General features: G+C 43.5%; 49 protein-coding genes (1 of these 49 running past the window's edge). 31 read left to right on the top strand and 18 right to left on the bottom strand.

Going from position 1 to position 57,671, the window contains the following annotated elements; translation table 11 throughout:
• The 3 genes from JMX07_RS05570 to JMX07_RS05560 form a co-directional block, all read left to right on the top strand.
• Positions 1-813, top strand: partial view of a MaoC family dehydratase gene (locus JMX07_RS05570; protein ID WP_201606772.1) — the 3' portion only. 102 nt of this gene lie to the left of the window's left edge; 813 of the gene's 915 nt are visible here — the last part of the coding sequence; its start codon lies beyond the left edge, outside the window; it ends in the stop codon at positions 811-813.
• 58 nt (positions 814-871) lie between these two features.
• A complete protein-coding gene (locus tag JMX07_RS05565; protein ID WP_227684644.1) occupies positions 872-1,444 on the top strand; it encodes a beta-lactamase hydrolase domain-containing protein in 573 nt (190 codons plus the stop codon).
• A gap of 211 nt (positions 1,445-1,655) precedes the next feature.
• Entirely contained in the window at positions 1,656-3,092 is a 1,437-nt protein-coding gene (locus JMX07_RS05560) for a serine hydrolase domain-containing protein (protein ID WP_201606771.1), read from the top strand.
• Positions 3,093-3,147: 55 nt separating this feature from the next.
• On the opposite strand, the gene JMX07_RS05555 is transcribed toward JMX07_RS05560, so the two are convergent.
• The 3 genes from JMX07_RS05555 to JMX07_RS05545 all read right to left on the bottom strand — a co-directional run bounded on the left by JMX07_RS05555 (position 3,148) and on the right by JMX07_RS05545 (position 7,492).
• Positions 3,148-4,395 (bottom strand): cation:proton antiporter, encoded by a 1,248-nt coding sequence (locus JMX07_RS05555; RefSeq protein WP_201606770.1) that lies wholly within the window; start codon positions 4,393-4,395, stop codon positions 3,148-3,150.
• Between the two features lie 248 nt (positions 4,396-4,643).
• Positions 4,644-6,530 carry a dihydroxy-acid dehydratase gene (gene ilvD / locus JMX07_RS05550; protein ID WP_201606769.1) on the bottom strand — a complete coding sequence of 629 codons (1,887 nt, stop codon included), beginning with the start codon at positions 6,528-6,530 and terminating at the stop codon, positions 4,644-4,646.
• 206 nt (positions 6,531-6,736) lie between these two features.
• Positions 6,737-7,492 carry a hypothetical protein gene (locus JMX07_RS05545; RefSeq protein WP_201606767.1) on the bottom strand — a complete coding sequence of 252 codons (756 nt, stop codon included), beginning with the start codon at positions 7,490-7,492 and terminating at the stop codon, positions 6,737-6,739.
• A gap of 233 nt (positions 7,493-7,725) precedes the next feature.
• On the opposite strand from JMX07_RS05545, the gene JMX07_RS05540 reads away from it, so the two are divergent.
• From JMX07_RS05540 to dusB, 3 genes are all read left to right on the top strand, one after another.
• Entirely contained in the window at positions 7,726-8,166 is a 441-nt protein-coding gene (locus JMX07_RS05540; protein ID WP_102090949.1) for an HIT family protein, read from the top strand.
• Positions 8,167-8,478: 312 nt separating this feature from the next.
• Positions 8,479-10,524, top strand: a complete 2,046-nt coding sequence (locus tag JMX07_RS05535; RefSeq protein WP_201606765.1) for a BCCT family transporter — start codon at positions 8,479-8,481, stop codon at positions 10,522-10,524.
• 121 nt (positions 10,525-10,645) lie between these two features.
• Positions 10,646-11,677, top strand: a complete 1,032-nt coding sequence (gene dusB, locus JMX07_RS05530; protein ID WP_201606763.1) for a tRNA dihydrouridine synthase DusB — start codon at positions 10,646-10,648, stop codon at positions 11,675-11,677.
• A 79-nt stretch (positions 11,678-11,756) separates the two neighbouring features.
• Here dusB and JMX07_RS05525 read toward each other — a convergent pair whose 3' ends face one another.
• Complete coding sequence (locus JMX07_RS05525) at positions 11,757-12,152, bottom strand: DUF1622 domain-containing protein (RefSeq protein WP_201606761.1); 396 nt, start codon at positions 12,150-12,152, stop codon at positions 11,757-11,759.
• A 234-nt stretch (positions 12,153-12,386) separates the two neighbouring features.
• On the opposite strand from JMX07_RS05525, the gene JMX07_RS05520 reads away from it, so the two are divergent.
• From JMX07_RS05520 to JMX07_RS05500, 5 genes are all read left to right on the top strand, one after another.
• Positions 12,387-13,274, top strand: a complete 888-nt coding sequence (locus tag JMX07_RS05520) for an SDR family NAD(P)-dependent oxidoreductase (RefSeq protein WP_102077967.1) — start codon at positions 12,387-12,389, stop codon at positions 13,272-13,274.
• Between the two features lie 309 nt (positions 13,275-13,583).
• Positions 13,584-14,621 (top strand): DUF1852 domain-containing protein, encoded by a 1,038-nt coding sequence (locus JMX07_RS05515; protein WP_201606759.1) that lies wholly within the window; start codon positions 13,584-13,586, stop codon positions 14,619-14,621.
• A 54-nt stretch (positions 14,622-14,675) separates the two neighbouring features.
• Positions 14,676-15,704, top strand: coding sequence for a methionine synthase (locus JMX07_RS05510; RefSeq protein ID WP_102090954.1), 1,029 nt, complete (start codon positions 14,676-14,678; stop codon positions 15,702-15,704).
• Between the two features lie 105 nt (positions 15,705-15,809).
• Entirely contained in the window at positions 15,810-16,325 is a 516-nt protein-coding gene (locus JMX07_RS05505; protein WP_134292501.1) for a flavin reductase, read from the top strand.
• A 113-nt stretch (positions 16,326-16,438) separates the two neighbouring features.
• The gene (locus JMX07_RS05500) at positions 16,439-17,254 is read left to right on the top strand and encodes a sulfite exporter TauE/SafE family protein (RefSeq protein ID WP_134292502.1); all 816 of its coding nucleotides are present in this window, start codon (positions 16,439-16,441) and stop codon (positions 17,252-17,254) included.
• Between the two features lie 146 nt (positions 17,255-17,400).
• On the opposite strand, the gene JMX07_RS05495 is transcribed toward JMX07_RS05500, so the two are convergent.
• The 3 genes from JMX07_RS05495 to lipB all read right to left on the bottom strand — a co-directional run bounded on the left by JMX07_RS05495 (position 17,401) and on the right by lipB (position 19,591).
• Entirely contained in the window at positions 17,401-17,868 is a 468-nt protein-coding gene (locus JMX07_RS05495; protein WP_134292503.1) for a hypothetical protein, read from the bottom strand.
• A gap of 158 nt (positions 17,869-18,026) precedes the next feature.
• Complete coding sequence (locus JMX07_RS05490) at positions 18,027-18,557, bottom strand: inorganic diphosphatase (protein ID WP_057759479.1); 531 nt, start codon at positions 18,555-18,557, stop codon at positions 18,027-18,029.
• Positions 18,558-18,751: 194 nt separating this feature from the next.
• Complete coding sequence (lipB, locus tag JMX07_RS05485) at positions 18,752-19,591, bottom strand: lipoyl(octanoyl) transferase LipB (RefSeq protein ID WP_201606757.1); 840 nt, start codon at positions 19,589-19,591, stop codon at positions 18,752-18,754.
• A 406-nt stretch (positions 19,592-19,997) separates the two neighbouring features.
• Between lipB and JMX07_RS05480 the strand changes: the two genes are divergently transcribed.
• The 5 genes from JMX07_RS05480 (at position 19,998) to pncB (ending at position 25,961) form a co-directional block, all read left to right on the top strand.
• Positions 19,998-21,482 carry a coniferyl aldehyde dehydrogenase gene (locus JMX07_RS05480; protein ID WP_201606756.1) on the top strand — a complete coding sequence of 495 codons (1,485 nt, stop codon included), beginning with the start codon at positions 19,998-20,000 and terminating at the stop codon, positions 21,480-21,482.
• Positions 21,483-21,906: 424 nt separating this feature from the next.
• Positions 21,907-22,056, top strand: a complete 150-nt coding sequence (locus JMX07_RS13575) for a hypothetical protein (protein WP_227684642.1) — start codon at positions 21,907-21,909, stop codon at positions 22,054-22,056.
• Positions 21,996-23,462: an ABC transporter permease subunit gene (locus JMX07_RS05475; RefSeq protein ID WP_320158001.1), complete on the top strand. Its 1,467-nt coding sequence runs from the start codon at positions 21,996-21,998 to the stop codon at positions 23,460-23,462. Before JMX07_RS13575 ends, JMX07_RS05475 begins: the two co-directional genes overlap by 61 nt.
• 88 nt (positions 23,463-23,550) lie before the next feature.
• Entirely contained in the window at positions 23,551-24,462 is a 912-nt protein-coding gene (locus tag JMX07_RS05470) for an ATP-binding cassette domain-containing protein (RefSeq protein ID WP_102077960.1), read from the top strand.
• 272 nt (positions 24,463-24,734) lie between these two features.
• On the top strand, positions 24,735-25,961 hold the full coding sequence (gene pncB / locus JMX07_RS05465) for a nicotinate phosphoribosyltransferase (protein WP_201606755.1): 1,227 nt from the start codon (positions 24,735-24,737) through the stop codon (positions 25,959-25,961).
• Positions 25,962-26,055: 94 nt separating this feature from the next.
• Here pncB and xseB read toward each other — a convergent pair whose 3' ends face one another.
• From xseB to JMX07_RS05450, 3 genes are all read right to left on the bottom strand, one after another.
• Positions 26,056-26,301: an exodeoxyribonuclease VII small subunit gene (xseB, locus tag JMX07_RS05460; protein WP_101205385.1), complete on the bottom strand. Its 246-nt coding sequence runs from the start codon at positions 26,299-26,301 to the stop codon at positions 26,056-26,058.
• Positions 26,302-26,359: 58 nt separating this feature from the next.
• Positions 26,360-27,892, bottom strand: a complete 1,533-nt coding sequence (gene xseA, locus JMX07_RS05455; protein ID WP_102077958.1) for an exodeoxyribonuclease VII large subunit — start codon at positions 27,890-27,892, stop codon at positions 26,360-26,362.
• 370 nt (positions 27,893-28,262) lie between these two features.
• Positions 28,263-28,631 (bottom strand): hypothetical protein, encoded by a 369-nt coding sequence (locus JMX07_RS05450; RefSeq protein ID WP_201606754.1) that lies wholly within the window; start codon positions 28,629-28,631, stop codon positions 28,263-28,265.
• A 302-nt stretch (positions 28,632-28,933) separates the two neighbouring features.
• Between JMX07_RS05450 and JMX07_RS05445 the strand changes: the two genes are divergently transcribed.
• The 11 genes from JMX07_RS05445 to purF all read left to right on the top strand — a co-directional run bounded on the left by JMX07_RS05445 (position 28,934) and on the right by purF (position 39,760).
• Entirely contained in the window at positions 28,934-29,593 is a 660-nt protein-coding gene (locus tag JMX07_RS05445) for an alpha/beta hydrolase (RefSeq protein WP_201606753.1), read from the top strand.
• A 133-nt stretch (positions 29,594-29,726) separates the two neighbouring features.
• Positions 29,727-30,827: a cell division protein ZapE gene (gene zapE, locus JMX07_RS05440; RefSeq protein WP_057759500.1), complete on the top strand. Its 1,101-nt coding sequence runs from the start codon at positions 29,727-29,729 to the stop codon at positions 30,825-30,827.
• A gap of 121 nt (positions 30,828-30,948) precedes the next feature.
• On the top strand, positions 30,949-31,608 hold the full coding sequence (locus JMX07_RS05435; RefSeq protein ID WP_201606752.1) for a nitroreductase: 660 nt from the start codon (positions 30,949-30,951) through the stop codon (positions 31,606-31,608).
• Positions 31,609-31,734: 126 nt separating this feature from the next.
• Positions 31,735-33,027 carry an NAD(P)H-dependent glycerol-3-phosphate dehydrogenase gene (locus JMX07_RS05430; protein ID WP_201606751.1) on the top strand — a complete coding sequence of 431 codons (1,293 nt, stop codon included), beginning with the start codon at positions 31,735-31,737 and terminating at the stop codon, positions 33,025-33,027.
• Between the two features lie 57 nt (positions 33,028-33,084).
• Positions 33,085-33,543 carry a SixA phosphatase family protein gene (locus JMX07_RS05425; RefSeq protein WP_201606750.1) on the top strand — a complete coding sequence of 153 codons (459 nt, stop codon included), beginning with the start codon at positions 33,085-33,087 and terminating at the stop codon, positions 33,541-33,543.
• Positions 33,544-33,733: 190 nt separating this feature from the next.
• Positions 33,734-35,005 carry a type II secretion system protein GspL gene (gspL, locus tag JMX07_RS05420; protein WP_201606749.1) on the top strand — a complete coding sequence of 424 codons (1,272 nt, stop codon included), beginning with the start codon at positions 33,734-33,736 and terminating at the stop codon, positions 35,003-35,005.
• Between the two features lie 32 nt (positions 35,006-35,037).
• Positions 35,038-35,607 carry a type II secretion system protein GspM gene (gene gspM, locus JMX07_RS05415; protein ID WP_201606747.1) on the top strand — a complete coding sequence of 190 codons (570 nt, stop codon included), beginning with the start codon at positions 35,038-35,040 and terminating at the stop codon, positions 35,605-35,607.
• A 202-nt stretch (positions 35,608-35,809) separates the two neighbouring features.
• Positions 35,810-36,211 carry a DUF4870 family protein gene (locus JMX07_RS05410; RefSeq protein ID WP_227526596.1) on the top strand — a complete coding sequence of 134 codons (402 nt, stop codon included), beginning with the start codon at positions 35,810-35,812 and terminating at the stop codon, positions 36,209-36,211.
• Positions 36,212-36,425: 214 nt separating this feature from the next.
• Positions 36,426-37,460, top strand: coding sequence for a quinone-dependent dihydroorotate dehydrogenase (locus JMX07_RS05405; RefSeq protein ID WP_201606744.1), 1,035 nt, complete (start codon positions 36,426-36,428; stop codon positions 37,458-37,460).
• A 30-nt stretch (positions 37,461-37,490) separates the two neighbouring features.
• Positions 37,491-37,988 carry a CvpA family protein gene (locus JMX07_RS05400; protein WP_102090972.1) on the top strand — a complete coding sequence of 166 codons (498 nt, stop codon included), beginning with the start codon at positions 37,491-37,493 and terminating at the stop codon, positions 37,986-37,988.
• A gap of 236 nt (positions 37,989-38,224) precedes the next feature.
• The gene (gene purF / locus JMX07_RS05395; protein ID WP_101205374.1) at positions 38,225-39,760 is read left to right on the top strand and encodes an amidophosphoribosyltransferase; all 1,536 of its coding nucleotides are present in this window, start codon (positions 38,225-38,227) and stop codon (positions 39,758-39,760) included.
• A 118-nt stretch (positions 39,761-39,878) separates the two neighbouring features.
• Here the strand turns inward: purF and JMX07_RS05390 are convergent, their stop codons facing one another.
• From JMX07_RS05390 to yajC, 6 genes are all read right to left on the bottom strand, one after another.
• On the bottom strand, positions 39,879-40,238 hold the full coding sequence (locus JMX07_RS05390) for an AzlD domain-containing protein (RefSeq protein WP_102077946.1): 360 nt from the start codon (positions 40,236-40,238) through the stop codon (positions 39,879-39,881).
• Positions 40,228-40,959 (bottom strand): AzlC family ABC transporter permease, encoded by a 732-nt coding sequence (locus JMX07_RS05385; RefSeq protein WP_227543681.1) that lies wholly within the window; start codon positions 40,957-40,959, stop codon positions 40,228-40,230. Before JMX07_RS05385 ends, JMX07_RS05390 begins: the two co-directional genes overlap by 11 nt.
• Before the next feature lie 170 nt (positions 40,960-41,129).
• A complete protein-coding gene (locus JMX07_RS05380) occupies positions 41,130-42,536 on the bottom strand; it encodes an MATE family efflux transporter (protein ID WP_201606742.1) in 1,407 nt (468 codons plus the stop codon).
• Between the two features lie 231 nt (positions 42,537-42,767).
• Entirely contained in the window at positions 42,768-44,030 is a 1,263-nt protein-coding gene (secF, locus tag JMX07_RS05375) for a protein translocase subunit SecF (protein WP_201606740.1), read from the bottom strand.
• A 9-nt stretch (positions 44,031-44,039) separates the two neighbouring features.
• Positions 44,040-45,917 (bottom strand): protein translocase subunit SecD, encoded by a 1,878-nt coding sequence (gene secD / locus JMX07_RS05370; protein ID WP_101205370.1) that lies wholly within the window; start codon positions 45,915-45,917, stop codon positions 44,040-44,042.
• Positions 45,918-46,295: 378 nt separating this feature from the next.
• Positions 46,296-46,625: a preprotein translocase subunit YajC gene (gene yajC, locus JMX07_RS05365; RefSeq protein ID WP_057759529.1), complete on the bottom strand. Its 330-nt coding sequence runs from the start codon at positions 46,623-46,625 to the stop codon at positions 46,296-46,298.
• 547 nt (positions 46,626-47,172) lie between these two features.
• On the opposite strand from yajC, the gene JMX07_RS05360 reads away from it, so the two are divergent.
• The 3 genes from JMX07_RS05360 (at position 47,173) to JMX07_RS05350 (ending at position 52,586) form a co-directional block, all read left to right on the top strand.
• Positions 47,173-48,471: a hemolysin family protein gene (locus JMX07_RS05360; protein ID WP_201606868.1), complete on the top strand. Its 1,299-nt coding sequence runs from the start codon at positions 47,173-47,175 to the stop codon at positions 48,469-48,471.
• 385 nt (positions 48,472-48,856) lie between these two features.
• Positions 48,857-49,351, top strand: coding sequence for a hypothetical protein (locus JMX07_RS05355; protein WP_101205368.1), 495 nt, complete (start codon positions 48,857-48,859; stop codon positions 49,349-49,351).
• A 244-nt stretch (positions 49,352-49,595) separates the two neighbouring features.
• The gene (locus tag JMX07_RS05350; RefSeq protein ID WP_201606738.1) at positions 49,596-52,586 is read left to right on the top strand and encodes a LysM peptidoglycan-binding domain-containing protein; all 2,991 of its coding nucleotides are present in this window, start codon (positions 49,596-49,598) and stop codon (positions 52,584-52,586) included.
• A gap of 165 nt (positions 52,587-52,751) precedes the next feature.
• Here the strand turns inward: JMX07_RS05350 and JMX07_RS05345 are convergent, their stop codons facing one another.
• Both JMX07_RS05345 and JMX07_RS05340 read right to left on the bottom strand, forming a co-directional pair.
• Complete coding sequence (locus JMX07_RS05345; RefSeq protein ID WP_201606737.1) at positions 52,752-53,960, bottom strand: transglycosylase SLT domain-containing protein; 1,209 nt, start codon at positions 53,958-53,960, stop codon at positions 52,752-52,754.
• Positions 53,961-55,040: 1,080 nt separating this feature from the next.
• Positions 55,041-55,865, bottom strand: a complete 825-nt coding sequence (locus JMX07_RS05340) for a Nif3-like dinuclear metal center hexameric protein (protein ID WP_134292524.1) — start codon at positions 55,863-55,865, stop codon at positions 55,041-55,043.
• Positions 55,866-56,245: 380 nt separating this feature from the next.
• On the opposite strand from JMX07_RS05340, the gene JMX07_RS05335 reads away from it, so the two are divergent.
• Positions 56,246-57,622 (top strand): S1C family serine protease, encoded by a 1,377-nt coding sequence (locus JMX07_RS05335; protein WP_227684638.1) that lies wholly within the window; start codon positions 56,246-56,248, stop codon positions 57,620-57,622.
• The last annotated feature ends 49 nt before the right edge of the window (positions 57,623-57,671 follow it).

Raw genomic sequence — 57,671 nt, 5'->3', positions numbered from 1 at the left:
GACCAGTTGCCACAATCTACTTACTATGTAGATGACTTGCATATCGATCAAGAAAACCTAGATGACTATCGCAAAATTTGCGGTTTTGCTGATGATGGTAAAGTGCCAGCGACTTATTTCTCGGTATTGTCACAGACGCTGCAGATGAACATGATGGTCAAAGAGCCATTCCCATTTGCCATGTTAGGTCTTGTTCACGTTGATAATAGCGTCACCCAGTATCGTCCGATTGGAGAGCGTGAAACGGTAGCAATGTCGGTCACTTTTGATAACCTGCGCGATCATGCCCAAGGTCAGCAGTTTGACTTTGTCACTATCGTAAAGTCAGAAGAGGAAGTCATCTGGGAAGGTACGTCGACTTATTTATCACGTAGCAAAAAACCTAGCAGTAAAGATAAGAAGAGCGTGCCGCGTTCGGTCATGGTCAAGCCTGAAGTAAACGAAGCAGGTGTTCATAGCATTTTTGAAGTGCCAGAAGATATCGGTCGTCGTTATGCCTTTGTCTCAGGGGACTTTAATTTGATTCATTTGCATCCGCTATCAGCACGTGCGTTTGGTTTCCCTAAAGCGATTGCGCACGGTATGTGGTCAAAGGCTAAGTGCCTTGCTCTAATGGGTGACTTGCCTGATGCTTATACAATTGACGTCTCATTTAAGCTGCCTATCTTTTTACCAGCTGAAGTAGAGCTGATTGCTGAGCCAGTAGCCCAGCTCAAAAACGTAGATGATACTTGTGAGTTTGGACTGTATAGCTCTAAAAACAATAAACCGCATTTGGCGGGTGTTGTGACCCTAAAGAGCGACAGCAAGTAGAATAAGCATCTTAAAGCTTCTATTTTAACAGCCATATTTAACGTACATATTTATTATTATGACTTCACAAAACATGCCTTCAGAAGAAAACGTGATAGACGTAGATCAAACAGATAGCTCGATAGCAACCGATACGGTCGCTGCTAACGATAGCGGCGCTAACATTCATGTTAGTGCCGATAATGGCGTTGATTTGGCCGATATCTTTGAGCCTTATTTTCGTCCAGATGCAAACACTATCGTGTGCGGTGCATTAGATGACGAAAAAGTTGCGGCTTTAGCGAAAGCGGGTGTCGAGCTGGTCATCAACTTGCAGCCTGATGACGAGTTAAGCTTTGATGAGGCATCGGCGGTTGAGCAAGCAGGTATGTACTATGAACAGCTGCCTATCAGCGGTGCTAAAGAGCTAAAGCAGCTTAAGATATTGGCGTTTGATAATGTGCTACGTCAACATCATGGCAAAAAAGTCGCTATGCACTGTAGGTCGGGCAATAGAGTGGGAGCTGCAATTGCGCTGAGGGCAGGATGGTTGCGCGGGCGTAAGATGGATACAGCGATGGAACGTGGTCGCAGTCATGGTTTGACCAAGCTTGAACAAGAAGTTCATAATCGTTTGCTAGTACCGCGTTAACTAGATTTGTGGCATTGAATATTAGTGCTGTCTTAGACGTGAGTAAACTCTAAAAGTATCATCGAAATAAATAATAAAAAAGGCGACCAATAGGTGGCCTTTTTTATTGGCTCACAATTCATTTATACTGGTTCAAATATTTTATATAGCTTACGTCTTACTATCATCTGAAAACTAGAATAATTCATATCACTTGAGCAAGGTAATAATAATGGATCATAATACAGAAAATTCTAATACATCTATAAACGCTGACTTTCAAAAAAACTTACAGCAATTACTGACAGATTTACAGCTTGATGATGCACCTGCTGGCGGGGCTGTAGCCGTGTATCAAGCAGGTCAGTGTATAGCACAAGCCAGTACAGGTATGGCACGCTCTGATATGTCGTGGCAGCCCGATACGTTGGCTATTAATTTTTCTACCGGTAAAGGGGTACTGGCAACATTGGTTCATGTGCTGGTTTCGCAGCAACTGATCGAATATGACAAACCTATTGCCCATTACTGGCCAGAATTTGCTGCAAACGGCAAAGACCAAATTACGTTGCGACAAGTCATGTCACATCAAGCCGATTTGTTTTCGATTCAAAGTATTGATGTCGATAGCGAGACGGTACTTGATTGGGATACGATGCTGCGCCACATTGCAGCGATGCCCATTACTTCTCCCGAAGATGCGCCCAAGTATGACAGCGCTTATAGTGCATTAGTCTACGGTTGGGTATTGGGCGGCGTAGTAGAGGCGGTTACGAATCTATCGTTCGCTGAAGCACTGCGCCAGTATCTAACAGAGCCTCTGGGCATTGCCGACAGCTGCTATTTTGGTGTGCCAGATAGTAAAGTAGATCAGGTGGCAAAATTGGCCAAAGATTTTGAAGAATCAGAAAATATAAGCTCTCAATTAAAATCGAGACGTCAAAAACCAACCTTAAAAGTAGACTCTCAAGAAACTTTACGTACTTATGCAAGCTTACCTAGTTATCATTCCTGGCAACAGAAAATGCTAAGTGACAAGCGTGCAGCTGAGACGCAAAGTAGCCTTGATGACAGCCTTGATGAAAATCTAGATAGCTCTGATACTGACAGCGAGCAACCTATCTTGAATACGGCGCGTATTAATAGCTTATATTTCAATACCAGTCAGCTTAATCTAAAAAACTATAAGGCGGCGCTGATACCTGCTGGCAAACATGCTCTTGATTATCATAAGCGCCAGACGCTACAAGCTGTCATTCCAGCGGCAAATGGTGTCGCTTCCGCTAAAGCACTGGCAACGATTTATGCAATGCTTGCTAATGGCGGTGTATGGCAAGGAAAGACGCTGATTGATGGTGCTACTTTTGAGCAGTTATCTACTCCGCAGGTTGAGGGTTTAGATGCGGTTATGCCAGCGGCTATGAAATGGCGATTGGGCTACCATAGATTATTTAGCTTGTATGCTAACAACGATGATACGGATAAGAGAATGAGTCCTGCATTATCAGGATTTGGGCATATGGGGTATAACGGCTCGGTTGCTTGGTGCGACCCTGAGCGCCAATTGTCATTTGCTTTTATTCATAATTTTGATACCACTATGCTCAATGACGTTCGTCAGTTTGCGCTGACAGAAGCCGTCTTGAGCTGGATAGAAGAGATATTTTAATAATGCTAGTTTTAATCGCGAATTGATTCTGTTTCAAATATAAGCAGCATTAATTTTAATGCTGCTGATTTGGTGTCATTTTAAGCAGTCTTGATGCGCTAAGACCATGGATAAAGATAGAAGTCAAAATGACAATCGAACAAACAATCCATAGTTTGAGCGCATCCTCATCCGCGAAGAATCCTTGATTGAGCGCATAGGAAAGATAATATAGGGTACCGATACCACGAATACCCAAAGCCGATATTGCGTATTTCTCGGTATGTGGTAAGTTCAATCCTGATAAGGCAATAAATCCACCAATTGGACGTATAAGTAGTAAGAAGGTAAAGCTGACGATATAGACGCGCCATGTCAACTCGACATCTGCTTGCAACCCTTGACCAAGGAACATACCGAAGATAACCAGCACTAATGACATCAGTAAGCCTTCTGATTGCTCAGCGAAATCATGCAGTTTTTGATGATAAGTATGCTCACACTCTGAGCGACGAAACGCAAATGCGGCCACGAATACAGCGATAAAGCCATAACTATGTACATACTCGGCAAGACCATAGGCTAGTAGCGTCAACGCAATAACCACATAGCCTTGCGAGATGGTAGTCTCACGGGTATGTTTAGAAAACACGACTTTGGCCAATAATTTACCAACCAATACACCTACCACTACGCCTGCGCCAATCTTCCACAAGACGTCATGAGTAAACCACGACCATAGCATCTCGTAAGTAAAGGCCTTGCCTTCACTGAACGCTTCTGCGATCTTAATCGCTAGATACACAAACGGAAAAGCCAGGCCATCGTTCAACCCTGCCTCTGACGTTAAAGTAAAACGCGGAGTGTCTTCTCCTCCTGTATTGGGAGGTCCCACCTGAATGCTCGAAGCTAACACTGGATCAGTAGGCGCTAACACTGCACCTAACAAAATAGCTGCACCAAGGCTTAAACCAAACGCGTAATACCCCAAGACTGCCATCGCAAAAATACCAATAGGCATGGTAATAAGTAGCAGTCTTACAGTTGGTCGCCACAATCGCCAAGACAACTCTGTATCGATTTTAATGCCAGCACCAACCAATGAGACCAATACAACAATCTCAGTCAGTTTTTCGATGAGTAAACCGTTATCAAGTGGGTCTAAAAAGGACAAAGACGTCCACCAGTAGCCCATCATCAGACCGAAGCTGACTTGGAGCATCGGTAATGAGATAGAGGTGCGCTTAAAAATAACAGGAAACAATGCCCCGAGCAAAAAGGCAATCCCGCAGATTAATAAGAATAAGTTATATTTTTCAATCATAAGGTTTACGCACGTCGTTATGTTTTAAGGGTCGATTTTAAGAGGGTAATTTTAGATATTGATGACAATTCACAGCAATAGTTGATAGTCAGTCACTGATACTCTTTATCATGACGCCAAAATAAAATAATTACCGCAAAAAATAGTTATCAAAACGACAGCTACGTTGTTTTTTGGTGAAAAAAAAGCCTGCATTACGCAGGCTTAATATTTTTATCAGTATGTCTGGAGCATTGATAGCTTACAGACTAGCGCTCCACTTGGCTCACATCACGTACGGCACCCGTATCAGCACTGGTAGTCATAGCAGCATAAGCACGCAATGCTGGCGAGACATGACGATCACGGTCGACAGGCTTCCATGCATCACGTCCACGCGCTTCCATAGCTTCTCGGCGAGCAGCTAAGTCTGCGTCGCTCACTTGCATGTTGATGGTACGATTTGGGATATCGATATGAATACTATCGCCTTCTTCAACCAAACCAATCGCACCGCCTTCAGCAGCTTCTGGGCTAGCATGGCCAATTGATAAACCTGATGTACCACCAGAGAAACGACCATCTGTCAGTAGGGCGCATTCTTTGCCCAATCCTTTTGACTTTAGATAAGTCGTTGGGTACAGCATCTCTTGCATACCAGGGCCGCCTTTAGGGCCTTCGTAGCGAATGATGACGACATCGCCTGCAACGATTTGATCAGCCAATACCGCAGCAACCGCATCATCTTGTGATTCAAATAGACGCGCGCGACCAGTAAAGGTTAAGATGCTTTCGTCGACGCCTGCGGTTTTGACCACACAGCCGCGCTCAGCGATATTGCCATATAGTACGGCTAAGCCGCCATCTGTAGAGTAGGCGTGTTTGGCACTACGGATACAGCCTGACTCACGGTTGACATCGAGGTTTGACCACTCTTTTGATTGTGAGAATGCTTCTGTGGTACGTACGCCACCAGGTGCTGCAAGGAAGCGTGCGCGAGCTTCATGATTGTCAGGGTTCATGATATCCCACTTATCAATCGCTTCTTTCATCGTTGCGCTATGGATAGTTGGTACATCAGTTTTTAGTAACTCGGCGCGATCAAGCTCAGCAAGTAATGCAAAGACACCGCCAGCACGATGCACGTCTTCCATATGGTATTTCTGTGAGGCAGGGGCTACTTTTGCCAGACAAGGCACACCGCGACTCAAACGGTCAATATCAGCCATCTTAAAGTCGATCTCTGCTTCATTGGCCGCAGCAAGTAGATGCAAGATGGTATTGGTTGAGCCACCCATAGCGATATCTAAGCTCATGGCATTTTCAAAAGCAGCCTTGGTAGCGATAGAGCGTGGTAGTACAGAGTCATCATCTTGCTCATAACGACGCTTAGCAAGCGACACAATGGTACGACCCGCTTCTAAGAATAGCTCGCGGCGCAATGAATGAGTAGCTAGCAGTGAGCCATTACCTGGTAAGGCTAGGCCTAAAGCTTCGGTCAAGCAGTTCATCGAGTTGGCTGTGAACATACCAGAGCATGAGCCACAAGTAGGGCAGGCTGAAGCTTCGATAGCAGCGACGTCTTCATCACTGATGCTATCATCAGCAGCATCCATCATTGCATCGACAAGGTCAAGTTTGCGAACAGCGCTACTGTCACTACTATCCGTATTATGGCTCTTACCAACGGTACTGGCTAAGATTTTGCCCGCTTCCATTGGACCACCTGAGATAAATACCACTGGAATGTTAAGGCGCATGGCGGCCATCAACATACCCGGAGTGATTTTGTCACAGTTAGAAATACAAACTAGCGCATCTGCACAGTGGGCATTGACCATATACTCGACAGAATCAGCGATCAAATCGCGGCTTGGTAGCGAGTACAACATACCGCTATGGCCCATCGCAATACCATCATCGACCGCAATGGTATTGAACTCTTTTGCAACGCCGCCTGCTTGCTCAATCTCACGGGCGACCAGCTGTCCAAGGTCTTTTAGATGCACATGGCCGGGTACAAACTGGGTAAAAGAGTTAGCAATCGCAATGATTGGCTTGCCAAAGTCGCCGTCAGTCATGCCGGTTGCACGCCATAATGCGCGCGCGCCTGCCATATTACGACCGCCGGTAGAGGTTTTTGAGCGATAATCCATGTGATATTCCTTACAAATAGGCGGGGTTATAAAAATGTGCACCCTCAGTTTTAATAGGGATAGTGTGCTTTTTATAGAGAGTGAGTACTAGTGAATAATACTAATTCGTTACCATACCATTAGATATGAATAACTAAAAACAATATGCTAATAATAACGAATTAATAATCACAAGCGATGAGCAAAAAAACAGTTATTCAAAACATCTATTCAATACGTTCTAATATGGCTTTGTCAAACCAAGGAAGATCAGCTTTGTCTGCTTCTAATTTCACAATGGCTGCAAGCGCATGAGTAGCTAGTAGCTGCTGATAACCACTACTAGCTTCAATCGTCAACAGTGACTCGGCAGAGAGTGCTGGCGTATTAGGGTTTTGCTCGTCAATACTAATTAATATTTGCTTATTATTTTTATAGAGGACGTCTACACGACCAAAAAACTGCCAGTCTTTAAAAGCGGCAATAATAGCGTCGGCAGCATCTTTAGTATATACCTGCTGCGTCTCTTTACCCGTATTGGTCCAATGTAGTCGTACAGCCAACTGCAATGCCTCACTAAATACCACTAACGAGCCGATAATTTTTACATGCCAAGGACTGGTCAGCAGCTCCTCGTCAATACCAATTAACTTGGCAGCTTGATGAGCTGACATGGGTTTATTGAATTGAAGCAGTAGCTCAGGAGTAAGCGGGTGCGTCTGTTTGATCGCATCATCTAAACTGTCATAGTGATACAAAAAAGGCAGTGGCAAATCTTGCGTGACAGTCTTCTTTATAATTTTACAATTGTGTATCTGCCAGCTGATGGCTTTATCAGTCAATGCTTCTGCTAATATGATAGCGTTTGGATCGATAGTTTGAGTACCACTTTCCCTCTCAATATCAGAGTGTTCTTCCTGATTATCAAGGGTTGCGGTAGTGTTATCCATATTTGTTTGAGTTGGCAAAGTAGGCAAATCCATAAACATAGCGTTATTAAAATAGAGGGTTAATATAACATTTTAAGGGCATGACTCGCCAATAAATTAGTGAGCTAGCATGGTTGGAATATGGCTTGATATTTTTCAAATTCGGTTGTCATACTGACTTGTACTAAAGTTATATTTCGTCCACTATATGACAGATGCTTTTATCTATTTTGGATAGCTATTGAGCTATTAATTAACTAATAATAAAACTCTTAAAGGAAAAAATAATGACTGAAGTAAATCAAAAGACTGCTTATGACGACAATAATATTTTTGCCAAAATGTTAGATGGTGATATTCCATATCACAAAGTATATGAAGATGATAAAACGCTGGCCTTTATGGATATCATGCCACAAGCAGAAGGCCATGTATTGGTCATACCAAAACAGAAAGCCGTTGATTTGGCGGATCTTGAGCCTGAATATGCTGCTGCGGTGCTAATGACGTCTAAGAAAGTCATGCAAGCTCAGCGCCAAGTATTTGAGCGTGAAGGCGTTATCCAAATGCAGTTGAATGGCTCACAAGCAGGTCAAACAGTCTTTCATTATCATGTACATCTCATTCCATCAAGTATCCATGAATTGGGTCGTCATGCAGTAACCCAAGCTGATAATAATGATTTGGCAAATATTGCGCAGAAGTTGGCGGCAGTGATTGATGCTTAGTTAGGAAACAGATTGCTTCTGTTTAGGTACAACAAATACTGGTATTTATGAATTAGCGAGCATTTATAGATTATAAATTACCAAAGTAGAGTACATATACAATCCAAAGGCAGCTAGCAAGCTGCCTTTTTTATTTTCTTGGTAATAGTCATGTAACATTCGTTAAAGTCATGTTACGAGTTGAACGCTTGTCTAGGGTTTTGGAAAAGAGTGTGATAATTATTATAACCATTCACACACATTTTCTAATCTTTGCCTTAATTAAAAATTTTCATAAAAAGGCATCGTCAACTTTTGAGGATATTATCTTTCATGAGTAAATTACCTCGTTCGACTATTTTATTACCAGTCTTTGTACCTGCAGCCATTATTATGCTGCTATTGGTCATTGGTACGGCTATTAATCCTGAAGCAGCGGGTGCTCTGTTTAGTGATGTGCTTAGTTTTACGACTGAGACATTCGGCTGGTTTTATATGCTGGCAGTGGCCCTGTTTTTGATGTTCATTATCGTACTGGCGTTTTCGTCTTATGGCAGTATCAAGCTGGGTCCTGATCATGCTGAGGCGGAGTACGGATTCCTTGAATGGTTTGCCATGCTATTTTCGGCAGGCTACGGGATTGCGCTACTGTTTTATGGAGTAGCGGAACCAGTGATGCATTTTTCTAGTCCACCAATGTCGGATCCTCAGACCATTGCGGCGGCAAAAGAGGCGATGCAAATTGCGTATTTCCATTGGGGTTTTCATATTTGGGCGATTTATGGTGTTGTTGGTTTATCACTGGCGTATTTTGCGTTTCGTCATGGTCTACCATTATCAATACGCTCGACACTGTATCCGATTATTGGTGACAGGATTCATGGCCCTATCGGTCATACGGTCGATGTGTTTGCGATATTGGGTACGATGTTCGGTATTGCTACCAGTCTTGGCCTGTCAGTGTCGCAGATTAATGCAGGTCTAAACTACTTGTTACCTGATATTATCCCCGTGAATACTACCATACAGGTCGTGGCGATTGCATTAGTGACATCAGCAGCACTGGTGTCCGTATTGGCAGGGATGGACAAAGGGGTAAAACGCTTGTCTATTCTAAATATGGTATTGGCAACTGCGCTGATGGTGTTTGTATTTGTAGTAGGGCCGACGATCTTTATCCTAAATGCCTTTATGGAAAATACGGGTAGTTATTTGGGTAATATCGTTGAGCGTACCTTTAGCTTACAAGCGTACGAGAATAGCGATTGGATCGGTAGCTGGACCTTGTTTATTTTTGCATGGACGATTGCATGGGCGCCTTTTGTCGGTCTGTTTATTGCCAAGATTAGCCGTGGTCGTACCATCCGGGAGTTTGTACTCGGTGTGATGTTGGTGCCAACGTTCTTTACGTTCTTTTGGTTTTCGGTGTTTGGTGATACTGCCCTACATATGATTATGGTCGATGGCTATAACTCACTCATCAGCGAGGTACAAAACAACCAAGCGATTGCTTTATTTAAATTATTAGAGCGGTTACCGTTTACCGAATTTGTGTCGTCATTGACTATTTTGTTGATTATTACGTTTTTTGTGACGTCATCGGATTCTGGCTCATTGGTGATCGATTCGCTAGCGGCTGGTGGTCGTAGTGATACGCCATGGTGGCAGCGTAGCTTTTGGGTAGTGACTGAAGGGGCCGTTGCCGCGGTGCTTTTGATTGCAGGCGGTCTCACAGCGCTACAAACGGCAGCAATCGTTAGTGCACTACCATTTGCGATTATCATTCTGATCTCCATGTTCGGTATGTGGCGTGCGCTGCGTATCGAAGGACATCGTAATCAAAGCCTTGATCAAAATAACAAACTACCGCCGCATCTACTCAAACCGTCTGCATGGCGTGAGCGCATTGACTATATGGCTGATAAGCCCACACGTGACAAGGTGCTAAACTACATCAAAGAAGTGGTGATGCCTTCGATGATGGAAGTGTCGTCTAAATTTGCAGAAACTGGCTGGACGACTGAAGTCAACTATGACGCGGTCAATAACCGTGCGGTGCTTGAGTTACAACGCGGTGACGATGTCGAGTTTTGGTATGAGGTGCGCTTATCTGAGCATGATGCGCCTGATTATTATACTGAAGACAGTGCAGATACTTTGCCACAAGAGCATCATCATCGCGCTGAGGTGTATCTACGCCGTGGTGGTCAGACCTATGACTTATACGGCTACAAATCTGAATCAGTGATTAATGACATCATTGATCAGTTTGAGAAGTATTTACATTTCCTCAATGTATCGCCTGATAGTCTGCCGTGGCGCATGCAAGAGCATGATGATGACATCACACTAGAGCAGGGCAGTGTGTTTGATAAATAATGCATGAAATGTATCAAAAACGAGTAATGCTTATGCAAGCTATTCACGTTAATCGCTTGCAATAAACGCAGGAATCCTTAGAATAACGGCTTGTTTTCCTTACAAATCAAGCCGTTTTTTTATGTCTATTGATTCTCCCATTTTACCTTCGTCCTCGACTTTGTCTGATCATCCGCTATTACAGCCATTAAATATCGGTGGCCTGACGATTGAAAACCGTTTGATGGTCGCACCGATGGCAGGCGTGACAGACAATCCCTTTCGCCGATTATGCAAATCATTTGGCGCAGGCCATGCGGTCAGTGAAATGATCATCGCTGACACGGCGCTTTATGCACGCAAAAAATCTCTGTACCGTGCCAATTTTGACAATGAGATTGCGCCTATTTCGGCGCAGATAGCAGGTGCTGAGCCGGACAAACTGGCTGAAGCGGCTCGTTATCAAATTGATAATGGCGCACAGATTATCGATATTAATATGGGCTGTCCGGCCAAAAAGGTCTGTCGTAAGCTGGCAGGCTCTGCATTGTTGCAAGATGAGGATTTGGTCGCGCGTTTGCTAGATGCAACGGTCAATGCCGTGGATGCACCTGTCACGCTAAAAACACGTCTAGGCTTTGAAAACGGTCGTGAAAATATCTTACGAGTCGCCAAGCGTGCTGAGCAGGCCGGCATTGCAGCAATTGCTATTCATGGACGTACGCGTGAAGACATGTACACAGGCAGTGCACGCTATGAGCTAATACGCGAAGTCAAAGAAAGCATTAGCATTCCTGTTATTGCCAATGGCGATATCGATAGCGCACAAAAAGCCCAACACGTCTATGAAATGACAGGCTGTGATGCGGTGATGATCGGGCGGGCAGCCCAAGGTCAACCATGGATATTTCGCGATATTGAGCACTTTTTGCGTACTGGCGAGCGCCTAGAGGCACCAAGCGTCAGTGAGATAAAAGAGATCGTACTGGCCCATTTGCAAGAGCTCTATGATTTTTATGGGGAGTACTCAGGCTGCCGTATCGCTCGCAAACATATTGCATGGTATACGACAGGTATTCCAAACTCTAACGCTTTTAGACAGGCGATGTATGGCGAAGAAAGTACCGTTGGGCAATTCAAAGTGGTCGAGACTTTTTTGCAGGCGCACGAATAGTAATCGCTTAAATCTTGTTTTATAAACCAGTGCTAATCATGTCTATGCATCGTTTTTTGATGGCGCTTTTATCTAACAGCTATGCCTTATCAATTGGTACAGTATCAGTATCAGGCTGTTTGTCAGGCGCAGGTTTTCTATTTTGCCAAGGGAATCGTCCTTCTAGTTCAACCTGTAACGATAAGCTTAAAAAGGTTCGAATCAGTACGATGAAACCTAGCACCAGTACGCTGCGTAGCGATGGCTCAGTGACGACAGTAGCCACGATATCAGCGGCGATTAGCACCTCTAATCCCAACAATATAGACTTGCCTACGGTCTGTCTGATCTCTACATAAGTATCATTATTAAAATGATTCGATGCTCGAAAAGCCCTATATAAAGCAAGAAATAGCCCAAAAAACATAATGAGGACGCCAATGACTTCGATCATTTTGGCAATTAAGTCGATATAGTGAGTTAGTGTGTCTATCAAAGCAGATACTCCTAATAATTAATCAGAAAAAAGCTTAGCACTTAACACTTAGTACTTAGCACTTAGGAATTAACAATAAGCTAAAAATGTATTTATAAATATTTATATCGACGACGAAATTTGTAAAAGTTCCGTTAGCTAACGCCCACTATGGTTTTGTTCACTCCATACGACATTTTTTGCTATGCTATAACCGAATACCAATAACTATAGAATAAACGAAAAGGACTTTTTATGGCCAATCTCTCGAAAAAAGCAATTACCAAAGCCGTCAAAGGCAAGAATATTATCATTACAGGCGCTTCAAGTGGTATCGGTGAGCGTACGGCTTTTTTGCTCAGTGAATGTGGCGCGCATGTTATTTTGCTGGCCCGTACTGAAGATAAGCTAAAAATGGTCAAAGAAAACATTGAAACACTTGGTGGCACGGCCAGTTATTATCCATGTGATCTGACCAATATGGATGAGATTGAAAAAACCAGTGAAAAGATTTTGGCTGACTTTAAGCATGTTGATGTACTAGTCAACAATGCGGGTCGTTCGATTCGCCGTTCAGTGCATGAATCGGTCAACCGTTTTCATGACTTTGAACGTACCATGGAGATTAATTATTTTGGCGCGGTCAAAATTATTCTTGGTTTCTTGCCAACGATGATTGGTCGCCAGACCGGTCAAATCGTGAATATCTCTTCAATTGGGGTGTTGGCAAACAGTCCGCGCTTTTCAGCTTATGTCGCGTCAAAGGCGGCCTTAGATGCATTTAGTCGCTGTTTGGCTGCTGAAGTCAAAGGCGATAATATCAAAGTAACCAATATTTTTATGCCACTTGTGCGTACCCCGATGATTGCGCCAACCAAGCTATATCGTTATATGCCAGCACTGATGCCTGACGAAGCCGCGATGATGGTCGCAAAAGCCATCGTTCATAAGCCAAATAGCATTGCTAGTAATATGGGCAAATTTGCCTCGGCGACTTATTCACTGGTACCAGCCTTTAATGTTGGCGTCCAGTCCATTGGTTATCGCATTTTCCCAAGTTCGACTGCTGCGCAAACGACGGATAGCAAGCCTAACCTTGCTCAGCGTGCCTTTGCCAAAATTCTTCCTGGTGAGCATCACTAGAAACGATTTGTTATCAGGCTCGAATTTGAATAAGAAGGATACTACGGTATCCTTTTTTCATGCCTCAAATAATCTTAAGCAGTATAAAAGCCTTCTTCTCCGTTTATATGTGAAAGACTTAGTTATACGTTAAATAAACCTTTAAAACTTCCGCTGTTAAATTTCCTTCATATCTCTAATTTTTAAAAAGATGAATAAAATTCATCTTATGTTTAAATTGTATCGTTTTTATTCATGTTTAGATTTCGGTATGATTCACCTCATACACAGATTTGGTTTTATCTCAGATAAATAAGGTAGCGGATCACCATGAGTAAAGAATTCAATTGTTCAATTAAGCACATTCGTTTTGACGAAAACTATCAGCCTGCAGATAGCACGCGTTTGACGACTAACTTTGCAAATTTGGCACGCGGCAAGCACCGCCAAGAGAACTTACGCAAAACGTTAACCATGATCAATAACCGATTCAATGCATTGGCGCATTGGGACAATCTGACAGCAGATCGCTATTCTGTTGAAGTTGATATCATCTCTGTCGATCTAGATGTTAAAGGCAATGGTCAGACGTTTCCTATTATCGAAACGCTAAAAACAACGATTGTGGATCATAAAGAAAACAAGCGTATCGACGGTATGGTTGGCAACAGTTTCTCATCTTATGTGCGTGATTATGACTTTAGTATTGTGTTACCAGAGCATCGTGACAAAAACCTAGCATCCATAACGCCAGATAATTTTGGTGAGTTGCACGGCAAGCTGTTTCAATACTTATTGAACTCAGAGGCTTACAACGCTCATTTTCACAAAAAACCTGTGATTTGCCTGAGCGTGTCAACCAGCAAGACTTACTATCGTACTGTCAATCAGCATCCTGTATTGGGCATTGAGTACAAGCAAGATGAATACTCGTTGACCGACGACTACTTTCATAAAATGGGCTTAACGGTACGTTATTTTAAGCCTGAAGGTAGCGCCGCGCCATTAGCATTTTATTTTGCAGGGGACTTGCTAAGTGATTACACGGATCTTGAGCTGATTAGTGCAATCAGTACCATGGAGACCTTTCAGAAGATTTATCGTCCTGAGATTTACAATGCCAACTCAAGCGCTGGTCAAGTGTATCAACCTAGCCTGAATTACCAAGACTATTCATTGACTCAAGTGGTCTATGACCGCGCCGAACGCAGTCAAATGGCAGTGACCCAAGGCAGATTTACTGAGAAGCATTTTATCAAGCCGTATCAAACAATCCTTGAGGAATGGGCTGCAAGCTATGATGTAACAGGCGATACTGCTCAAAAAGAAGCTGCTGATAAAGAAACGGCTAGGAAGCAAGCCGCTTAACTGCGCATCACTCATCAACACAATAAAAAATAAATTAATCAGAAGATAACTCGTATGAAACTACTATTACCGACGTCTACCGCTGGCAGCTTACCAAAACCTTCTTGGCTAGCAGAACCCGAGAAAATTTGGTCACCTTGGGCGTTAGAGGGCGAGCAATTGCTTGAAGCCAAGCAAGATGCGCTACGTGTATCATTGCAAGAACAGCAGCATGCAGGGATTGATATTGTGAGTGATGGCGAGCAGACCCGTCAGCATTTTGTAACTACGTTCATCGAACACCTTGATGGTGTTGACTTTGAGAAGCGCGAAACGGTAAAAATCCGCAATCGTTATGATGCGAGCGTGCCGTCAGTCGTTGGTGCGGTGAGCCGTCCGAAGTCCGTGTTCGTTGATGATGCCAAGTTTTTACGTCAGCAAACCGATCAGCCAATCAAATGGGCGTTGCCAGGGCCGATGACGATGATTGATACGTTATATGACGGTCATTATAAAAGCCGTGAAAAATTGGCTTGGGAATTTGCTAAAATCCTGAATCAAGAAGCAAAAGAATTAGAAGCGGCTGGCGTCGATATTATCCAGTTTGATGAGCCTGCATTTAATGTATTCTTTGATGATGTGAACGACTGGGGTATTGCAACTTTAGAGCGCGCCATTGAAGGCCTAAAATGTGAGACAGCTGTCCATATTTGCTATGGCTACGGCATCAAAGCCAATACCGATTGGAAAAAGACACTGGGATCAGAGTGGCGCGAATACGAAAAAGCATTCCCTAAACTGCAACAGTCGAAAATCGATATCATCTCACTGGAGTGTCAAAACTCACGTGTACCTATGGATCTGATTGAGCTGATTCGCGGTAAAAAAGTGATGGTCGGTGCGATTGATGTGGCAACCAACACTATCGAGACACCGGAAGAGGTGGCAGATACGCTACGCAAAGCGCTACAATTTGTCGATGCTGATAAGCTGTATCCTGCCACTAACTGCGGCATGGCACCTTTGTCTCGCCAAGTCGCACGTGGTAAGCTCGCAGCATTAAGCGCTGGTGCTCAAATTGTTCGTCAAGAACTGACTGCTTAGAGTTTAGCCGTTTAGGAAATTCTATTTAAAGAATTTCCTTTGCAAAACTAAAATTGAAGCACAATTTTTTAACGTTATTTTTTAACGTTTCTCAGGATTGAAGCAATGATTAAAGATAGGATTGACGTGACCGAATTTAGAGATGCCATGTCTTTGCTAACGACTGCGGTCAATGTGGTGACCACAGCAGGTGCAACGGGCGTACATGGGTTTACAGCATCGGCAGTATGTAGCGTCACAGACACACCGCCGACCTTGCTTGTCTGTATGAATCAAACGTCTCGGTCACATGGCTACTTTCTAGAAAATAAGATTTTAAGTGTCAATGTGTTAGGCGCGCAACATGAGCAGCTGTCCAATGCTTTTGCCTCTAAACTGTGTTCAGAAGAACGGTTTGAATATGGTTCTTGGACACAATTACAAACAGGCGCTCCTGTGTTAGAAGATGCCTTGGTCAGCTTTGATTGTGAGATTGAACAAATTCAACAAGTCGGCACGCATAGCGTCTTTATGTGCCGCGTTGTCGCTATCAATCAGTCTGAGCCACAAGGCGGCACTGATGAAGGGTTGGTTTACTTTAATCGTGCCTATTCTAGAGTTGGGCAAGTGGAGCTTATTTAATCCAATATCTATAATCCAACACCTAAGCCTATGGGCTATTGCTCGTTCAATATTGAGAAGTCGTTTAACTATAATAATCATCTCGTTAAATCTAAATAAGAAGTAACTATCCTGTGGAATTAATAACTTTTTTAATAATAGGGGCGCTAGCAGGATTTGCTGCAGGGCTATTTGGAGTGGGCGGTGGCACTATTATCGTACCACTGCTATTTATCGTCTTTACGCAAATGGGTTATAGTCCTGACACTATTATGCATTTGGCCTTGGGTACTTCACTGGCGACTATTATCGTCACGTCCATAAGCTCGCTCATGGCGCATAATAAGAAGGGCGCAGTCATGTGGCCTGTCTTTAAAAATCTGACGCCAGGCTTAGCAATAGGGTGCTTTTTAGGTGCAGGGATCGCAGGACAGATATCTGGATTATATCTCCAGTTAATTGTAGGTGTGTTTTTGCTTTGGGTCGCTTATAAAATGTTTATGGGCGGCAAAAAGAAGGCAAATAACGATGCTGGTAATGTCCATATAGCTTTGCCTTCAAAACCTAAGCAGCTAGCAGCAGGGGCTGGTATTGGTATCGCTTCTGCTATTTTTGGGATTGGCGGTGGTAGCTTAACCGTACCTTACCTCACGCGTTACGGTGTGGTTATGCAAAAAGCCGTTGGAACCTCAGCCGCATGTGGATTGCCTATCGCGATTGCAGGTGCGCTAGGGTTTATGTTCTTTGGCATGCAAGCGCAAGTCGATGTGCCCAATACGATTGGCTTTGTCCATATCTATGCTTTTTTAGGTATTAGCATCATGAGCTTTTTCACCGCCAAGATAGGCGCAAAAGTTGCTCACGCATTATCGCCACAGTTGCTGAAAAAATGCTTTGCAGTACTGTTAACCGTCGTAGGCTGTTACTTCTTATATAAAGGATTGCTCTAAGTAATTTGAGCTTAATGGACGCTTAAAAGGATTCAAGAGCAGGTTTTCAATTAGCATACCGACTAGCTACATTCTTAAATTGTAGCTAGTCGGTATGCAGTTTTATAGAAGGTATGTTTATTCAGTCCTTTATTTAGCTAAATCAATTAACCAAATACTCGCCATAATATCCAAAATATTCCTATCATCAAGACAGCAATGACGAGCAGTCGTTTTAGCCAATAGGGCAGTAGAGGTTTCTTGTATCCCAAGTCGTTTAATTTACTATCCATACCAGTTTGTAGGCTTTTAAAGTCTTGTTTCTGACTAGCGGCTTTTACGCGGTTTTTTACCAGGGGTTCAGGATTGTCTTCGGTTTCTTGCTCTCTATCAAAGCTAATGGCCTGATTAGGAATGCCTTGTTTATTAGCGATGGTATTGAGCTTCTGTTGTTGCTTTACTTTTAGCTGGGTCTCATAAGCATCAATTCTACTTTTGGCTTCATCCATACTGATGTTTTCGTCTGCCGCCAAAGTTTTAATAGCCATTACTAGGTTGTTTTTCTCGACCATCATAATGACGTCTTTTGGCAACTTGGTATTGACCGGTTTTGCGCTAGGGTCGGGGTTAAACATGACTGTCCTTATTACGGCGTATAAGTGCGAATGAGTTATATGCTCATTATAACCATGTTAGATAAGCAATGTTCAAGCAAAAAAAATACCGCGGCCACTATGGTGACTGCGGTATTTTATTATTTATCGTTATTGGCAGTTTTGCCAATATTTGATAATTATAGATCTTTCCAACGTTGGATAGACTCTTTGATGACTTCTTTCGCTTCTGCGACATCGCCCCAAGATTCAACAACCGTCGTACCAGCTTTTTTCAGGTCTTTGTAATGGCTGAAATGGAACTCTAACTGGTTGATTAACTGCTTTGGTAGGTCTTCTAAGCTGTTGTAAGCATTGCCTGTATCACGGTCATCAGCAGGTACGACAACGATTTTGTCATCTACTTCGCCATCATCAACAAACTTCATGACACCGATAACTTTGGCTTTTAAGAAAATACCAGTCGGTAGTGGCTGTTCAGTCAATAGCAATACGTCAAGCTCATCACCGTCTTCGTCAAGTGTTTGTGGGATGAAGCCATAGTTACAAGGTTTGGCAAAAATCTGTGGGTCAATACGGTCAAGCTCAAATACTGCTAATTCGCGATTCCACTCAATTTTATGGCTGCTACCAGCTGGGATCTCTACTACTACATTGATGATGCCGCCGTCTACGTCGCCTGCGTCCAAAATTTTGTTAAAATCTGCCATAAAATGCTCCAATTTGCTTTTGTTTTAGATGTTTGAATAAGGGGTTGAGCTAGGGATACAGCAAGGATAATTGCTGCGTCCAATTTGTACTGCATGCGATTATAGCAAGTTTGTACTGAATTTTCTCTTAATATTTAAGTCTAAGCGTGCAAGATATTATGCAAAAAAAGATTATGCAAAAATAGGCTCAGAACTTACTTGGGCGAGATAGCTCGCAACTCAATCAGCCCAGCATGACGCTTGGCGATGTTATCAATAAGTTTTTGAGTGACTGTCTCATAGCTAAATGAATCGCTCATTTGCTGCTCAGTCTGCGCATCTGGCTCTGTTTGCTCTGAATCTGTCTGCATGGCTACAAAGTCAGACAATCGCAACATTTGCATGCCAGCATAGCCACAAGGATTGATGGCGTTAAATGAAGATAGGTCACAATTTAAATTAATCGCAATACCATGGTAGCTAAAGCCATGCTTAATCTTAAAGCCTAGCGAGGCCATTTTGCCCAGCATAATCTTATTATCAAGAGAGTTGTCATCTGTAGAGGTGCTGTCATCTGTTGCAGCAGTATCTGCATATAAGTAGACACCTGGGGCATCACGGCGTGCATGAGCACTGATATTATCACTATTAGATGGTGAGCTACTCAAACAGTCATTGATGACGTCTTCTATCGATTGCTCAGCATGGGAGACGAGATTGCGTACACTCCATTTGAGACTGTCTAAGTCAAACAACCAATAGATAACCAGCTGCCCATGACCGTGCCATGTCACCTGACCACCGCGATCGGTCTTGATGATAGGCGTGTCAGTACGCTGTAATATATGCTCTTCTTTGCCTGCCTGTCCCAGCGTGTAGACGTCGTTATGATCGACAATCCACAATTCATCAGGCGTACGCAGCCCTTGTTGTTTTTTTAGATCGATACGTTCGAGGGTGCGTGCCAGCATCGCATCGAGAGTAGGGACATAATCGGCCGCTGATAGAGATTTGCTGACAAGCGTATCATTGAGGGGTTGTGTGTCATTTTGCATGAGAGTATCTGTCTTATTATTATCAAGTTTAAAATAAATAATGCTCATCGGTAGTGTAGCAGTTTTGGCGACTATCGCCCAAAGATATATACTGGTGCAATGTCTGTAAATGGCGTAAATGCTAATAATAAACAGCTAGCAATTGATGATGAAATAATAGGTATAGAACGGTGGTAAGTCGCTTATAAAGGTACTGCTAGTACAGACGCAGTAGTCAACCAAAGATGCTGTTCATTGCTCAGTCGATGCGCTACATTAAAGTGTGATGAATGGAATCTGATGAAGTTTATAGTCAGAGTAGGTTATCAAAGAGTGCACCTGACTAGAAAGATAGAGCCTCTAACCCAATATAGTATAGTGACTACAAACCTTATGACTATTATTATGATTATGACAAGGAAGACAAATGACAGATAGCAACCAAATCGCCCATGAGCAGGCAGTGACCGAGTCAGGTTTTGCACTGCAGCGTGTGCCTGAAGCTCTAAGTACGGCGACGACTATCGATGAGATGAAAGCGCAATTTACACGCTTGCAAATGTTAAGCCGTACCCAGCCAATCAACGATTGGGGCACTCGTACGATGCAGCTAGATAATCTAGAAGTGATGCTTAGCGATAACCAAGAGAGTTTTGCAAAGGCGATTAGTGCAGACTTTGGCTATCGTAGCCAGTCAGAGACGCAGTTTGCTGAGTTGTTTCCTAGCTTTACCGGTATCAGCCACGCCAAGAAACACGGCAAAAAGTGGATGAAAGCACATCGTGCGCCTATTTCAGCGCTATATATGCCAGCCCATAATGAAATTCAGCCTCAGCCATTGGGTGTGGTCGGTATCATGGTGCCTTGGAACTATCCATTATTTTTAGCAATTGGCCCGATGATTGATGCAATCACCGCAGGCAACCGAATTATGGTCAAAATGAGTGAGGCCGCGCCGCAATTTGCTCAGACGTTTGCTGACGCCATTGCTCGTTATTTTTCGCCAGATATGATCTGTGTGGTGCTCGGTGAAGTTGAGATTGCCGCCGCCTTTAGTGAGCTACCATTTGATCACCTACTATATACTGGATCGACTGCGGTGGGCAAAAAAGTCATGGCTGCTGCTGCGCCAAATCTAACGCCAGTGACGCTTGAGCTTGGTGGTAAATCACCAGTGATCGTACTAGATGATGCCAATCTAGAGTCTGTCGTCAATCGAGTGATGATGGGTAAGACACTAAATGCTGGACAGACGTGTATTGCGCCAGATTATGTCTTGATTCAGCGCCAATACCATGACCAGTTTATCGAACTCGCAAAAGAGTGGATGACCAAGCATTATCCTGATATCGAAGAAAACCCAGATTACTCTCGCATTATTAATGGTGAGCAGTTTAAACGGGTAAAAGGCTATCTAGATGCGCTAACAGGTGGCGAGGTACATGCGTTAACTGGCGCCGAACCCAATATAGAAACCCGTCTGATGCCGCCAGTCATCGTCAGCGAGCCTGCGCCTGATAGCGACCTTATGCAAAATGAAATTTTTGCTCCGATATTGCCGCTGATGCATTATGAGACGCTTGATGATGCCATTTACTTTGTAAATTCGCGTCCACGCCCATTGGCGCTATATGTGTTTAGTGACAACTACAGCAGTATCGAAAACGTTCGTAATAATACGGTCTCAGGTGGCTTATGTATCAACGAAGTTTTGATACATGTGGCTCAGCATGATTTGCCGTTTGGTGGTGTGGGTGACTCTGGTACTGGCGCATACCATGGTAAGGCCGGCTTTGAACGCCTCAGCCATATGAAGCCGATTTTTGTCCAAACCAAGCTCAATGGCCTGAATTTATTATTGCCGCCTTATGGTGGACTGTTTAAAAAGGCGATGGCGCTTTTTTTGAAATAACTGTTCTTGAAATAACAGTCTTTAAAATAACAATTCTTGAATTAGACATTTTATAGTAGCTATAGAAATTAATAGTGACCTTTTTTAGTCGATATCATAACCAATAGCACCTATCCAGATAGGTGCTATTTTTTTGTCTAAAATATGAATTTACAAACATAGATTTCTCAAATTAAGAGCGACGTGTCATAAGAGCTTTATCAAAATTATCGTAAATTTATCTAATGCGTTAATCGACAAATAAGCGTTTGTCATCACTTCTATAAATCGCTACACTTTGTAGTAAGTCTAAACAACAGTAGATAGTGGCTGAATGGTCTAGAGCTAGCATTGGTAAACTTGATATAGCGACGTTCAGCTATTTTTTAGTTCTATTGTTTTGATAGTGACTTCATGCCGATACAACATAATAATAGGAAAGAGTATGCGCCAATGGATTGCATTAAGCTTACTTTGGATGAGCGCGTTACTACTGCCTGTATCGGCGTCAGCGGCGTGTGAATCACCGATCAAATTTGGGGCGCTAACCTGGGAGAGTGGGCAGTTTACCTCTGGCGTAAAACCACCGGTCTAGACAGTCTTTTTAACAACGCACATCCTGGTACGGGTGCTGCTCTCGATGCCGAAATTGCCTCCGCTTTTGAACAGCATAAGCCACTGTTGTTTTACTACTGGCAACCCACTGGGCTAATGGCAAAATATGACCTTGCGCCATTAGAGTTTCCAGCTTATGAGGATGCTTGTTGGCAAAATCTGCTGCTCGCTGATGGTAAGATGGATTGCGTGTCAGGATTCCCAGTATCGCCGTTAGGTATTGCCGTTTCTACCCCGTTTGTCGAATCCAATCCTGAACTAGCAGCTGTCTTTGAAAAGGTGCAATTTACCTCTGATGAGCTGAACGGTGCTATCTTGGAGATGAGCGAAAGTAAACGCACTGGCGATGAGCAAGCCATGGTGTTTTTGCGTGACAACCCAGAGGTTTGGCAAGCATGGTTATCCGATGAGGCTGCTACCAATCTCGCTACCAAGTTAGGTCTTAGCTCAACGGGTGCTATTTCTACAGAAGCAACTGCATCTAGTATCAATGTGTCAGCGCTCGCATCAAGCTTTCCTTCATGGTCGCTTGAGACCCCACTCAATAATGCTTTAGCAAATTTGGTCCAAAACTATGGTGATGTATTTCGTACTATTAGCACGATGGCGCTTACTTATCTGCTACTACCTATTGAACGATTACTAACGGTTATCCCGCCTTGGCTTATTATTGCATTTGTGACTGTGCTTGGCTGGTTTGGTGTTCGCAAGATTTGGTTCGCGCTGGCATGTGGTGCAGGGTTATTTTTGATAGGTGCTTTTGGTTTATGGGGCGCACTGATCGATACTTTAGCGCTGCTTATCGTATCGGTACTGGTCACGGTGGTGATTGGTATTCCTATTGGTATTGCTATGTCAGGTAGCAAACTGCTACGCAAGACTGTGACGCCAGTGTTAGATATCATGCAGACCATGCCGAGTTTTGTATATCTCATACCAGTGCTGATGTTGTTTGGTATTGGTAAAGTGCCTGCGTTATTCGCGACTGTGATTTATGCGCTGCCACCCTTGATTCGTCTGACGACGTTAGGGATTACACAAGTCAATCATGAAATGGTCGAAGCAGGACGATCCTTTGGTAGTACGCATTTACAGCTACTTCTTTGGATTAAATTGCCACAAGCGTTGCCCAGTATTATGGCAGGTATCAATCAGGCCGTAATGATGTCACTTGCCATGGTGGTATTGGCCTCAATGATTGGTGCTCCTGGTCTTGGTGAAGATGTGTTGCAGTCTATCCAAACGCTCAATATCGGTCAGGGCCTACAAGCAGGTACGGCCATCGTTATCGTTGCCATTATCATTGATCGTATTACGCAAGCATTTGGTCAAGGTAAGCGTACCCGTCAAAAAAACATCGAAGCAGGCAGACGTCCGATTGGGTAGAAGGTTGTGTAATGGTGGCATATGACTGAAACCATGGTAATCGACCGAAGCCCTGATAATAAAAACCACGTGAATAGTGAGAGCACCGATGAATCATATTCAACTAAAAAATATCAGTAAGATTTATAATGCCAGTAGCACGCAAGCACAGTCTGCATTGGCATTGCTGGCTGAGGGTATGGATAGCATCAAAGTAAAAGAGCAAACGGGCTATTCAGTTGGTCTGTATGATATCAATCTAGATATTAAGGCAGGCGAGTTGCATTGCATCATGGGTCTATCAGGCTCTGGCAAGTCAACGCTGATACGCCATATTAACCGCTTGATAGATCCAACCAGTGGTGAGATATGGGTAGATACTGCTCTGAATAGAGACCATGCGACCCACAAGATGGCTGATAGGCAATCAGCGACAGATAATGTAAATACGGTAGTAGAAGAAAGTTCTGCTACGGCTATTAACATTTTAGCGCTCAACGATAAGCAGTTGCAGCATTATCGTCAGCAGACCGTCAGTATGGTCTTTCAGCACTTTGGCCTCGTGCCACACATGACAGTTATGCAAAACGTCGCTTATGGTCTACGCGTGCGAAAAATGAGTACCAAAGATCGCCACGAAATTGCACGGTATTGGCTAAATGAGGTTGGGCTACCTAGTCTGGAGCATAGCTATCCTGACGAGCTGTCGGGAGGCATGCAGCAGCGTGTGGGTCTGGCGCGTGCTTTGGCCACTGACAATCCAATTTTGCTAATGGATGAAGCGTTCTCTGCACTTGATCCGCTCATTCGCGCTCAGTTGCAAGACCAACTACTCGAATTACAAGATCGATTGAACAAGACCATTGTATTTATTACCCATGACATCGATGAAGCTGTCAAAGTAGGTCAGCGTATCAGTATGCTAAATGGCGGTCGACTCATACAAACGGGGACGCCAAGCGAGTTGCGGCATAATCCTGCTGATGATTATGTGGAGCAGTTTATGAGTGCAAAAGCGTAAGCCGTGTTAACTATCCATGAATAGGTTGTCTGGATAGACTTATACGTTATTTTTATAAATGGTTTAAATAATCGTAATTATTTTGCTGGCATTTCGACGTCATTTTTCTGCAATCAAAAGTGAACTCTGAAATAAATACCAAATTTCGTTATACTGAACGGCTTATCGATGGCTCATAATGAATGAGCGTGTATTGTTTATCGTCCACATATGATGTCGCTTTGTCTATCAAATGACGTTTGTTTCTTATTTTGCACTTTTAAGGCCATAGCATGACCGTTTCTTATGCACCTATTATTACTTCATTGCTTGATAATGATTTGTACAAATTTACGATGTTACAAGCCATGCTGCATCAGTTCCCGCAAACCCATGGTGTTTATCGCTTTCGCTGCCGTAATAACAAAGATGCAGCCTATCCGTTGGCTGATATCCAAAAAGATCTAGAGCAGCAACTAGACAGCTTATGCGAATTGCGATTTTTGCCAGATGAGCTCGAGTACTTGCGTAGCTTACGCTTTATTCGCTCAGATTTCGTTGACTATCTAGAATTGTTTAAGCTAAAGCGTCGTTTTATTACGGTAAGTACAGACGATAAAGGTCGCCTGTTTATCGATATCGAAGGGCCGATGATTCAAGCGATGTTCTTTGAAGTATTTGTACTGGCTATTGTCAATGAGCTGTATTTTAATGCGCTATCTAATGACAGCGTGATTGAAGAAGGACAACGTCGCCTCGATGCAAAAGTAGCGCTATTACATCAATATGCCGAAAAGCAAACCCAGTACGGTCAGTATACACCGCCATTTATCGTCGCTGATTTTGGCACGCGTAGACGCTTTAGTCGACGCTGGCAAGCACACGTAGTGAAAACGTTACATAAAGCCGAGCCAAAGATAGTTGGTGGTACATCAAACGTATATTTGGCCAAGCAATTAGGAATGACGCCAATAGGCACCATGGCGCACGAGTTTATGCAGGCGTTTCAAGCATTAGATGTGCGTCTGCGAGATTCACAAAAGGCCGCGCTTGAAGCGTGGGTGCATGAGTATCGTGGCGACTTAGGTATTGCATTGACAGACGTAGTCGGCATGGATGCGTTCTTACGTGATTTCGATTTGTATTTTGCTAAACTATTCGACGGTCTGCGTCATGATAGCGGCGACCCTTACATCTGGGGCGATAAGGCGATTGCCCATTATGAGAAGCTAAAGATAGACCCAAAAACCAAGATTCTAACTTTTAGCGATGGGTTAGATTTAGAGAAGGCGTGGGAGCTGCATCAATACTTTAAAGGTCGCATTAGAACCAGTTTCGGCATCGGCACCAATCTAACCAATGATATGGGCATTACGCCGATTAATATCGTGCTTAAGTTGGTAGAGTGCAATGGTCAGCCAGTCGCCAAGCTGTCTGATAGCCCAGGCAAGACCATGATTAATAACGACACGTATCTTGCCTACCTGCGCCAAGTCTTTGAAGTTGACGAACCAGAATAAACCGAATATCAAACTGTTGCATTGCCAAATGTGCCAAATAAGATTGATGCGCTTGGTTTGACCAATCAGCTGCTATCTAGTGGCTGATTTTTATTTAACTATCAACACTGCTAGTAGATTTTTCTTCGGCAAAGGCGGCATCCAATGCTTGCTGTACAGCATTGATACGAGTCTCGCAAACGCGATAAGCGGCAATAGACTCTTCAACCGTTGTCATTAGATTATCAATATCAGGCTCATCTTGTTGCTGTAGTTCAGCCGCATTGGTTTTTAAAATATCATAAGCCGCCTTAAAGGTTTTTGGGGCGGCTTTTTTGCGTCGACGAGTAGGGGTAGTCATAAAATTTCCTAATTTTTAAAGATAAGTAGATGAGTAATCTGTAGATATTATTATGTGGTTAAGTTAGAGCGCCTGAGGTTTCCGTTGCTTCTTTATCCATAGTGACATCGATAATCTGCGCTTTTGCGTTGCCATCTTTTAAAATGATATTGACGGTTTGCTCAGGATAGAGTTGGGTACTACTAGTGAGTATTTGCTTGTTTTTAGCATCCGTGAGCATGGTGTAGCCCTGCTTGAGTACGCGAGACGGTCGATGTAATAGCACAATATCACGTAGATGTTCGCTATCACGCTGTGCTTGCACAATTTGCTGCTGTGCGTTTTGCATGATTGACTCTTGATGACTTTTGCTATTGGTAGCGGCTTTTGCGAGCTGTTGATGCGCCAAGGTTTGCGTTTGTGTGTATCGCTCAGCTGTCAGTCTGATAGCTTGCTTTACTTGACGCTGGGCACTTTGCTGAATACTGCGCCATGCATAATCACTGTCTTTTCGTAGAGCGGTTAGTTGGCCAATCGTTTGCGACTGTATTTGGCTTAATTGGCGTGCGGTTTGTTGCTCGGCAGTATTCAATTGACGCTGTGCCGCTTGCTTGATTTGAGCTTGATATTGTAGCGTCTGAGTGACGAGCTGGGCCAAGTGGCTATGGATAGCAGCAATCACCTTTGAGGGTGTATCAAAGCTAGTATGTGCCACTTCATCTAAGATGACCTTGTCACGCTCATGACCGATGCCCACCCAGACAGGAATAGGCTGCTCAGCAACCAAAGCTGCCAGCTCATAATCATTGAGATAAGCTAAGTCGCCAACCGCACCGCCGCCGCGAATAATAACCAACAAGTCTGGTAGACGCTGATAAATTTCATAAAACTGCTGCTGGGCGCTAACGATGGCTTGACGGATTTCAGCGGGCGCATGATTGCCTTGAAAAGTCGCATTATGATAGTGGAAGTGACACGCACCTGTACTAGCTAAGCGATTGGCATCTGCTTGAAAATCGCCTAAACCAGCCGCCTTTTCAGGGGCGATGACCAGCACATGCTCAATATCAAAAGGAGCAGGTAACTGCTGATTGAGATGTAAGAGCCCTTCGCCTGTTAAGCGGTCAACCATTTCTGCATATTGCCGTGCCAAGTCGCCTAGTGTATAACTGGGGTCGATATCTTCAATCGTGATTGAAAAGCCGTACTGGGCATGGAACCCTGCCGATACTTTAAGGAGTACGGTCAAATCACGCTCAAGCGGCATACCAGTCGCGCGTTCAAACTTAGCTAATACACGCGCAGCTTTAAAACGCCATAGATTGCCACGGCAGCTAGCGACCACTTTGCCATCGTCATCTTTTTCTGCCAGTTCAAAGTAGTAATGACCACCTTTACTCGACAGATTACGAATTTCAGCTTTTACCCAGACACGGTGATCAAAAGTTTGTTTGATGACCATCTCAACCGCTGATAAATAATCACTTAGGCGTAGAACCGTATCCTCTAGATGGTCTTCCTGCTCAGCGAGTTCCGCCTCTAGAGTGGCCAAATCTTTGGCAGGTGCTAATACTTTGGCTTGTTTAATATTTGAAAGATTGGGTTTACGCATAATATTAGACCAAAGATAATGAAAATATAAAGACTGACGAGGATGTGCTGAATACGATAGAGGATAGTTTAACTTAAAAAGGAGAGTACAAAAAGCGAAGCCAACAAGCTTTGATTGATATATTATCTATATCGCAGTTTGTTGGCTGTTTAATCAGAGGACGATTGTATGTCACTTAATGTTAGCGATTAGATCGTAAACCTGTTTGCGTCTAAAAGAGATTGTCGTGTAGAGAAAAGTAGATAGATATTTTTAGCTAGATATAGTCGGTCCAAGATAATTTAGATACAAGGAAGGCAAATGAAAGTGCTACAAATAGTAGACTGAGTGAGCCTGACACTGTATCTGATGTATATGGTATTGACTATATTTATTGGCAACGGAAGTTAATGGTGTATTCATAATCATCGCTACGTGACAAATCTGGTGTGCCCGTGCCAAATATCGAGCCAACGACAGCACCTACTTGACCAACCATACGACCAGTGCGTTCGTTTAAAATACCATTATATTTTACATTATCATCAACGATAATCACTTGTTTGCCTCGACAAGTTTTTTGAGCGCTATCGATTGCATTTTGCTGTGCTTTGACTTTGGTATCAGCGATACCGGTTGTCTCATAGATAGAGTTGGCACGCTGGAGCACTGGTGAAGAAGGTGTACTTTGACAGGCGCTTAAAACGAGCGCACCGGCCAATATTGCACCTAAACTGGCAGTTTTGTTAAAGGTATTCATAAATAATTCCTAATGTATATAAACAGAACGTCTTAGCTATAGGCAAAGCTTTATGAATGTAGCTTATCTAGATATTACCTGTCTAGACAGTTATTGTGTGCTGTATTACGGGTATATTGCCGATGAACCTTGCACTGAATATAAATCAATTTGCAACCTCAAGAACAGCAATATTGCAAAACTACAGACAACCGTTATTGACCAAAAATAAAACAAGTCGCATCCGTACACAGCAAATCACTTGAAATATAAACTGTATCTAGGATAATTGAGCCATTCATTTTTTATTAATAAGTAATACTATGCAATTAATTCCTGCTCCTGCCGGCGTGCTCGAGGTTGACGCACTGTGGCAAAATGACAATCCCAATGATCCAAATACAGACACGGTGGCGCTGCTGTGCCATCCCAATCCGTTGTTTGATGGTACGATGAATAACAAAGTGGTCACCACCATGTATCGCTTTGCTCGTGATAATGGTATGCATGTGGTGCGCTTTAACTTTCGCGGTGTTGGTCAATCGACAGGCGAGCATGATTATGCGGAAGGTGAAGTGGTCGATGCAATGACCGTGCTACAATGGATTGCTGAACAAACCAATGCTCGAAAGCTATGGCTGGGAGGTTTTTCTTTTGGTGGCTATGTCACGGCACGCGTGGCTGAGCAAGTGCTTGAGGCCTCACATATATGGGGACTGGGTGACTTTGAAGTGACGAAAATTGCCCTTATCGCACCATCAGTCGAAAAAAATGACAGTACTGATATTAGTCTGCCTGCGGATAGAACTTTTGAGATTTATGGTAATGCGGATGAGGTGATTGAACCTGATAATATGCAGGAATTTGCAGACCGATTAGGCATTGAAGTCAGCGTGGTCGATGGCGCGGGTCATTTCTTCCATGGTCGCTTATCAGAGCTCAAAGGTTTATTAGACAAGCATAGCTTTGGGCAGAATAGCTAATTTATTTGTTACCTAGCTCAGCTTCATAGTTTTCGTTTTGATATGGTTTAGCATGGCTTGCTTGCTAGCACCAGCGTTATGCTAAATTATCTTATTATTTTGATATTTATTTAATCCAACGATGAGTCGTATTATGAGTTTATCTCCATTGCAACGTTACGAGAAAGCCGTCAGTACAGATGAGTTTACTCGGGATGAGCAGCAATTTCAGGCCATGAGCTATCTTGATGAGATATACCATCAGCTCATCAATAGTGCACCGCAAAAAAAAGGTTTTTTTGGATTTTTAAAATCTAAGCCTGTCGCGCCAACTGGATTATATATGTGGGGCGGTGTTGGCCGCGGTAAAACGTGGATGATGGATATGTTTTATGACTCGTTGACCATCGAGCGCAAGATGCGTCTGCATTTCCATCATTTTATGCAGCGTGTCCATAGAGAGCTTAACAAACTACAAGGTGAGAGCGATCCACTCGAAAAAGTCGCTGATATTATTTATAAAGAAGCGGTTATCATCTGTTTTGATGAGTTTTTTGTTTCTAATGTCTCTGATGCCATGATATTAGGCGATTTGTTCACTATGCTGTTCAATCGCGGTATCACTTTGGTTGCTACCTCAAACATTGAGCCAGCTGGATTGTATAAAGATGGCTTACATCGTGACCGTTTTATGCCTGCCATTGCGGAAGTTGAGCGTCATACGACGGTAATGAATATCGACTCGGGAATTGATTATCGTCTGCGCGTATTGCAACAAGCTGAGCTATACGAAGCGCCACTTACTAAGGCGAACTATCATTGGTTAGCCAACCGTTTTGCGAGCTTGTCGAATAATCAGAAAATCAGTAAAGAGCCCATTACTATCAATGGACGAGAAGTAAAAATCAACGCTTGTACCGAAGATATCCTATTCTGTGACTTCCGTCATCTCTGTATGGCGCCGCGATCAGCCGCTGATTTTATTGAGCTTGCCAAACGATTTAGTACTGTTTTAGTTGACTCCGTGCCAGCGCTAGATGACGACTTGCGTGATCCAACGCGCCGTTTCATTTATCTCGTCGATGAATTTTATGATCGCCGTGTAAAACTATTGGTACGGGCAGAGCAGCCGATTCTAGACTTGTACCAAGGAGAAAAATTGGCGTTTGAGATTGAACGTACTCGCTCACGTCTGCTTGAGATGCAGTCAGAGGACTATCTACGCATGGACCACCGAGTCGAAGATGTTGCGTAGTTTATCGCTGAGTTGAGACTGCCTATGTGTAGCTCTCAACTGCTCTATAGCGGTTAAAAAATAAGAAAGTGATATTATAAATAATAAGTAGTGATAGATAATAATAAATAAGGATAAAACAATGACTACATCTGATAATGAAAGCCAAGAAATAGAAGACAAAAAACTGTCCGTGAAGAACGTAGCAGCGAATGATATCTCATCTACCAGTGACGAGCTGATAGGTTGGATCAATTCAAGACGCAGTATGGGCAATCTAGATGAGCCAGCACCAACGCGTGCGCAGATTGAATCTGCCATTGAATGTGCGGCAACTGCGCCAGATCATAAAAAATTGCGTCCGTGGCGCTTCATCGTGACGCAAGGTAAGGCACGCCATGAATTAGGCCGTGCCTTGCTCGAAGCAGCCCAAGCAAAAGCGCTACAAGATGGCGAAACGCTGTCTGAAAAAACCGTCACTAAAACTCAAAATATGCCGCTGCGAGCGCCGCTGATCATAACGGCTGTGACTCAAATGCAAGAACACAAAAAAGTGCCACCTTTTGAGCAAATGCTAAGTGCAGGTGCTGCTGTACAAAATCTAATCTTGGCATTAAAAGCTCAAGGGTTTAGTACCGTTTGGCGCACTGGGCTGCTGTGTAATGAGCCTGCAGTAAAAGCGTATTTCGGAGTGGGTGCAGATGATTATGTGACCGCTTTTGTTTATACTGGCACAAGTCCCAAGGATGAGTCCAAACGCAAACCTATCGATATCGAACCGCTAGTTCGCTTCGAGTCGTAATGTAGCTCAGTGCTGTCTATTAATAAGATTATAATTGCACAAAGTTATAATTCAAAGATAATAAGGCCAGTCGCTGAGCACGATAGATTCTATTGATAATACGTCAGTCAACACGGATAAAAGAACATGACAAGCCCTAACAATAGTAATAAAAACAATACCAGTGCTAATAATGAGACGGACAAAGAGTCGTCTGAAAAGCAGAATGGTATGCTTGCAGGTATTCTTGAGCGAGCAACCAAGTCAGGTCTTGGCCGTAAAAAGTCAAACCCTAGTCCTGTTGGATCAGCTGTGGCAAAGGATATGGCAGACATTCATAGCAATCCTACCAAGCTGCGCTTGGCGTTTTTAGGTGGTGGTAGCTTTGGTACGGCAATGGCAAATTTAGCCGCACGTAATGGCTGTGATACCACGCTGTGGGTACGTAATAAGCGTACGGTAAAAGCGATGGCGAAAACACAGACCAATAAAAAGTATCTACCAGGCTATAAGCTTGATGATCGACTGAAATACAGCCATGATTTGGCGGCAAGCGTCAAAGACAAAGACATTATTTTTATTGCTGTGCCAGGTTTGGCCTTTCGTGAAACGCTAAAAAACATCGCGCCTTTTATCAGCGGTCAGTCTATTGTATCGTTGACTAAAGGTATGGAAAAAGACACCTTTGCGATGATGAGTGATATCATCAAAGAAGTGTTGCCAGAAGTGAACTTTGGCGTTATGTCAGGGCCGAACCTCGCTATAGAAATCATGAAAAATATGCCGTCTGCTACGGTTATCGCAAGTGAGTCGGAACCGTTGCGTCATGCCGTGCAAGCAGCATTGCACAGTGCTTTCTTTAGAGTATTTGCTAGTGATGATATACGCGGCGTCGAGCTTGGCGGCGCGCTAAAAAACATCTACGCAATTGCCATGGGTATGGCGGCAGCTTATGAAGTAGGTGAGAATACGAAGGCGATGATTCTTACTCGTGCTTTGGCAGAAATGAGTCGTTTTGGTGTTGAAGAAGGCGCCAATCCGCTCACTTTCTTGGGCTTATCTGGCGTAGGCGATTTATATGCTACTTGTAGCTCAGAGCTAAGTCGTAACTATCGTATCGGTAATATGCTCGGTCGTGGTATGAGCATTGATGCCGCGGTCAAAAAGCTTGGCCAAACTGCTGAAGGGGTAAATACCATTCAGCAAGTACATGAAAAGGCGACCAAAGCGGGTATCTATATGCCAATTACCCATGCGCTCTATGCAGTCATTTATGAAGACAAGGCCGCTCTAGGCGTTGCGCTACATCTGATGGAAGCTGGGTTCCGTAGCGATGTTGAGTTTGTCATGGCGCATGATCATAGCAATGCTGCACTTACCGCTCATATGAAAACCTCTGGTAGCAATAGCAAAAGCAAAGATGGCGATGCTGATAAGTAAGACACACCATTAAAAATCAGTATTAAGAAAGTCGAACTCAGCGCTCCAAGGAAGGTTATGAAAATTATATTAGTACGTCATGGTCAAGCAGAAGACGAGACACGTCCAGATAGTGCACGTCAGCTGACGGACTTTGGTCAGCAGCAGGCAGCACAAACGGCAGAGTATGTGACTACTCACTATCGTCCAGATCGTTTTGTGGTTAGCCCTTATACGAGAGCGCAGCAGACTTTATCTGCGTTCCAGTCACGAGCACCGCAAGCCGCCTCATCTGTGCAAGACAATATCACGCCCTCGGATGACGCTCGCCAAGCTTTGATAGATATTGCCAATATTGAAGCTGAGTGTTTGGTCGTTGTTTGTCATATGTCTATCGTCGCCTATATCGCGGGATTGCTGACAGGTGATTATCCTGAGTCATTTTCTCTAGCGGAAGCCAGAGTGTTTGATATGGAGTTTGTGATGACTGGCATGGCAACGGAAGTTGATCGTTTTGTTCCTGACCAGCCTTATTAGACTAGACATTCTAATATTTTGCTTAGAAACGATTTGCTAGAGCAGAATTGATTAGATATGACGGATTTAAAATGGTATTGGCGAGAAGCATGCCAGTTATTAATCATATAAAATCATCCAGCTGTTTCAAAAACCGCATCAATCATTAACAATATTTTGATAACCGCAGCAATAATTGAGGACACGTTTAGTGTTACATGTTTGGTTACGAGCGCAGCATAGCCCGCTAGCTGTCTGGCACGAAGATGTACAGCAATGGCAAATGGTTGATGGTTGGCAACAGCTGCAAACAATCTATGGTAACTATAAGTCCAGTAGCCAAAAGGCGCTTTGTCTATATTTTCCCTCAAGTCATGCGTTGCAAGTGGACACGGCGCTCAATGCTGCTCAGCTTAAACAGCTTGGTAATAGCGGCAAGCAGTACTTATTTGAAGAAACGTCATTAACGCCTATTGAGCAATTGAACATCCGTCAATTGAGCCATGTTGATACGACGCAACTGTACGCACTGGCACAAAACGATATTGAGTCATGGCAACAAAGCGCGCAGCTAGCCGGTATGAATATAGTAGCATTACTGCCAGATTTTTTATTGTTGCCACCGCCAGAAGAGGGCGCAGGTCAGCAAGTGGCCCTCTATCAAGATTCGCAGACTATGCTATTGCGACAGTCATTGCGTCAGGGTATGGCCGTTAGCTATTTACCGCTAATGTTTGAGCGTTTCCCGCATTTGAGTGAGGTAATGGTACTGCCGTCTATTGAGGCACCTGTTGACGCATCGCTTGACTCACTAGGTTCATCATCATCCACGGATTTAGTGGCGCAAACTAAAGCGTTGATCGCTGATCATCAGCTGCTACTGACGACCCTGCCTACAGTACCTAAGCCAATTGACAATCCTGAACGTCACGCGCTTAATTTCTTTATGAAATCTACTGACTCACAATTATCACCATATTTGCGAGTGGCGATGATGGTTGCGCTATCAGCGTTAGTGCTGCAAATGGCAACCGATGGTGTGCAGTGGTATAAGTATAATGAAGCGACCGCAGCAACCAAGACTGCAATTGCAGCACAGTATCAATCTTGGTTCGCCGATGAGCCACTGAGTACGCGCACCAAATTGCAAGTACAGCTGCAACCAAAACTGCGTAGTGATAGCCAAGCGCCTGCATCACATATGGCGGCACTGTCACGCATATCACCGCTGATTCAACAGTCTTCATTGCATGCACAGTCACTGGTAATGCAACCATCAGCGCTCAGTTTTACCTTGATTGCCCCAGATCGCAGTAGTCTTGATAAATTCACGAGCACACTGGTAGCACAAGGCTTGAATGCCAAACTTGCACAAGTGAATAGTAATGAGCAAGGTCAGTTTAGTGGTCAAGTCACTGTTAATGTGGTAGAAAACAATATTGTAGAAAGCAGCGACATGGCGAATAATGCGGCAGCGTCGTAACTCATCAAGGTATTGGTAATAAAGGTAAAAACATGAAACGATTACAACGCCGTACCAAACGTAATGCAGCTGTTTCTGCAACCAGTACTAAGGCTCATGTATTGTCAGAGCGTATGAATAATTATCAAAATGTATTAACGACGCGCTGGCAAGCATTACCTCCCCGTGATCAGCTAGCATTAGCTGTATTGTCTATATTTCTACTGTTGTTTATTGGCGGCTATGGTGGCTATAGCGTTCATCAAGCAGCAAGCGATAGTAAAAACGACTATCAGGAGCAAGTGGCGGATTATTTTTGGTTGCGTGCTCAAGCAGGTAATATTGATAGTAGTGCATTAAATACTGGTAACAACGCTACTGGAGAGGCTGATATGCCGCCCGCTAGTCGTATCAATGCGCTGCTCAATAACTCAGGTATAGCAGGTGCTCAGGTGGTTGCGACTGGCGATGCAGTGCAATTGAGCTTTACGCATCCTAGTCAAGCGGTCGTCAGCACTGCATTGGGTAAGCTTGAACAGCAAGGCTGGCAATTTACACAGCTATCTATGCAGCAAGATCTGACCAATAAATCTATTCAGGTACAAGCAACGGTCACTTCCTAAAACGTGCCAGACTGTGATAGAAATTTTAGATACTTATAACACTGTGTGTCTAGTATTCAACACTCAAACCTCGACAGCAAAATAATGCTTTATCGTTGGTATCATTGAAAAGCCATTTATCTGGCTCCATTAAATAGTTAATCATATGACTATTGAACAAAAATATTACCAGTAAGGAAAACCTCACATAATGCGGGACAGTATGAGCAACGATAAGCGCCGTTCGTTAATTACTTATAATCACATCACTTATTTCTTATATGTGATCAGCTACTTTACTGCAGGTCTGTTGTGGATTGTGCCGATTGTCATGAACTATGCCAAGCGCCATGATGCTAATGGTTCATGGTTAGCCACGCATTTCGATTGGCAAATCAAGACCTTTTGGTACAGTATCGTTTGGTTCGTCATTGGCATTATTTTGATTACCTTTGCACTAGGCGGTTTTGGCGTTAGCGTATTAGCGGATAGTGGCAATATCGCTATTGGCTCAATATTATTGGCTGGGCTTGGTTTGCTGATTATGACTTTTACCTTTATCTGGCATTTATATCGCATTATACGTGGTTGGATTGCGTTGACTGATGGACGTCCAGTACCGTAGATGTTTAAGAGTACCTTTGTGCTATGTCTTTAGCTTAGAAAACGGCAATTTATTGTTATTTAGTAGAGATTCATCAGTATTGGTTACTGCTTAAATGTAGAAATTTAGCGACTGAAACTTTGCTCTTATTTCTGTTAAGCTGATATAATCGCTGCGCCCGATTTCATTCGCATTTTTTATTCACTATTTCTTCCAAGCAGGGTCTGCCATCACTATGTCTTATGCCTTACTTCGTCCTTTTTTGTTTAATATGGATCCTGAACACGCCCATGAGATGACACTATCTTTATTGGATAAGGCGCATAAAGCGCGTGTTTTAGGCTTGGCGTATGGTCAGTCAATGCAACCAACAGACTGTATGGGTTTGCAGTTTTCTAACCCAGTTGGTCTGGCAGCAGGCTTGGATAAAAACGGCGATTATATTGACGCGCTGGCTGAGCTAGGGTTTGGTTTTATAGAGGTAGGAACCGTCACGCCAAGACCGCAAGTGGGTAACGACAAGCCAAGGCTGTTTAGAATCAAGCAAGCAGACGCGATTATCAATCGTATGGGCTTTAACAATGAAGGCGTTGATTATCTGATCGAGAATGTCAAACGCTGTAAATATAAAGGCAATATCGGTATCAATATTGGCAAAAATGCTGCTACGCCGGTAGAGCAAGCTGCCGATGATTATGTGTATTGTTTAGAGCGTGTGTATCCGCATGCCTCATACATTACGGTCAACATCTCATCGCCAAACACCAAAAACCTACGTGATTTGCAAAGTGGTGAAGCACTGACTCAGTTAATGGATACGATTAAAAACCGTCATAGTCAGTTAGCTACTGAATATGGTTTCTATGTCCCATTAGTGCTTAAGGTTGCTCCAGATTTAGAGCCATTACAAGTTGATTATATCTCGCAGCAACTAATAGACTTTGAGATTGATGGTTTGATTGCTACTAATACGACATTGAGCCGTGTAGGTGTCGAAGACCTGCGTGATGGCGACCAAATGGGCGGCTTATCTGGTCGTCCTGTGAGTCATATTAGTACTCAGATTTTGCAACAGTTCTCTGATCAGTTAGATGGTAAAGTCGCTTTGATAGGTGTGGGCGGTATCGATAGTGGTGCCAAAGCCGTCAAAAAAATCGAAGCAGGCGCAGACATGGTACAGCTCTACACAGGGCTTATCTATCGTGGCCCTGGGCTGGTGCAGTCTTGCATTCAGGCAATCGGTGGCTATTACGATGCCATGGAAAGCTAATCCAATAAATAAGGTAATAAGGCGTAAAGCATGAGTGGTTTAGATATTGTGATTGCTATCGTTGTCTTGATTGGCTTATGGCGCGGCTTTCAAGTAGGACTGATTAAAACAGCAATAGGCTTGGTAGGTTGGTTTATCGCCCTTATCGCTGCTACTAGGCTGGCAGGAGTGGTGTCGCCCCAATTGACGGGTATCGTACAAAACCCTGTGTTACAGATGGCTATGGCTTTTTTATTGGTAGTGATTGCCATATTGGCAGTCATGCATCTGATGGCGTTTGTATTCTCAGGCGTGCTCAAAACCTTACGTTTGGGCGTCTTGGATAAAATGGCAGGCGGCGTACTGGGTGCTGCCAAAAACGTACTAATGGTCTTGGTTGTACTCAGCGTCAGTGCGCCATTGCTAGTACAGATGCCGCAGTGGCAAACCTCAGTACTAGCGCCTGAGCTTATGCCTTACGCCCCAATGGGCAAGGCGTTAGTATCAGATGTACTAGGCATGGCTTGGGATCAGGTCAATCAGTCGTAACTGTTTAATTGCCTATTATTTTATCTGACTGTCTATTATTTTACTTCTTTTTATACTTCTAAATTTTTGCACGTGTCACTGATAATCAAAAACAGATTATCGAAAAATCTCGTTAAGTTTCTTACAATATCATCAGGTTAGCGGCGTGCGACAGTAAATGATTTTAGCAATATACTGTCGTTAAGTTTGCCGTTATTGTCGTACTAATGTATGAGTCAAAATAGGATATAGCTATTATGTGTGGAGTCATTGGAGTTGCAGCTCACGAACCAGTCAATCAGATTCTTTATGACGGTTTGACGATGCTACAGCATCGCGGGCAAGATGCAGCAGGTATTGTCACTTTGCAAGATGGGCGACTCTATCTACGTAAAGAAAATGGCATGGTACGTGACGTATTTATGAATCGTCATATGATGAAACTGGTTGGTAAGTTCGGTATTGGTCACGTTCGTTACCCGACAGCTGGTACTTCTAGCAGTGCCGAAGCTCAGCCATTCTATGTCAACTCACCATATGGTATTACCCTTGCGCATAATGGTAACTTGACCAATGCTGAGAGTTTGGCCAAATCTTTGTACATCGAAGATCGCCGCCACCTTAATACTGACTCAGATTCTGAAGTACTGTTAAATGTACTGGCACATGAGATGCAGAATCTAGGCAAAACACATCCAACGGCTGATGATATCTTTGAAGCAGTAAAAGCTGTCTATAAACGCTGTGAAGGCGCTTATGGTGTTGTCGCTTTGATCACTGGTCATGGCTTACTTGCATTCCGCGATCCAAACGGTATCCGTCCACTTATCTTTGGTAAGCGTATGGCACCGAATGGCGGCACTGAGTATATGGTTGCTTCTGAATCAGTTGCATTGACAGGTTCTGGCTTTACTATCGTTCGTGATGTAAAACCAGGCGAAGCGATTTTTATCGATTTAAACCATAAGCTGCATACGCATCAATGCGTCGAGCAAAAAGAATACACGCCTTGTATCTTTGAATATGTGTACTTTGCTCGTCCAGATTCGATTATGGACAATATCTCAGTTTATAAATCACGCCTACGCATGGGTGAAAAACTGGCAGATAAAATCCTTGCTGAATGGGGTGAGGATCATGATATCGACGTGGTCATTCCAATTCCGGATACGTCACGTACTTCAGCGATGGAGCTGGCGTTAAAAATGAACGTTAAGTACCGTGAAGGGTTCATGAAAAACCGTTACATCGGTCGTACGTTTATTATGCCAGGTCAGCAGCAGCGTAAAAAATCAGTTCGCCAAAAGCTGAGCGCTGTGCCACTAGAGTTCAAAGGCAAAAATGTACTGTTGGTTGATGATTCTATCGTTCGTGGTACGACCTGTCATGAAATCATTCAAATGGCACGAGATGCTGGTGCTAACAAGGTGTTTTTTGCCAGCGCTGCGCCACCAGTGAAATTTCCAAACGTATACGGCATTGATATGCCCGTACGTAGCGAGCTTATTGCCTCAGGCAATAGCGTTGAAGAAGTACGTGATATCATCGGCGCTGATCGTTTGATTTTCCAAGATTTGGATGATTTGATCGATGCAGTAAAAGATACCAAACATAGCCGAGTGGAAGGTTTTGATTGTGCGGTATTTAACGGCTGTTACATCACTGGTCAGATCAATGAAGCGTATCTTGATCACCTGCAAGAGCAGCGTAACGATACTGCCAAGACTGGTAAAAAAGGCGTACAAATAGTGGCTGATACCCCAGTTGATATGATGGGCGTAGAAGAGCTTTAAGCTAAGTTAAAGCCATTGTTTTCAGATAACAAAAAGCTAGATTCTGAATGAATCTAGCTTTTTTATGTTTAAAATATAGCCAATGGTACTGACGTTTATATAAATGGTCGAAACAGTTTTAGCCTAGAAAACTGCTAAATAACCAAAATAGACCATTGATTGCTGCTATACCGACAACCATACTGACCAAAAGCTGACGGCTGATATGATAGATAAACAATACCAAAATAAGTGCGCCGACTTGTGCCATTAATAGATGCAACTCGGTATCGCTTAAAGCAACAGTCGTCGATAGGTCTTGATAAGAGAGGCTAGTTAAAATTAACAGTACCATCACTGATAATGGCAAACTCTCATTTAATCGGTGTAGCCAAGGTGTATCGAGTAGCTTTCTAGGTATCAGTGCGGGTAGCGCACGAGTGATAAAGGTCACAGCTGCCATGGCAAGCGTAGCAAAAATAAGATAACTACTGGTCATAAGAGTCTCCCGTCTTTTGACGCTCTATCCAAAACCCACGTACCAAAATCATAAACATGCAGATAGTGATGGCTACTAGTAGCAACCAGTCACTGGTAAATAGCGAAGCAATGATTAAGCCAAGCATGGCAATACCAATCGGGAAGTAGCGTTTGATACTTTGAAATTGCTCATAAGCCAGAATTGCAAACAGGCAAACCAACGCAAAATCTAAATTTGGCACCAAATCACTGAGCGTACTACCAATCATTACGCCAACCGTACTCGCCAGTACCCACCAGCTTTGGTTAAATAGGCTGATAGGAAGTATCAGCGCTCGTCGTGACTCATTTGGTAAGCTTGTCATGATCGAAAAAGTCTCGTCGGTCAACGCAAACAAACAATACGTCTTGGCCAGCTTATTTTTTGGTAAATACTGTAATAACGGCATACCATAGAATACATGACGTAGATTAATCGCCGCAATATTGGTGGCGATATTGCCAATCGGTAGGCCCGCGCTCAGCATTGGTAAACAAGCATACTGAGCTGCACCAGCATAGAGAACGATACTGAGCATAATCGTTGCCCATATCGGGATACCTGCTACCTGTGCGAGTACACCAAAGGCAATACCGGCAGGCAGATATCCCATAGCAACTGGCAAGCTTTTCTTAAAGCCCTCAGCCCATTGATAGCGGTTTGCATGTTGATGGCTTAATTCATTTGAATGAGTATTCACATGACATCCTAAATTTTTCTTATGATATTTTTATAAATCTATTGATATAAAAATTATTGATATAAAAATTATTGATTCAAACGGTATTGCTGCAAAATTAAAAAGTGCAAAACGAGCTTAATAAAAACGTTCTATCGAAAATTGATAGAGCAAATATAATATAAAACTAACTAAGCTTCAGGTTGTAGTTTCTCATAACTGCCAGTCTGATTAGCACGGTACAAAAACCCACCTAGGATGACTAGTCTCAATAATAATAGACACCACACGCTAAGCCAAATACCAGTCATATCCCATTGATGATAGAGCAACCAGCTTAACGGGAAGAAAATGGCAGCCAGTATCAGCGCCGCATTACGGATCACGCTACCAGCCGTCAAGCCGAAAAATATCCCATCCAACCAATAGGCACCAACGCCGACAAGAGGCAATAATACGGCATATAAATGGTAGTCATAGGCGAGGGCAAATACCGAATCAATATTGGTCATCAATCCCAAATACGTAGGCATCGAAAGCCACCAAATGGCGCTCAACATGATAGCAAGGCCATAACTAACCACGCCTGTACGCTTCACAATAATACGAAAACGTGGCCAATCACGTCGCCCTGAAGCTTGTCCACTCAGGGTTTCAGCAGAGACAGCGACGCCGTCCAGAGCGAAGGCGGATATACTTAATACTTGCAATAAAATAGCATTGGCAGCCAGTATGACGTCACCGCTTTGGGCAGATAGTCGAGTAATCCAAGCAAAGCTCAGCGTTAAAATAAGAGTACGTACAAAAATATCTTTGTTTAAAGAAAATAGCCTAAGCATCTTTTCTTTCGTAAAATACTGACGATCCGCTTTGAATAATACAGGCCACGATATTTTTAAATGTTTGAGGCTCAACCATAATGCCATCAGTATTCCAAACCAAAATGCAATAGTCGTTCCTAGTGCGACACCAGCTAATCCCATCTGCATTGCAAATACAAAAAACAGAGTCAGTACGATATTAAGTACAGCAATAAAGCCCTGCTGATAAAGCATATAACGTGTCTTACCTTGTCCTGCAAACCAACCAATAAATGCAAAATTCATCAGCTCAGCGATCACGCCCCAAAAGCGTACGTCTAAATAGGTTTTCGCTGCGCGTCCACTTTCAGGATTGGCTGACAGTGCTTTTAAGCCAAAATCAATCAGCCATGGTTTTGCGAGTAGCAATATTGCTCCAATAACAAACGCCAATAGTAACGCGCGTTGTAAGATAGACAGCAAAGGCATGGGCACTGATAAGGTTGGTGTATTGCTAGTATTATTAGCCAGTTGTCCCAATGCCTGCGCAGCAAGTCCAGATGATGCATACTGCAAAAAGTTAAAGCTAACAAGCAATAGCGATAGCAGCTGTATGGCCAAACCCATGCCAGCAAGTTTCGCTGTGTCATTCATATTGCCGACAATGGCCGTATCAATAACGCTCTGCAATGGCATAGCCAAATTGGCGAGTAGCACAGGCAATGCAATCGCGACAATACGCTTATAGCTTGTGTCAATAGGTGGCATCGCGTGAGAAGTTGCTGAATTAGCTGACATGTGTAACTCGTTTATGCGTGAACGATAAAGAGGTGTATTCGTTAAATGATAATAAAACTGTAAGGCAGGACATTTAATATAAGAGACAAAATAGCTATAAAGACAAAAGCACCTAGACTCATTATTCATGAGTCAGGTGCTCTTATTTAAACGTTGTATCTGTGCAATCAGTAATTATATAAAGTGTCATAACACGCTAGTTCAACGTATCAATCCATCTAATATACCTTACTAGACGTTGTCTTGCTCAAACATTTTTGGATCGTTGAAAGTAACGATTTCTTCTTCAAACTCTGGTTTTACTTTTACGATAAAGTCATCACGCGATAGACCCATGCGCAGCGGAATCGAGCTGGCGATATAAGTCGATGAGTAAGTACCCGCAAGCAAACCAATAAACAGAGCTACTGAGAACCAGTATAATCCATCACCGCCCAAGAATAGCATAGCCAATACGACCAATAGAACAGTTGAGATGGTCATAATCGTGCGTCGTAGCGTCTCGGTCAATGACAAATCAATCGTCTGTTCAGGCGTAATTCCGCGAACACGGCGGAAGTTTTCACGGATACGGTCATAGACAACGATGGTATCGTTCAATGAATAACCAATCAATGCCAATACCGCAGCCAATACCGTCAAATCAAACGGAAAGCCGAATAGTGCAAATACACCAATGGTTACGACGGCATCATGGAACAGTGACAGTACAGCACCTAAAGACAGTTTGAACTGGAAGCGTAGGGCAACATAGCCAAGCATACATACCAGTGCCAATACCAATGCCATGACTGAGTTTAAATAAACCTCATTACCAACTTGGCTACCAATGATATTTACGTTGCTAATCGTAGCGGTGTTGCTAGGTAATGCCAGTGCTTGCGTCAGATTTGCGCTTAGCCCATCGACGTTATCAGACTGAGGGGGCAGACGTACGAGTAGCTCTTCACGCGTACCTAGGTACTGTACAACTGCATCATCGAAGCCATTGTCTGCCAGCGCTTGTACAACAGCAACTTGCTCAACAGGCTGCTCATAACGGACATCAGCAGATACACCACCAGTGAAATCGAGGCCTAAGTTCAGACCATTTACCGCGATAGCAATGATACTACCGATCACCATAAATAAAGATAGTAGTGCCATCGGCTTTTCTATCTTCATAAATGGAATGATACGCTGGTTACCAACCGCTTTGATGCCACCTTCAGCAACAGCTGCGGCATCATCAGCGGCGTCACCTGATATTACGTCAGAATCAACAGCGGTAGACAGTGCTTGACTGTCTTTAGCATTTTGACCTTTACCACCGCGACGACTAGGGCTTTTGCCTGACTTTGCGGTAGTAGGGTTATTGGTTTTAGTATTGCTACCTTTACCATTACGACGCGGTTTGTTACGGCGACGCGTACTTGCATTGGTCGTGTCACCGTTTGAGCCATTTCGATCAGGATTATTCTGCTGTTCTAAAGGGTTGTTATTATCGATCGCCATAATATTCTCCTAACCGATGCTCAGACTTTTGATGGATTTACGCTTACCATAAGCAATTTGTACCAGTGCACGTGTCACCAAAATAGCGGTGAATAGCGAGCTGACAATACCAATAGCTAGCGTAATCGCAAAGCCTTTAATCGGACCAGTACCAATCGCAAATAGGATAAACGCGACCAATAAGGTTGTAATGTTGGCATCAAAAATACTGCTAAATGCGCGATCGAAACCTGCCACAATGGCTGATTTTGGCCGTACGCCATTGGCAATCTCTTCTCGTATTCGCTCAAAGATCAGCACGTTGGCATCAACTGCCATACCAATGGTCAAAACGATACCTGCGATACCCGGTAGGGTAAGTGATGAACCCAAAATTGACATAATCGCAATGATAATAATAACGTTAACGGCTAGCGCAACGTTGGCAATCACACCGAACAGACGATAGAAGATAATCATAAACGCGAAGACTAATAGATAGCCGACTTGCGTAGAGAACAATCCTTTATCAATGTTTTCTTGACCGAGTGATGGACCAATAGTGCGCTCTTCTACGAAGTACATCGGTGCAGCAAGTGCGCCTGAACGTAGCAATAGGGCAAGCTCAGCTGCTTCAGCACTACTATCTAGACCAGTAATACGGAATGATGAACCTAATACCGCTTGAATGTTGGCGCGGTTGATGACTTTGGTTTCAGCGTAAGGTGTGCGTACTTCAGTCGTCTCACCAGTCGCTGGATCTTCTTCGTAAGTGATTCTTTGTTTGTTTTCTATGAACAATACAGCCATCTGTTGGCCAACCGCTGTACGTGTGGCGTTCTGCATAAGCTTACCGCCAGCACTGTCCAAGGTAATACTTACTTCAGGTAGACCGCTTTCATCCAAGCCAGTTTGCGCGTTGGTTACTTTGTCCCCGGTGACAATCGCTTGACGATCTAACAATACAGGAGGACCATCGAGTGTTTCGAATGGGAATGCCTCTGTACCTGCTGGAGGTATGCCGCCAGTATAGGTATCGGCGTCTTCTGCCACCATACGGAACTCAAGGTTTGCAGTACGACCAAGCACACGTTTTGCTTCAGCAGTATCTTGTACACCAGGTAGCTCAACGACGATACGGCTAGCACCTTGCGACTGTACCAAAGCTTCGGTAACACCCAACTCAGCAATACGGTTACGTAAAGTCGTTAAGTTCTGGTTGACCGCGTAGCTATTGATTTCGTCAAGTGTCGCATCGTTATACGATAAAACCAATGCAGGACCTTGATCATCAATAGAAGACTGCAAGTTAAACGTGTTGCTCATTGAGCCTTGTAATACGTTTTGGGCACGGTTACGAGTATCAGTATCAGCAAAATGCAATACCACGCCGCGATCTTCGGTCTTGATACCTTTAATTGCTACTCGCTCAGCACGTAGCTCACGTCGCATATCACGACTGGCACTGGTCAAACGCTGTTCAAGCGCCTTGTCCATATCGACTTCGAGTACAAAGCGTACACCACCACGCAAATCGAGACCAAGCTTCATCGGTCTTGCACCGATATCGCGTAGCCACTGCGGGGTAGTCTGTGCTAAGTTGAGAGCGACCACATAGTCTTCGCCCAAGTTTTGACGTAGCACTTCTTGCGCTTTTAGCTGATCGACTGGGTTGTTGAGGCGTACCAGCGCGCTGTTGCCCTCAAACGTACCATCGTGGTTATCTAGACCTGCCTCTTCGAGTAAGCTTTGAGACTCGGTTAAGATGCCTTCAGATAGCTGAGTTCCTGCGGCTGCGCTCGTAATCTGCACAGCAGGTTCGTCAGGGTAAAGGTTGGGGGCAGCATATAGACCGGCAACGAGTAGCACGACGGCAATTAGTAAGTATTTCCAAGCGGGATATTGCATAATCACTTCTTTAAGTTGATAAACGACTGGCGACGTAGGCCACAAGTTAGCAGATGGGAAGTTAGCGATAGCAACGGTCGAGTGCTATGTTCAGCAGCCGTCATCATGCACCATTGCGATCATCCGCGATGATAGTAACGCATAAAACAGTAAAGCAAATAATACAGATGTCTGTTTATCCGGTCACCAAAAATCATAGGGCTAGATTGGATAAAGATAGGACATCTAAACAGTAAGCCTAATTTATATAGCAATTTTACCTTACTGTGTTAATAGCGAAAAATGACCGTAAATCATATACGGTCATTTTTTAGTCATTACATTCATTAATGTGACGACTATTGAATGTTCACTAATAAAAGCTAGTGAACATTCTAATTAGACGCTTTCGATCGTGCCAGCAGGCAATACTGAAATAACAGAAGCACGTTGTACTTTCACGTCAGTATTGTTGTTTAGGCTCACAACGGCATAATCGCCTTCGATTGCTTTGATACGACCCATTAAACCACCAGCGAAAATGATTTCACTACCCACGGTCAATGCGTTAACCATGGCACGGTGTTCTTTGGTACGCTTAGACTGCGGGCGAATGACCAAGAAGTAAAAAATCGCAAAAAACGCAACAGGCAGTAAAATCTGACCGAATAGACCTGCAGCACCTGCAGTCTCTGGTGCAGCATGGGCAGCTTGAATAAATAAGCTCATAATATCTCTCAGTAAGTCATAGACAATAATAAAATTAGACGCATAGTAACAAAAAATCCCAGACTTGGTAACTGTTAATCATAGGCTGAGCGTGTTTTTCTTAGCGTAAGGCATACTATCAGCCAATGGGTAGGACAACAATGTTTTTACTATATTCAGATAATCTATATAAAGCCTCAGGCTAAATAGCTGTCATGAATTGGCTAGTAAAGATGTCGTCATACAACCGTTAATAGTAGGGCAATAAAAGTCATCAAAAAACAAAAACTTAAAAATGGTGACTTATTGTGAAATGGTATCATCAATGCTACTATCAAATGGCAATGATTGCCTGGATTTAGTATGCTACATATTGAACCATATTACGGCTTATTGAAGCATAGTATGGCTTTGAAATAGCGATTAAATCAGCTTTGAGTAACTATTTATACGATAGACAGATGTCTTTTATTACTTTGTTAAAGATAATCTAAAAATCAATATAAATTGCTCATGACATTATCTTCCTTTTACTCTTTTTAGGTTACCTAACTTGTTCACCACTTTTATGTTTGTACCTCGTTTATGTCGTCCGCGCGCTCATCGTAAAGACGCATCTGCAGAACCTCCCCCGAGAATGACTACTAGTTCTCGATTTGGTTATACTTCTTTTTCAGCACTATCTGCATTGGCAATTCTTATGCTACCGCAGGCAGTGTGGGCAGCTGGTGCTGTATCAACATCCAGCGAGGCGGCAGCACCAACTGCGCTTAGCGTTTCTCTGTTGATATTTTTTGTCTTACTTGCTATTGGTGTCTCTTTCGTCTGTTCATTAGCAGAGTCTGTTTTGCTAAGCATGACGCCATCGTTTATTGCGGATGTGCAAGAAACCAGTCCCAAAAAAGCAGAAATGCTTAAAAGCCTGAAAGTGGACAATATTGATCAGTCACTAGCCGCTATTTTAACCTTAAATACGGTTGCCCATACACTCGGCTCTATCGGTGCGGGTGCACAGGCCACGATCGTATTTGGTAGTGCGTGGTTTGGTCTGTTTTCTGCCCTCATGACGCTTGCTATCTTATTCTTGTCTGAGATTATCCCAAAAACTTTGGGTACAGTTTACTGGCGTCAATTAAGTGGTTTGGTTGCTTATTTCGTTCGTGGCATCATCCTGCTGCTATACCCGTTAATCTGGTTCTCAGAGCGTCTGACGAAACTATTGGTTCGTGGTAAAGAACCGCAAACATTTAGCCGCCGCGAATTTGCTGCTCTTGCTAGTATCGGTGAAGAGTCAGGACAAATTGACCCACTAGAGTCGCGTATCATTCGTAACTTGCTCGCGTTTGGCGCTATTAAAGTCGAAGATATCATGACACCGCGCTCGGTGATGCTCGCGTTCGAAGAGAATAAGACCGTCGCTGAGGTATTGGTTGATCGTCCAAAGCTGACGTTTTCTCGCTTGCCAATCTATGATGGTGATTTGGATAACATTACAGGTTTTGTCCTAAAAACCGACATGCTACTGGCTAAAGTTAACCATGCTATGCACAAGCCGTTGACGCAATTTCAGCGCGACATCACTTTTGTCTTCTCTAAAATGAAGCTGTTTGACTTGTTAGAGTTGATGCTAAAAAACCGTATTCATATTGCGATTACAGTCGGCGAATATGGTGAAGTTAAAGGCTTGGTCACGTTAGAAGATGTGTTTGAGACATTGTTAGGTCTTGAGATTGTTGATGAGATAGACCGCGTCGAAGACATGCAGGCCTTGGCTCGTCAGATGATGGATAGACGGGTAGAGCGTTTGGGCATGAAGCTCAGCGATGATGAACAGTATGAAGACAGTAACAGCGAACCTAAGTCCTAACGAAGCTTTAACGATGCCTTCATGAAGCCAAACTATAACGTTGACAGTTTAACCATAAGTATTGATGGTTCTAAAGATTGATGGTTTAAAAATGGTCAGCTCATTATGGGCTGACTATCAAGCTAGAGCCACAAAGTATATAGTTATTATGGCTAGAATCTGCAGTATAAATGCTTATGGATATTTGATTTGATAGCCTGTGTTTTTATTCGCAATAATTACACAGGGTGTCACATGGCTGTGAGAATTCGATGATAGGCTCGGCATATGATATGAGTATACTTATATAGATATATCTATACAGACACACTGCCAAAATAAATGATAAAAGAGCGTTAATCGTCACTATATGACACTAACGAAAAAAATATCGCTAAGGATTATCATGAAAAAATTATTGGGAAATAGGCTATTAGCTCTATTGGTGAAAAGCGCCAGCATCACTGCAATCGTAGCAGTAGCCAGCACCATCAGTATCAATGCACAAGCGGCAACTATGACCGAAGATTTGGTACAGAACTATGCCGCCGCAATGAAAGCATCAGCGAATAGCCAAAGTATCAATCAGGTATCGCGCCTAGTATCGGACGACGCGCTTATTTCTTTATCTAGAAAAGGAAAGTCTACCAGTTTAGATAAAGATGCGTACTTAAAGCTGCTTCAAAACAGCTGGAATGATACGTCTAATTATCGCTATGATATTTCGGTAGATAATGTGGTGATTACGGGTTCACAAGCCAAAGCCAATGTGACGACCAATGAGAGCTGGGTAAAAAATGGTCAGCAAGTATCATTTGTTACCACATCTCGTGTGACCTTGACCTTGTCTACTGGTAATGCAGTGCTCTTGCGCGCAGTATCACAGGTAGCTATTAATTAAATCGCCATTAATCACGCAAGACTCAAAAATATAATGGGTTATATAAGCGATAGTTAGTTTAATTGGCTGAGATTCTAACTTATAAGAGATTTTAGTTGGTTAAACAGTTATTACTTAGTTTTATAGGCTACTTGAGCGTCTATGATTATCTTTTATATTAGGCTAGTCTTTGCTTTACATTGCATACTATACTATCCATCAACTTTATCTTATTAATTTCTGTCGTTAGGAAACCTCCAATATCATGTCTACTGTGCTATCACACTCTCGCTCATTTATTGCGTTGCCATTGACGCTTGCGGTATCCACTTTACTGATTAGTGCGTGTAGCAATACATCAGCGGTAAAAAACAAAGGTGCGACCAATAGCTCATCTGTCATCACCAAAAGTCCTGCCAATCAAGGGGCTAATACAGGTAGTGCAGACTACTCAACTGCGTTTTTGGACGCAGAGAGTTTGGATGAGTTGGCTGACTTGTTAGAGGCCACTGACATGACCATGGTAGAAGGTAACCAGCTTGCTATTCAGCAATACGGTGATTTGTGGAATCGTCTACGCGCAGGCTATCGTATGAATGGTGGTAAGCCAATCTATAATCAGCGTATTGAAGGTCAAAAAAGCTGGTTTACCAGTAGACAGGATTATCTCAATCGCCTAACTGCACGTGCCAGTCGCTATATCTATCATACGGTACGAGAGGCAGAGCGTCGCAATATTCCAACAGAGCTTGCTTTGTTACCAGTTATCGAAAGCTCTTATGATCCAAGTGGTACGAGTAGTGCAGCAGCTGCGGGATTATGGCAATTTATCCCAAGTACAGGCCGTATCTATGGCTTGAACCAAAGCAGTACTTATGATGGTCGCCGCGATGTTATCGAATCAACACGTGCTGCCTATGACTTCTTGACAGCATTGCACAACCAGTTCGGTAGTTGGGAGCTAGCATTGGCTGCCTATAACGCTGGACCTGGTCGTGTACAGAAAGCAATCGATGCCAACGCAGCGCGCGGACTGCCAACAGATTACTGGTCACTTCAATTACCGACTGAAACGATGAACTATGTGCCGCGTTTCTTAGCTGTAGCTGAAATCGTCGCCAAGCCTGAGCAGTATGGTGTGTATTTACCCGCTATCGCTAACCGTCAGCATTTCCGCAGTGTACCTGTTAACTATGGTGTGAGCTTGGCAGAAGTATCGCAGTTAACTGGCGTTAGCTACGATGAGCTAGAGCGTCTAAATACTGCACTGACATCAGGCCGTGTTGACTCTTCAGGTCCACAGCGTGTCATCATTCCTAACGACGTCAGTCTCAATGCCGATGCCAAATTAAGTGGGCTCAGAGGTAACGGTACAGGTAATGTGCTCGCCTCAAGCAACGCAGGTAGCTCAAGCACGACAGCGACTACACCAAGCTATAATAACAAACCCTATACTGCCTCATCACTACCGTCTACTGGTAGCGCATTGGCTGATTATGCGGCTAGCGCAAGTGTACCTCAGCAGACCACAAGCTATATCTCACCGTCTGCAACACCAACTAGCAGCTCGGTATACAGTGGCAATTCTTCAGCTCGTATTGAGCCACCACTGACCACTGCAGAGACTAACAAGATCAATGCTGAGCTTAAGAGCAGTAACAGTCTACCGACTACCTCAGCTCAGATTACTCAGAACAATACGATTGTCCAAGAGCCACCGCTTAGCAAAGAAGAGCGTGATTTCATCGCCAATCAAATCCGGAGAAATACCTCTGAGACCAATGTTATCAATGCTGATGGCAACATTAATCTATCAGCCGTACAAACACAGCAGTCTATCTTAGAAGCGAGTGGTGCAGAGAAGAAACTTAGCTTTGCTAAAACCTCGGTAAGTAAGCCAAAACCTCAAGGCACTCGTACCACTTATACGGTCAAACGTGGCGATACGCTCTCGAACATTGCGAGTCGAGCAGGGGTTAGTTGGCGTGATATCGCAGAATGGAACCAGATAGATGCCAGTGCCAATTTGCTCTCTGGCAGTACGTTATATCTATATAATGCCAAGACTATCGAGCCATTGAGTACTGCTAATAACGCCGCCGCTAGTCAGCCTGACAGTTACGTCGTACAAGGCGGTGATACGCTTATCGGTACGGCTAATCGTTTTGGCTTATCGGTCACTCAGCTAGCCAGCTATAACAACCTGAGCAGCCGTGCTGATCTGCTCAGAGGTCAGAAACTATGGCTCATACCGGGTAAAGTGACTACACCTGCGACGACACCTGCAGCGCCTTCTACCAAGCCGAGTAAATCAAGCACTGCGACCAAAAACTATAAAGTAAAAGCAGGGGACGGATTAATTGCATTGGCACGTCAATTCAATGTGTCGACAGATACTTTAGCCAGTCTCAACGGTATCAACAGCACAAGTTCGCTATATGTTGGTCAGACGCTTAAAGTGCCAGCCAGTGTTGATTTCGATGCTACAAGTACGACAAGTGCTAGTAGTAGTAACAGCTCAAGCTCGGTCGCGATCACCAATTACAAAGTAAAATCAGGTGATACGCTGATTGGTATTGCGAACAGCATCGGAGTGAGTGCAACGGAACTTGCTGCGGTAAACAGCAACTTTGATGCAAAGGCTCGCTTGCAACGTGGTCAAACGATTAAAGTTCCTGCTTCTAAAGAATTGGTCGATCGTCAGTTGAATGACAAAGCGGTCAGCTACAAAGTAAAATCAGGTGATACCTTAACGGGTGTCGCCAAACGCTACAATATTGGCTTAAGTGATTTGGCATCAGCAAATAACTTAAATACCAATTCGAATCTGATACTGGGTCGTACTATCACTATCCCTGCGAGCGGTAGTGTGGCAAGCGCATCTAGTAGCAGTCAAAGCAGCAGCTCTGCTAGTAGTAACAGTAGTAGCTCAGCAAGCAGTGGAACAAAACTGAGCAACACTGAAAGCTATAAAGTTAAATCTGGCGATGGCTTAATTGCTTTGGCACGTCAGTTTGGCATCTCAGTAGAGGACTTGGCAGCGACCAATGATCTAGCGACCAATGCTCAGCTACAACGCGGCCAAACGCTTAAAGTACCAAAAGCAACGGTAAGCTATACGGTTGGCTCGGGCGATAGTTTGATTGGCTTAGCACGTAAATATGGCGTATCAACGCAAGAGCTGGCTGATATGAATAATATTGCCGCGGATACGATGTTGCAGCGTGGTCAGCGTCTGACAGTTCCAAATCGCTAATGAATAAAATATTAATGGATACCGTTTAAACGAGGCGTCATTAATATTAACCATTAGTCGTATCGCACAAAAAAGCTGCTCTTTATAAGAGCAGCTTTTTTTTATTTAATAAGAATAAACAACTGTGAAAGTTTAGCTTACAAACCGCCTAGTAATATCTAAAAATTAGACAGTCTGAGTTTTAATAGTCTCAAGATAGCTTCTGATATTACTGACATAGTGCATCGCTTGACCATAGCGGCTATTCGACGCTCTATTATCTGCTAAATAAGCATAGACGTTCGCCCAGCTCTTATCATCGATACCTTGAGCTCGTAGTTCACGTTGGATTCTTTTTACCGCATTGGGACCCATGTTATAACCTGCAAGGGCAAACCAGATACGGTCAGTTTTTGGTACATCGGAGAAGTCTGCTTTCACTTGCTCTAGATAGCGTGCACCGCCGCCAATGCTTTGGTAAGGATCAATGCGGTCTGAGACGCCCATCGCTTTTGCAGTGTTGTTAGTTAGCATCATTAACCCGCGTACGCCAGTCGGCGACACAGCATTGGCATCAAGGTGTGACTCTTGATAACCCATCGCGACCAGCAGTTCCCAATCGTGATTGTAATTACGTGCTTGCTCTTCAAACGAAGACTGATAGTCCGGTAACTTTTCTGTCAACGTTCTCTGGAAGTGATCCTGACTATAGGCATCTTTAAGCAAGTTTTGATTGTAGAACGCAGCAAGTTTTTGTGTGTTTTGTAGCTTGATGCTGTCGCACAAAAAGTAACTGGCCTTTCTTGATAGTGGATCATTGGATGAGCTAAACGTCCAACTTACCTTAGGATGTAGACCGTTCTTAGTCAGACTAGAATCGTAACCACAGCTGACATTAATAGAGGATAGATTCAGCTGGCTCTTTAACTTAGTGCTAGCCGTAGTCAATGCCATGTCAGCATTGCCTGTTCTTAGTGCTTTTAGTGCTGCTTCTTCACTGGCATAGGCTTTTAGATTGATATCGACACCGAGCTCGTCGGCGTAAGTGCGCACCAGATCAAAACCAAAACCATGTTGGAAGCCATCAGTAGCAAAGTAAGTGCTATCGCCAGGCACCGCAGCAATGGTCAAGGTGTTCTCCAGCATGACATTGTCATAGGCTGGTACCGATGTGTTCATGGTCGTCAAACTCTCAGCGGGCAAAGAGAGTAGAGCGATGCTAGAGATTTGTGCCAGCTTCTTGGTTCTGGCAAAACGACTAGACGCAATAGGGGTAACGGATGAAACGATGTTACTTTTGGTGTTCAGTAGGCGTTTAGATGGACGCAGTAAATAAGAAATACGGCGTCTGGCCCCTTGCGCAGATACTTTTACACGATAAGTAATACGCTGCATGGATGTCTCCTGATTTTAGCCATCCTTCTTACCGCAAAAACACGTATAAATATATGTGCATAATATTGACATATATCGATATCGTATCTTAAATAGAGTGGCATTTTTAATAGAACAAATGCTACTCTATCTTGTTTGACTATAGCGCCACTAGCGTACTCTCTCTAAGAGTTAGTGGGATAGTTTGTCGTCAGCCAGCTATCGATATGTCATAAAAGCGTTCTAAACAGTGTTTATAAGTACTGGTTTAAAATACTGAACGCACAACAACGCGAAGGATATAAATCAGATGATTCCTTCATCGATAACTAAATATGGCTAGTGGCCAAACAACTATATATCAAACATAGGTAAGGTCATGATTAAGTTATTGAGACAAAGACATAGCTTGAAACATTGATGTAAGGTTTTGCCAATGAGGCAAATACATTCAACTGTTTTAACTATGCTAACTTTGATGGCTGGCTATACTTTGAATCACTAATATTAAGTTACTAGTAATAGGATAGCTGGCTACTAAAGTTGTTTGTCCAGCAATGAGGGTAAGCAAAATAACCAGAATTGATAGTTTATAGCGGTCTATCAAACTGACTATGTCATACCGTCATCGCGACACCAAAAATAAAAAAATACCATGCTGCTAACATACATAGTGCAAACATAGTATTTCAATGGGTAGCAGTTTAAAATCTTATCGCTGATATAGCATGATAAAGTCCTAAACAACTACCATCATTATTTTAGTGCCATAACCGGAAGCTGTAATAATGGGAAGTTTCATGACAAAACGTTCTTTCTTACGGGTAGTAATATGCGGTTACTAATTGCATTATTCAAGTGGAGTTAAGAAAAAAGCGATAAAACTTAACAATTGAGATATAAACGGTTAATTTTCCAGATATTTGGTACATAATAATCAAAAATAGAATAACAAAGTTTAAATAGTAGTCAAACTAGACTTTATGCTTATGGTGTGACTATAGCATTAGCAAGTCTAGTTTGGCTTTTAAATTATCATTTCCTTTATAAGTTTTTCTCTATCAATGACAACCGTTTAAAATGGCTTTTTAAGTGGTTAGTTTATGCTGGATTTTCGATATCGATTAAAGTAACTGGCAGACCAAATTTTTGAGCGACTATCTCTCCTAACGCCTGAATACCGCCACGCTCCGTTGCATGATGACCACAAGCAAAATAGTCAATCCCAAGCTCGCGCGCGCTATGCGTGGTACGCTCAGATATCTCACCAGAGATAAACGCATCACAGCCCATGCTAGCCGCTTGCTCAATCATGTCTTGCGCACCGCCTGTACATATACCCACACGTTCGATCAGCCTGCCATTTGTCTGAGCAGAAGCGTCTGTATGATACTCAGCTGAGATATGTAATGGCGCGCGACCTAAAGCTTGAGTAATGGTTGAAATGAGATCGTCAGCACTTTGCGGTGTGCAAGTAGCGATATTGCCCACAGGATGGGACTCGGTAGGATAGAGCGCACCAGTAATCGTCATGCCGAGCATGTCAGCAAGTTTTGCGTTGTTGCCAGAGATTGGGTGTGCATCAAGCGGTAGATGATAGCCAATCATAGAAATACCGTGTTGCATCAGCTTGCGCACGCGTCGACCTTTCATCCCAGTGAGCGTAGCAGGTTCGCCTTTCCAGAAGTATCCATGATGTACCATAATCGCATCGGCATTGTCAGCGATGGCAGCATCTATCAAGGCTTCACAAGCCGTGACACCAGTGACGATACGTTGAATCGGGCGTCCACCATCGATTTGTAGACCATTTGGCGCATAGTCTTTAAACGCGCTGGTAGATAAGTAGTCGTCACAGAACTGTGTCAATGCCTGAGCGCTAATGCTTTGAGTATTGGATTCAGCTGTCGTATGATTTGCAGTCATTATGTTTTCCTGTCATCAATAAAATGTATGTCGTAAGGTGCTGTAGATTAACTAAGCAAAAATTATGTATTATCTGTCATGTTTGAGAGTGTTTGGTTTTGGACTTCTCGCTTTATGTTCAATTCTCGAAATGTTGAAGTGTCGAGCATCGTAAAAGCTATTTTAACATGCCGTTGTAAGCAAGCAGACAAGCTGGATAACTGAAATGGTACACGATACGTTACTATTTACTGGTATTGCGGTTATAATTTATATACGTGAGTCTGCCTAGCTGTATAGCATTTGACCATCTGATGAATGGGTCAACACTAGCTAAGCGGTCGCCATTATCTCACATCGTTTTTCACTGTCTGTTTGCAATAAATTTATAGAGGTTTTATATGTCGTCATCCCGGAACACCAATAACAAGGCGTCTTTATTAAAATGGTTACCTTGGGTCTTATTGCTGCTAGTGTTGGCAGCGTTTATCTGGTTGTTCACGAGTATGAAGTCGACGTCAGAGGCCACATGGGAGCCGCCGAGAACCCCGCCTGCGGAGCAGCAAGCAGCAGAGCCAGTGTCGGACACGCCAGCGCCTATCTCTTCTTATCATAATGCAGTGGCGCGTGCGTCGCAGTCTGTAGTCAATATCTATACGACGCAAACGATGACCGAGCATCCTTATATGGATGATCCCGTACTGCGCCGGTTTTTTGAGTATCATGGTGGCCCATCACAAGAGCAGGGCAATACCAATTTAGGCTCTGGTGTGATCGTATCAGAAGATGGCTATATCGTGACCAATGCCCACGTAATCGAAAAGGCCGATGAGATCACAGTCGCGTTCAATGATGGTCGTAAGAGCCGTGCCAGAATCATCGGTACAGATCCTGATAGTGATTTAGCCGTGATCAAGGTCGATATGACAGGGCTGACACCACTTGGATTCCGCGAAGATCCGATTCGCGTGGGCGATTTGGCCTTAGCGATTGGTAATCCGTTCGGTGTGGGTCAGACAGTGACGCAGGGGATTATCTCAGCGACTGGTCGTACTGGACTGGGCGTTAATAAGTTTGAAGACTTTATCCAGACTGATGCGGCGATTAATCCGGGTAACTCAGGCGGCGCACTGGTCGATGCTCATGGCGAGCTAGTCGGTATCAACACCGTGATATTCTCGCGCTCTGGTGGCTCGATGGGTATTGGCTTTGCGATTCCAACGGCATTGGTTGAGCAAGTGATGAATGCCTTGATTAAAGATGGCCGTGTTAGTCGTGGTTGGTTAGGTATCGAGATTCAGTCACAGCTACGTGACCCAACGCAGCTAGAGACGTCAACAGGCGTAGAAGTACTAAACGTCATTGACAACAGTCCAGCGGCAAAAAGTGGTCTACGTGTCGGTGATATTGTCCTAACCATCGATGATGTCGAGATGACAGATGCCAATACCTTGATTCAGTATGTTGCTCGTAAGCCACCAAACACTGAACTGGATGCGCAAATACTACGTCAAGGTAAAAATGCTCAAGTAAAAATCACGCTAGAAGAGCGTCCAGCACAAGAACCACTTGAGCGTCCTGTCGTACTACAAAATGAGAGCATGGGCGGAATGGAGCAGCCAAACATCCAAGGTGATGAAGAAACGCCAATGATGTCAAAAGCAGAGCGTGATCGTATGCGTGAAGAGCTGATGAAACTGTTTGAACCGCCCCGGGATTGTCGGAGACTCAACATTCTGAGAGAATACGACAATGAAAAAACAAACCTACACTCCTGAGATTAAAGAACGCGCCGTTCGCATGCTGATAGAAGCGTTGGGCGACTAT

Origin of the sequence: Psychrobacter immobilis (assembly GCF_904846235.1) — a bacterium.
Lineage (GTDB): Bacteria > Pseudomonadota > Gammaproteobacteria > Pseudomonadales > Moraxellaceae > Psychrobacter > Psychrobacter immobilis_C.
Note: the sequence above shows the minus strand (reverse complement) of the source record. Positions and strands in the feature narration are given on the sequence as shown.

Excerpts from the sequence above, each read along its gene's own strand:
- JMX07_RS05565 (WP_227684644.1), top strand. The coding sequence starts at position 872 with ATGACTTCACAAAACATGCCTTCAGAAGAAAACGTGATAGACGTAGAT.
- JMX07_RS05560 (WP_201606771.1), top strand. The coding sequence starts at position 1,656 with ATGGATCATAATACAGAAAATTCTAATACATCTATAAACGCTGACTTT.
- JMX07_RS05555 (WP_201606770.1), bottom strand. The coding sequence starts at position 4,395 with ATGATTGAAAAATATAACTTATTCTTATTAATCTGCGGGATTGCCTTT.
- ilvD (WP_201606769.1), bottom strand. The coding sequence starts at position 6,530 with ATGGATTATCGCTCAAAAACCTCTACCGGCGGTCGTAATATGGCAGGC.
- JMX07_RS05545 (WP_201606767.1), bottom strand. The coding sequence starts at position 7,492 with ATGGATTTGCCTACTTTGCCAACTCAAACAAATATGGATAACACTACC.
- JMX07_RS05540 (WP_102090949.1), top strand. The coding sequence starts at position 7,726 with ATGACTGAAGTAAATCAAAAGACTGCTTATGACGACAATAATATTTTT.
- JMX07_RS05535 (WP_201606765.1), top strand. The coding sequence starts at position 8,479 with ATGAGTAAATTACCTCGTTCGACTATTTTATTACCAGTCTTTGTACCT.
- dusB (WP_201606763.1), top strand. The coding sequence starts at position 10,646 with ATGTCTATTGATTCTCCCATTTTACCTTCGTCCTCGACTTTGTCTGAT.
- JMX07_RS05520 (WP_102077967.1), top strand. The coding sequence starts at position 12,387 with ATGGCCAATCTCTCGAAAAAAGCAATTACCAAAGCCGTCAAAGGCAAG.
- JMX07_RS05515 (WP_201606759.1), top strand. The coding sequence starts at position 13,584 with ATGAGTAAAGAATTCAATTGTTCAATTAAGCACATTCGTTTTGACGAA.
- JMX07_RS05510 (WP_102090954.1), top strand. The coding sequence starts at position 14,676 with ATGAAACTACTATTACCGACGTCTACCGCTGGCAGCTTACCAAAACCT.
- JMX07_RS05505 (WP_134292501.1), top strand. The coding sequence starts at position 15,810 with ATGATTAAAGATAGGATTGACGTGACCGAATTTAGAGATGCCATGTCT.
- JMX07_RS05495 (WP_134292503.1), bottom strand. The coding sequence starts at position 17,868 with ATGTTTAACCCCGACCCTAGCGCAAAACCGGTCAATACCAAGTTGCCA.
- JMX07_RS05490 (WP_057759479.1), bottom strand. The coding sequence starts at position 18,557 with ATGGCAGATTTTAACAAAATTTTGGACGCAGGCGACGTAGACGGCGGC.
- lipB (WP_201606757.1), bottom strand. The coding sequence starts at position 19,591 with ATGCAAAATGACACACAACCCCTCAATGATACGCTTGTCAGCAAATCT.
- JMX07_RS05480 (WP_201606756.1), top strand. The coding sequence starts at position 19,998 with ATGACAGATAGCAACCAAATCGCCCATGAGCAGGCAGTGACCGAGTCA.
- JMX07_RS13575 (WP_227684642.1), top strand. The coding sequence starts at position 21,907 with ATGCGCCAATGGATTGCATTAAGCTTACTTTGGATGAGCGCGTTACTA.
- JMX07_RS05470 (WP_102077960.1), top strand. The coding sequence starts at position 23,551 with ATGAATCATATTCAACTAAAAAATATCAGTAAGATTTATAATGCCAGT.
- pncB (WP_201606755.1), top strand. The coding sequence starts at position 24,735 with ATGACCGTTTCTTATGCACCTATTATTACTTCATTGCTTGATAATGAT.
- xseB (WP_101205385.1), bottom strand. The coding sequence starts at position 26,301 with ATGACTACCCCTACTCGTCGACGCAAAAAAGCCGCCCCAAAAACCTTT.
- xseA (WP_102077958.1), bottom strand. The coding sequence starts at position 27,892 with ATGCGTAAACCCAATCTTTCAAATATTAAACAAGCCAAAGTATTAGCA.
- JMX07_RS05450 (WP_201606754.1), bottom strand. The coding sequence starts at position 28,631 with ATGAATACCTTTAACAAAACTGCCAGTTTAGGTGCAATATTGGCCGGT.
- JMX07_RS05445 (WP_201606753.1), top strand. The coding sequence starts at position 28,934 with ATGCAATTAATTCCTGCTCCTGCCGGCGTGCTCGAGGTTGACGCACTG.
- zapE (WP_057759500.1), top strand. The coding sequence starts at position 29,727 with ATGAGTTTATCTCCATTGCAACGTTACGAGAAAGCCGTCAGTACAGAT.
- JMX07_RS05435 (WP_201606752.1), top strand. The coding sequence starts at position 30,949 with ATGACTACATCTGATAATGAAAGCCAAGAAATAGAAGACAAAAAACTG.
- JMX07_RS05430 (WP_201606751.1), top strand. The coding sequence starts at position 31,735 with ATGACAAGCCCTAACAATAGTAATAAAAACAATACCAGTGCTAATAAT.
- JMX07_RS05425 (WP_201606750.1), top strand. The coding sequence starts at position 33,085 with ATGAAAATTATATTAGTACGTCATGGTCAAGCAGAAGACGAGACACGT.
- gspM (WP_201606747.1), top strand. The coding sequence starts at position 35,038 with ATGAAACGATTACAACGCCGTACCAAACGTAATGCAGCTGTTTCTGCA.
- JMX07_RS05410 (WP_227526596.1), top strand. The coding sequence starts at position 35,810 with ATGAGCAACGATAAGCGCCGTTCGTTAATTACTTATAATCACATCACT.
- JMX07_RS05405 (WP_201606744.1), top strand. The coding sequence starts at position 36,426 with ATGTCTTATGCCTTACTTCGTCCTTTTTTGTTTAATATGGATCCTGAA.
- JMX07_RS05400 (WP_102090972.1), top strand. The coding sequence starts at position 37,491 with ATGAGTGGTTTAGATATTGTGATTGCTATCGTTGTCTTGATTGGCTTA.
- purF (WP_101205374.1), top strand. The coding sequence starts at position 38,225 with ATGTGTGGAGTCATTGGAGTTGCAGCTCACGAACCAGTCAATCAGATT.
- JMX07_RS05390 (WP_102077946.1), bottom strand. The coding sequence starts at position 40,238 with ATGACCAGTAGTTATCTTATTTTTGCTACGCTTGCCATGGCAGCTGTG.
- JMX07_RS05380 (WP_201606742.1), bottom strand. The coding sequence starts at position 42,536 with ATGTCAGCTAATTCAGCAACTTCTCACGCGATGCCACCTATTGACACA.
- secF (WP_201606740.1), bottom strand. The coding sequence starts at position 44,030 with ATGGCGATCGATAATAACAACCCTTTAGAACAGCAGAATAATCCTGAT.
- secD (WP_101205370.1), bottom strand. The coding sequence starts at position 45,917 with ATGCAATATCCCGCTTGGAAATACTTACTAATTGCCGTCGTGCTACTC.
- yajC (WP_057759529.1), bottom strand. The coding sequence starts at position 46,625 with ATGAGCTTATTTATTCAAGCTGCCCATGCTGCACCAGAGACTGCAGGT.
- JMX07_RS05360 (WP_201606868.1), top strand. The coding sequence starts at position 47,173 with ATGTTTGTACCTCGTTTATGTCGTCCGCGCGCTCATCGTAAAGACGCA.
- JMX07_RS05355 (WP_101205368.1), top strand. The coding sequence starts at position 48,857 with ATGAAAAAATTATTGGGAAATAGGCTATTAGCTCTATTGGTGAAAAGC.
- JMX07_RS05350 (WP_201606738.1), top strand. The coding sequence starts at position 49,596 with ATGTCTACTGTGCTATCACACTCTCGCTCATTTATTGCGTTGCCATTG.
- JMX07_RS05345 (WP_201606737.1), bottom strand. The coding sequence starts at position 53,960 with ATGCAGCGTATTACTTATCGTGTAAAAGTATCTGCGCAAGGGGCCAGA.
- JMX07_RS05340 (WP_134292524.1), bottom strand. The coding sequence starts at position 55,865 with ATGACTGCAAATCATACGACAGCTGAATCCAATACTCAAAGCATTAGC.
- JMX07_RS05335 (WP_227684638.1), top strand. The coding sequence starts at position 56,246 with ATGTCGTCATCCCGGAACACCAATAACAAGGCGTCTTTATTAAAATGG.